Annotated in this window: 51 protein-coding genes (2 of these 51 running past the window's edge); 34 read left to right on the top strand and 17 right to left on the bottom strand. The window is 70.9% G+C overall.

Translation table 11 applies throughout. From position 1 onward, the window contains the following. The 3 genes from NUT86_RS01760 to NUT86_RS01750 all read left to right on the top strand — a co-directional run. Positions 1-353 carry the 3' end of an alpha/beta fold hydrolase gene (locus NUT86_RS01760; RefSeq protein ID WP_274732899.1) on the top strand. 403 nt of this gene lie to the left of the window's left edge, so only the last 353 of its 756 coding nucleotides appear in the window; its start codon lies off the left edge, out of view; its stop codon occupies positions 351-353. Further along, positions 350-820, top strand: a complete 471-nt coding sequence (locus tag NUT86_RS01755) for an SRPBCC family protein (RefSeq protein WP_159491821.1) — start codon at positions 350-352, stop codon at positions 818-820. The genes NUT86_RS01760 and NUT86_RS01755 overlap by 4 nt, the downstream gene beginning before the upstream one ends. 245 nt (positions 821-1065) lie before the next feature. Further along, entirely contained in the window at positions 1066-1980 is a 915-nt protein-coding gene (locus tag NUT86_RS01750; RefSeq protein WP_274732898.1) for an MBL fold metallo-hydrolase, read from the top strand. A gap of 105 nt (positions 1981-2085) precedes the next feature. Here NUT86_RS01750 and NUT86_RS01745 read toward each other — a convergent pair whose 3' ends face one another. After that, positions 2086-2817 carry a class I SAM-dependent methyltransferase gene (locus tag NUT86_RS01745; RefSeq protein ID WP_159491825.1) on the bottom strand — a complete coding sequence of 244 codons (732 nt, stop codon included), beginning with the start codon at positions 2815-2817 and terminating at the stop codon, positions 2086-2088. Positions 2818-3145: 328 nt separating this feature from the next. On the opposite strand from NUT86_RS01745, the gene rho reads away from it, so the two are divergent. After that, entirely contained in the window at positions 3146-4336 is a 1191-nt protein-coding gene (gene rho / locus NUT86_RS01740) for a transcription termination factor Rho (RefSeq protein ID WP_274732896.1), read from the top strand. Between the two features lie 132 nt (positions 4337-4468). Here rho and NUT86_RS01735 read toward each other — a convergent pair whose 3' ends face one another. Both NUT86_RS01735 and NUT86_RS01730 read right to left on the bottom strand, forming a co-directional pair. Continuing rightward, on the bottom strand, positions 4469-4699 hold the full coding sequence (locus NUT86_RS01735) for a chaplin (protein WP_109886667.1): 231 nt from the start codon (positions 4697-4699) through the stop codon (positions 4469-4471). A gap of 209 nt (positions 4700-4908) precedes the next feature. Next, positions 4909-6612 (bottom strand): purine-cytosine permease family protein, encoded by a 1704-nt coding sequence (locus NUT86_RS01730; protein WP_274732893.1) that lies wholly within the window; start codon positions 6610-6612, stop codon positions 4909-4911. Positions 6613-7007: 395 nt separating this feature from the next. Between NUT86_RS01730 and NUT86_RS01725 the strand changes: the two genes are divergently transcribed. Both NUT86_RS01725 and NUT86_RS01720 read left to right on the top strand, forming a co-directional pair. Next, positions 7008-8405 carry a tetratricopeptide repeat protein gene (locus tag NUT86_RS01725; protein WP_274732891.1) on the top strand — a complete coding sequence of 466 codons (1398 nt, stop codon included), beginning with the start codon at positions 7008-7010 and terminating at the stop codon, positions 8403-8405. 157 nt (positions 8406-8562) lie between these two features. Further along, complete coding sequence (locus tag NUT86_RS01720; protein ID WP_274732889.1) at positions 8563-9921, top strand: vanadium-dependent haloperoxidase; 1359 nt, start codon at positions 8563-8565, stop codon at positions 9919-9921. A gap of 117 nt (positions 9922-10038) precedes the next feature. Here the strand turns inward: NUT86_RS01720 and NUT86_RS01715 are convergent, their stop codons facing one another. Beyond that, entirely contained in the window at positions 10039-11373 is a 1335-nt protein-coding gene (locus NUT86_RS01715; RefSeq protein ID WP_159491833.1) for an MFS transporter, read from the bottom strand. Between the two features lie 241 nt (positions 11374-11614). Here NUT86_RS01715 and NUT86_RS01710 point away from each other — a divergent pair, with 241 nt between their 5' ends. The 4 genes from NUT86_RS01710 to NUT86_RS01695 all read left to right on the top strand — a co-directional run bounded on the left by NUT86_RS01710 (position 11615) and on the right by NUT86_RS01695 (position 16764). After that, on the top strand, positions 11615-12655 hold the full coding sequence (locus tag NUT86_RS01710; protein WP_274732887.1) for an NAD(P)-dependent alcohol dehydrogenase: 1041 nt from the start codon (positions 11615-11617) through the stop codon (positions 12653-12655). Between the two features lie 36 nt (positions 12656-12691). Further along, a complete protein-coding gene (locus NUT86_RS01705; protein WP_274732885.1) occupies positions 12692-13480 on the top strand; it encodes a DeoR/GlpR family DNA-binding transcription regulator in 789 nt (262 codons plus the stop codon). Between the two features lie 230 nt (positions 13481-13710). After that, positions 13711-14286, top strand: a complete 576-nt coding sequence (locus NUT86_RS01700; RefSeq protein ID WP_274732883.1) for an AMIN-like domain-containing (lipo)protein — start codon at positions 13711-13713, stop codon at positions 14284-14286. Between the two features lie 219 nt (positions 14287-14505). After that, positions 14506-16764: a HelD family protein gene (locus tag NUT86_RS01695; RefSeq protein WP_109886659.1), complete on the top strand. Its 2259-nt coding sequence runs from the start codon at positions 14506-14508 to the stop codon at positions 16762-16764. A gap of 151 nt (positions 16765-16915) precedes the next feature. On the opposite strand, the gene NUT86_RS01690 is transcribed toward NUT86_RS01695, so the two are convergent. From NUT86_RS01690 to NUT86_RS01665, 6 genes are all read right to left on the bottom strand, one after another. Beyond that, positions 16916-17470 (bottom strand): GNAT family N-acetyltransferase, encoded by a 555-nt coding sequence (locus tag NUT86_RS01690; protein ID WP_274732881.1) that lies wholly within the window; start codon positions 17468-17470, stop codon positions 16916-16918. A gap of 202 nt (positions 17471-17672) precedes the next feature. After that, on the bottom strand, positions 17673-18554 hold the full coding sequence (locus NUT86_RS01685; RefSeq protein WP_237538027.1) for a carbohydrate ABC transporter permease: 882 nt from the start codon (positions 18552-18554) through the stop codon (positions 17673-17675). Then, complete coding sequence (locus NUT86_RS01680) at positions 18551-19954, bottom strand: ABC transporter permease (RefSeq protein ID WP_148588023.1); 1404 nt, start codon at positions 19952-19954, stop codon at positions 18551-18553. Before NUT86_RS01680 ends, NUT86_RS01685 begins: the two co-directional genes overlap by 4 nt. 19 nt (positions 19955-19973) lie before the next feature. Further along, the gene (locus NUT86_RS01675; protein WP_274732877.1) at positions 19974-21308 is read right to left on the bottom strand and encodes an ABC transporter substrate-binding protein; all 1335 of its coding nucleotides are present in this window, start codon (positions 21306-21308) and stop codon (positions 19974-19976) included. 71 nt (positions 21309-21379) lie between these two features. Beyond that, on the bottom strand, positions 21380-23140 hold the full coding sequence (locus NUT86_RS01670; protein ID WP_159491839.1) for a glycoside hydrolase family 13 protein: 1761 nt from the start codon (positions 23138-23140) through the stop codon (positions 21380-21382). 206 nt (positions 23141-23346) lie between these two features. Beyond that, entirely contained in the window at positions 23347-24618 is a 1272-nt protein-coding gene (locus NUT86_RS01665) for an ABC transporter substrate-binding protein (RefSeq protein WP_274732875.1), read from the bottom strand. Positions 24619-24813: 195 nt separating this feature from the next. Here NUT86_RS01665 and NUT86_RS01660 point away from each other — a divergent pair, with 195 nt between their 5' ends. From NUT86_RS01660 to NUT86_RS01650, 3 genes are read left to right on the top strand one after another with little or no spacing between them, the layout of a single operon-like run. Then, positions 24814-25320: a PadR family transcriptional regulator gene (locus tag NUT86_RS01660; RefSeq protein WP_093636036.1), complete on the top strand. Its 507-nt coding sequence runs from the start codon at positions 24814-24816 to the stop codon at positions 25318-25320. Continuing rightward, the gene (locus NUT86_RS01655) at positions 25317-26078 is read left to right on the top strand and encodes an ABC transporter ATP-binding protein (RefSeq protein WP_148588026.1); all 762 of its coding nucleotides are present in this window, start codon (positions 25317-25319) and stop codon (positions 26076-26078) included. Before NUT86_RS01660 ends, NUT86_RS01655 begins: the two co-directional genes overlap by 4 nt. A 3-nt stretch (positions 26079-26081) precedes the next feature. Beyond that, positions 26082-28421 carry an ABC transporter permease gene (locus tag NUT86_RS01650; protein ID WP_274732871.1) on the top strand — a complete coding sequence of 780 codons (2340 nt, stop codon included), beginning with the start codon at positions 26082-26084 and terminating at the stop codon, positions 28419-28421. Between the two features lie 240 nt (positions 28422-28661). Here NUT86_RS01650 and NUT86_RS01645 read toward each other — a convergent pair whose 3' ends face one another. After that, positions 28662-29297: a CAP domain-containing protein gene (locus NUT86_RS01645; RefSeq protein WP_262039380.1), complete on the bottom strand. Its 636-nt coding sequence runs from the start codon at positions 29295-29297 to the stop codon at positions 28662-28664. Between the two features lie 836 nt (positions 29298-30133). On the opposite strand from NUT86_RS01645, the gene NUT86_RS01640 reads away from it, so the two are divergent. The 3 genes from NUT86_RS01640 (at position 30134) to NUT86_RS01630 (ending at position 31720) form a co-directional block, all read left to right on the top strand. Then, positions 30134-30379, top strand: a complete 246-nt coding sequence (locus NUT86_RS01640) for a hypothetical protein (RefSeq protein WP_159491849.1) — start codon at positions 30134-30136, stop codon at positions 30377-30379. Positions 30380-30617: 238 nt separating this feature from the next. Further along, positions 30618-30821 (top strand): DUF2180 family protein, encoded by a 204-nt coding sequence (locus tag NUT86_RS01635; protein WP_109886647.1) that lies wholly within the window; start codon positions 30618-30620, stop codon positions 30819-30821. Positions 30822-30991: 170 nt separating this feature from the next. Next, positions 30992-31720 (top strand): alpha/beta fold hydrolase, encoded by a 729-nt coding sequence (locus NUT86_RS01630; RefSeq protein WP_274732867.1) that lies wholly within the window; start codon positions 30992-30994, stop codon positions 31718-31720. Between the two features lie 206 nt (positions 31721-31926). On the opposite strand, the gene NUT86_RS01625 is transcribed toward NUT86_RS01630, so the two are convergent. Then, positions 31927-32658, bottom strand: coding sequence for a hypothetical protein (locus NUT86_RS01625; RefSeq protein WP_274732866.1), 732 nt, complete (start codon positions 32656-32658; stop codon positions 31927-31929). 243 nt (positions 32659-32901) lie between these two features. On the opposite strand from NUT86_RS01625, the gene NUT86_RS01620 reads away from it, so the two are divergent. Together NUT86_RS01620 and NUT86_RS01615 are read left to right on the top strand one after the other, a co-directional pair. Further along, complete coding sequence (locus NUT86_RS01620; protein ID WP_274732864.1) at positions 32902-34167, top strand: MFS transporter; 1266 nt, start codon at positions 32902-32904, stop codon at positions 34165-34167. 310 nt (positions 34168-34477) lie between these two features. Then, entirely contained in the window at positions 34478-35113 is a 636-nt protein-coding gene (locus NUT86_RS01615) for a DUF2238 domain-containing protein (protein ID WP_274732862.1), read from the top strand. 159 nt (positions 35114-35272) lie between these two features. Here NUT86_RS01615 and gntA read toward each other — a convergent pair whose 3' ends face one another. Then, positions 35273-35932, bottom strand: coding sequence for a guanitoxin biosynthesis heme-dependent pre-guanitoxin N-hydroxylase GntA (gene gntA / locus NUT86_RS01610; protein ID WP_093636019.1), 660 nt, complete (start codon positions 35930-35932; stop codon positions 35273-35275). A 479-nt stretch (positions 35933-36411) separates the two neighbouring features. After that, positions 36412-37011 carry a hypothetical protein gene (locus NUT86_RS01605; protein ID WP_109886643.1) on the bottom strand — a complete coding sequence of 200 codons (600 nt, stop codon included), beginning with the start codon at positions 37009-37011 and terminating at the stop codon, positions 36412-36414. A gap of 856 nt (positions 37012-37867) precedes the next feature. On the opposite strand from NUT86_RS01605, the gene NUT86_RS01600 reads away from it, so the two are divergent. The 4 genes from NUT86_RS01600 (at position 37868) to NUT86_RS01580 (ending at position 41926) form a co-directional block, all read left to right on the top strand. Further along, complete coding sequence (locus tag NUT86_RS01600; RefSeq protein ID WP_093636495.1) at positions 37868-38077, top strand: ferredoxin; 210 nt, start codon at positions 37868-37870, stop codon at positions 38075-38077. Then, positions 38067-39431 carry an NAD(P)/FAD-dependent oxidoreductase gene (locus NUT86_RS01595; RefSeq protein ID WP_274732857.1) on the top strand — a complete coding sequence of 455 codons (1365 nt, stop codon included), beginning with the start codon at positions 38067-38069 and terminating at the stop codon, positions 39429-39431. The genes NUT86_RS01600 and NUT86_RS01595 overlap by 11 nt, the downstream gene beginning before the upstream one ends. Before the next feature lie 38 nt (positions 39432-39469). Beyond that, entirely contained in the window at positions 39470-40681 is a 1212-nt protein-coding gene (locus NUT86_RS01590) for a cytochrome P450 (protein ID WP_159491862.1), read from the top strand. A gap of 624 nt (positions 40682-41305) precedes the next feature. Further along, positions 41306-41926, top strand: a complete 621-nt coding sequence (locus tag NUT86_RS01580; RefSeq protein ID WP_093636010.1) for an L-threonylcarbamoyladenylate synthase — start codon at positions 41306-41308, stop codon at positions 41924-41926. Between the two features lie 121 nt (positions 41927-42047). Here NUT86_RS01580 and NUT86_RS01575 read toward each other — a convergent pair whose 3' ends face one another. Further along, positions 42048-42452, bottom strand: a complete 405-nt coding sequence (locus NUT86_RS01575) for a DUF5997 family protein (protein ID WP_093636489.1) — start codon at positions 42450-42452, stop codon at positions 42048-42050. Positions 42453-42510: 58 nt separating this feature from the next. Here NUT86_RS01575 and NUT86_RS01570 point away from each other — a divergent pair, with 58 nt between their 5' ends. After that, positions 42511-43290: a LysR substrate-binding domain-containing protein gene (locus tag NUT86_RS01570; protein WP_274732852.1), complete on the top strand. Its 780-nt coding sequence runs from the start codon at positions 42511-42513 to the stop codon at positions 43288-43290. A 57-nt stretch (positions 43291-43347) separates the two neighbouring features. Here the strand turns inward: NUT86_RS01570 and NUT86_RS01565 are convergent, their stop codons facing one another. Continuing rightward, complete coding sequence (locus NUT86_RS01565; RefSeq protein WP_274732850.1) at positions 43348-44199, bottom strand: MerR family transcriptional regulator; 852 nt, start codon at positions 44197-44199, stop codon at positions 43348-43350. A 199-nt stretch (positions 44200-44398) separates the two neighbouring features. On the opposite strand from NUT86_RS01565, the gene NUT86_RS01560 reads away from it, so the two are divergent. Both NUT86_RS01560 and NUT86_RS01555 read left to right on the top strand, forming a co-directional pair. Further along, positions 44399-45046, top strand: coding sequence for a CatB-related O-acetyltransferase (locus NUT86_RS01560; protein ID WP_148588036.1), 648 nt, complete (start codon positions 44399-44401; stop codon positions 45044-45046). 152 nt (positions 45047-45198) lie between these two features. Continuing rightward, positions 45199-45420 carry a hypothetical protein gene (locus NUT86_RS01555; RefSeq protein ID WP_266437641.1) on the top strand — a complete coding sequence of 74 codons (222 nt, stop codon included), beginning with the start codon at positions 45199-45201 and terminating at the stop codon, positions 45418-45420. A 72-nt stretch (positions 45421-45492) separates the two neighbouring features. Here NUT86_RS01555 and NUT86_RS01550 read toward each other — a convergent pair whose 3' ends face one another. Beyond that, on the bottom strand, positions 45493-46980 hold the full coding sequence (locus NUT86_RS01550; protein WP_274732848.1) for an alpha/beta hydrolase: 1488 nt from the start codon (positions 46978-46980) through the stop codon (positions 45493-45495). A 168-nt stretch (positions 46981-47148) separates the two neighbouring features. On the opposite strand from NUT86_RS01550, the gene NUT86_RS01545 reads away from it, so the two are divergent. The 9 genes in view from NUT86_RS01545 to NUT86_RS01505 are tightly spaced (at most 51 nt apart) and all read left to right on the top strand, a layout consistent with a single transcriptional unit that may run on beyond the window. Continuing rightward, the gene (locus NUT86_RS01545; RefSeq protein WP_274732846.1) at positions 47149-48405 is read left to right on the top strand and encodes an ATP-grasp domain-containing protein; all 1257 of its coding nucleotides are present in this window, start codon (positions 47149-47151) and stop codon (positions 48403-48405) included. After that, entirely contained in the window at positions 48402-49253 is an 852-nt protein-coding gene (locus NUT86_RS01540; RefSeq protein ID WP_159491870.1) for a Rossmann-like domain-containing protein, read from the top strand. Before NUT86_RS01545 ends, NUT86_RS01540 begins: the two co-directional genes overlap by 4 nt. After that, complete coding sequence (locus tag NUT86_RS01535; RefSeq protein WP_446750816.1) at positions 49235-50401, top strand: PLP-dependent cysteine synthase family protein; 1167 nt, start codon at positions 49235-49237, stop codon at positions 50399-50401. Before NUT86_RS01540 ends, NUT86_RS01535 begins: the two co-directional genes overlap by 19 nt. Beyond that, positions 50398-51543, top strand: a complete 1146-nt coding sequence (locus NUT86_RS01530) for a mandelate racemase/muconate lactonizing enzyme family protein (protein ID WP_274732841.1) — start codon at positions 50398-50400, stop codon at positions 51541-51543. The genes NUT86_RS01535 and NUT86_RS01530 overlap by 4 nt, the downstream gene beginning before the upstream one ends. Beyond that, the gene (locus NUT86_RS01525; protein WP_274732839.1) at positions 51540-52826 is read left to right on the top strand and encodes an MFS transporter; all 1287 of its coding nucleotides are present in this window, start codon (positions 51540-51542) and stop codon (positions 52824-52826) included. Before NUT86_RS01530 ends, NUT86_RS01525 begins: the two co-directional genes overlap by 4 nt. 20 nt (positions 52827-52846) lie before the next feature. After that, positions 52847-53638: a class I SAM-dependent DNA methyltransferase gene (locus NUT86_RS01520; RefSeq protein WP_148590858.1), complete on the top strand. Its 792-nt coding sequence runs from the start codon at positions 52847-52849 to the stop codon at positions 53636-53638. Between the two features lie 51 nt (positions 53639-53689). Continuing rightward, on the top strand, positions 53690-55276 hold the full coding sequence (locus NUT86_RS01515) for an ABC transporter substrate-binding protein (protein WP_274732835.1): 1587 nt from the start codon (positions 53690-53692) through the stop codon (positions 55274-55276). After that, positions 55273-56226, top strand: coding sequence for an ABC transporter permease (locus NUT86_RS01510; protein ID WP_159491878.1), 954 nt, complete (start codon positions 55273-55275; stop codon positions 56224-56226). Before NUT86_RS01515 ends, NUT86_RS01510 begins: the two co-directional genes overlap by 4 nt. Then, a protein-coding gene (locus tag NUT86_RS01505; RefSeq protein ID WP_274732834.1) for an ABC transporter permease crosses the window boundary here: on the top strand, positions 56223-56844 show its 5' portion. The gene runs 290 nt beyond the window's last position; 622 of the gene's 912 nt are visible here — the first part of the coding sequence; it begins with the start codon at positions 56223-56225; the stop codon falls past the right edge of the window. Before NUT86_RS01510 ends, NUT86_RS01505 begins: the two co-directional genes overlap by 4 nt.

Genomic DNA, 56844 nt, shown 5'->3' with positions numbered 1-56844 from the left:
TCGCGTTCCGCCGCGCACTGCCCCGCCCCCAGGCGGACGCCATGGTCGCCGGCGGTCTGAGCTCCGAGATCACGTCGAGCGTCGTGGAGGCCGTGCAAGGGATGGATCCACTGGCGTCACTCTCCGCGTACCCGGGCCCGGTCTGGCTGGTGAACGGCGAACGCGACCACTTCCGCCGCCATGAACGCCGCTTCCTCCACGCCTGCCGCGACGGGCGCCTCGTCATCCGGCCGAGGTGCGGACACCTCACCGGCCTCACCGGTGCAACGGACGTCGCTCGGCAGGTGCTCGATGCGGCCGCGGTCATCACGGCCCGGACACACGAGGCCACGCGCCAGGGGGGTGTGCGATGACCGGCCGGGAGTGGAGCGTGGAGGAATCCCTGGAAATACCGGCCCCGCCGCAGACCGTCTATGCGGCCCTCGCCGACGTCCGGCGGATGAAGGAGTGGAGCCCGGAAGTCGTCTGGGTGTGGCCCCGCGGCGACCGTTTCGTGGGCATCAACCGGAAGGCCTGCTGGGTCTGGTTCGCCACCTGCCGGATCGTCACCGCCGACCCCGGCCGCGAATTCGCCTTCGACAACACCACCTTCGGCCTGCCCGTGGCGCGCTGGGGCTATCGGCTGACCCCGACGGAGCAGGGCACCTTGGTCACCGAGTACTGGACCGACCGCCGTCGCCGCGGGTGGCGCCGCCGGCTCGCCGAGCTGCTGGGACTGGTCTTCACCGGCACCCCGGCCGCCCGCCGCGCCGCACTCAATCGCGCCGGTATGCGCACGACCCTCCGCCGGCTGAGTGCCGCCTGCCGGACGGCCGCTTGAATCGCGTCGGCCTCCCCGGCGTGTGGAGGGGGAGGCCCCGGCCCGCGCGCCGGTAGCCGTCAAGGGGTAGGCCATATGGCTGTAAATCACCCCACCCCATGCGTCCGTTTCCCCACCGGAAGAGGCGTTCCAGCGGCAAAGCGCAAGGTCTGCCCCCTCTTCCGGTTTTGGTGCACGACGGGGTACTTCTGATGGCAGCGCGCACCGACCGGACACCCACGCGGACCAGGAAGGACGGACCTGTCATGAGCGACGACCTGTCACCCGAGACGGAACCGGAGGAGAGTGCTGGTGCGGGCTGGTACGTCGATACGCGCTGCACCAACTGTGATGTGGCCCGGCAGCTGGCCCCCGACATGATCCGCGAACAGGACGGGCGGGCGGAAGTGTTCCGGCAGCCGCAAACCGAGGCGGAGCAACGGCAGTTGTACGCGGCCGCCTTCGCCTGCCACACCCGGTCCATCCGCCACCCCGCGCACCACCTCACCCCCGACGTGGACCCCTTCCCCCTCGCCCTGGACGACACGGTTCATCACTGCGGCCACAACTCCCGCCACACGGCGGGGGCGAACGCCTACCTGCTGCGCCGGCCCACGGGAAGCACGATGATGATCGACACGCCCCGATGGAGCGCCGAACTGGCCGACCGCTACGAGGCGTTGGGCCCCGTTACCGACGTCCTGCTCACCCACCGGGACCATGCCGCACACGGCCGCCGCTACGCCGACCGGTTCGGTGCCCGGCTGTGGATCCACGAGGGTGACCTCGACGCCGCTCCGGACGCGGACCACCTCATCCGGGGCACCGACCCGGTCGAGATCGGTGCGGGGGTGACCGCGTATCCGCTGCCCGGCCATACACGTGGCAGCGTGCTGTACCTCGCCGATGGGATGTACTGCTTCAGCGGCGACAGCTTCTACTGGTCGCGCACCACCGCCGATCTGGAGGTGGCCGCCAGTGTCACCTGGTACTCGATCACGGAACTGGCCGCTTCCCTGGCCCGGACGGCTCCTCGGCTGCGCTTCGAGTGGGTGCTGCCCGGCCACGGCGACCGCAAGCGGCTCCCGGCCGAGGAGATGACCCGCCGCCTCGCGCACCTGACGGCCCGCACCCGCACCCTTCAGCCGCAGCCCATCGACTTCACCGCTGTGCGCTGGTGAAGAGGGCGGCCGGAGCAGGGCCGGGGGAGGCCGCCTGCCCCGGTGTGTTCGGGCCGCCCATGCACCTGCACCAGGACCGGCGGTCCGCCCGTACGGCGCTCTCGCTCACCGGGCCCGGGTGGCCACCACCAGCCGGCACCGAGGGCTGCCGTCGGGGCGGCGGCCGAGCTCCGGGAGAGCCTGCAGCTGCACCTCGAAACCGGCCTGGATCAGCTCCGCGCGCACCTCGGCGAGCCGGAACGTGCGGTAGTACATGACGAAGTCCGGGCGCCACAGCGCGTTGCGCACCCGCATCACCGCGTCGAAGGCCAGCAGCGTCCAGTAGCCGGCCGACCCCGGCCGGGGAGGAGCCCCGATCGGGAAGACGAACCTGCCTCCGGGGCGCAGCACGGAGTGAACCTGCGCGAACAGCCCCGGCCGCTCCCGGGGCAGGAAGTGCCCGAACGCGCCGAAGCTCACCGCGAGGTCGAAGACCGGCCCGAAGGGGAGGGCCCGTGCGTCCGCGCGCACCCACTCGACGCGCGGTGCGGCCGCGCTCACCCGTTCACGGGTCCGGCCCACGGAGAGCATCCCCGCGCTGATGTCGACACCGGTGACCCGCTCCCGGCAGACCTGCCGCAGGACATCCATGCCCGCGCCGGTTCCGCAGCACAGATCGAGACCGCTGTCGAACGGCCCGAGCCCGTGCAGCGCCCGTGACACCGGCGTCAGCACCCGGTCCGGGGTCCGGAAGGGAGTGTGGTCGAACTTCGGGGCGAGCAGGTCGTAGCCCCGCTCGACGGAGGACAGCGCCTGGACGGCGAGTTCACGGAAGGTGGGTCCCTGGGGTGCGAACATCGCCCTCAGCATAGATCCGGTCCGTACTTCACCGCATCGGCCCCGCCGGGTGGTGGTACCGTGCTGGAGAGACGCACTCGTGCTCGCCGATTTTCCGGCGCCGGTGCCTCTTTCTCCGCTTCTCTCCGTAGCGGATTGCTTTCCCTCGCTGTTGCGCCCGCTGATTCCCGGCCGGCGATCCAGCACAGCTCTTCGGCACCCGCACTCCAGCGATGCCGCAGCTTTCTCTCTCCGGCCGCGGGCCTTTCGCCCGCGGGGCGTGATCTCACCGCCCTTCCCTGCCGGCTCCCTCCCATCGGCCCTGTTCCCATGTCCCGAGAGGACCCCCGTGACCAGTAGCACTCACCTCAGCACCCCCACCACCGCCGCTTCCCGCACCGTCGCACCGCCTGCTGCCGCGTCCTCGACATCACCCGTCGTCACGGCTGCCGGGGTCCTGGAGACGGTGAACGGACGGCAGGAATCCGGATTTCTCCGCGTGGAGGGCGGCCGTGCCTCGTCCCGCGACGTCCGGGTGCCCGCCGCCCTGATCCGTGCGGCCGGCCTGCGCACCGGTGACTTCGTCGTAGGGGTCTGCGACCGGCCGCGGTCGCTCGCCCGGATCGAAACGGTCAACGGGCACCGGCCGGGCGCCGTGTGCGGCCGGCCGCACTTCCGGGACCTCACACCGCTGCACCCTCGGCACCGCATACGCCTGGAAAGCGCCGCAGGCGGACCGGCCCCGCGCATCGTCGACCTGCTGGCGCCGGTCGGCAAGGGACAGCGCGGGCTGATCGTGGCACCGCCGAAGACGGGGAAGACCGTGCTGCTGCAGCAACTCGCGGCCGCCGTCGCCGAGAACCACCCCGAATGCCGGCTGATGGTCGTGCTGATCGACGAACGGCCGGAAGAAGTCACCGAGATGCGCCGTTCGGTGCGCGGCGAGGTGCTCGCCTCCACCTTCGACCGTCCGGCCAAGGAACACATCGCCCTCGCCGAACTGGCCGTGGAGCGCGCCAAACGACTCGTCGAGCACGGGCAGGACGTCGTCATCCTCCTCGACTCCCTCACCCGGCTGTGCCGGGCGCACAACAACGCCGCTGCGTCCGGCGGCCGTACGCTGAGCGGAGGCGTCGACGCCGCCGCGCTGCACGGCCCCAAGCGGCTCTTCGGCGCGGCGCGGCTCGCCGAGGAGGGCGGTTCGCTCACCCTTCTCGCCACCGCCCTGGTGGAGACCGGCTCCCGTGCCGACGACTACTTCTTCGAGGAGTTGAAGAGCACCGGAAACATGGAACTCCGTCTCGACCGGGTACTCGCGGGCAAGCGGGTCTATCCGGCGGTCAATGCCGCCGCCTCCGGCACACGCAGGGAGGAACTGATGCTCCCGCCGGCCGAGTTGGCGGCAACACGTCGACTGCGCCGCGCCCTCCAGACCGGGGACGGTCAGGCGAACATGCAGTCCCTGCTGGAGAAGGTCCGGCGTACACCCGACAACGCGACGCTCCTGCGGCAGCTGCAGCAGACCGCCCCAGGTGCATGACCGGCTCACCTTCCTCTCGTTCCGACCCACATGAAGTGGCCCCCGGATGTCTCTCCGAGGGCCACTTCGACCGGCACCGGCCGGGAGGGCTGCACGTCCTGAACGGCCGGGCGCCGACCGGGCGTCAGTCGGTCAGCAGGGGTCGCCGAGGGCGGGGTTGAACAGTCCGATGACGCTGACGGTGTTGCCGCAGAGATTGACCGGAATCTGGACGGGGATCTGGATGTTGTTGCCGGACACCACGCCGGGCGAGTCGAGAGCCGCGCCCCCGGCGCCGCTGTCGGCACCGGCGATTCCCGCCCCGCCGAGAACGAGGGCGCAGGCGCCCGCAGTTACCAGAGCACTCTTGATCCGGTGAGCCATCGGTCAGTCTCCTAACTGGTGGAGGAACTGCGGCTCATGGCGTTGCGGTCCCGTTGACCGCGGTGCGCCACGGCTGTGAGCCGCCCGTACGAGGCTGTCGTTCCCCACCGGCTCGCGCTCCAGAGACACCGGGCGCGAAGAGCAGACTTTTAGGTGATATGGCCGCTCGTGTTGACGCCCTGGCGGCGCTCGGCCGGACCGCCGCTGCGTCAGTTCTGCTCCGCGGGCAGCAGATGGACTCCGGTCCGGTCGGTGCTCAGGCACAGGGAGCAGACCATCGCGCCATGGTTGTGGCAGGCGGCGAGATCCGGGCGCTCGAAGTCCTGTCGGCACACATGGCACGGGAACGTGGCCGAGCTGGGGTTGCCGTCCTGGTCCAGCAGCGGAGCGTCGATCCCGTCGGAGGTGCGCCGCAAGTAGAACCTGCCCTTGGTCAGGACCGCCATCAGCGGGGTGACGACGAAGGCGATCACCGCCGCCGCGACGGGGGAGTACGGCTGGAGCGTGTCACCCAAGGCGTGGAAGTACAGGGCGATCGACAGTCCGGACGCGGCGAGGAAGGCCACCACTCCCACCGGGTTGACCGCGTAGAGCATGCCGCGGCGGAACTCGGGGGCGTGCGGGGAGAGTTTCAGCAGGTACTTGTTGACCATGATGTCGGTGGCGACGGTGACGATCCAGGCGATGGCGCAGTTGGAATAGAAGCCGAGGATGTTGTTGAGGAAGCTGAACATGTCCGCTTCCATCAGGATCAGCGCGAAGGCCAGATTGGCGAGGACGAACACCATCCGGCCGGGGTAGCGCTTGGTGACCCGGGTGAACGAGTTCGTCCAGGCCAGCGAACCGGAGTAGGCGTTGGTGACGTTGATCTTGATCTGGCTGATCACGACCAGCACCACGGCCAGCGGGATGACCAGCCAGGACGGCATCATGGCAGCGAAGGCGCCGGTGAACTGCTGGATGGGTTCGGTGGCCGAGGCCGGTCCCACCTCGGCGAGGATGTAGACGGCCAGGAAGACCCCGATGGCCTGCTTGAGCGCGCCGAGCACCACCCACCCGGGGCCGGCCATCACGACGGCCGTCCACCAGGCGCGCTTGTTCTGCTCGGTCTTGGGCGGCATGAAGCGGAGATAGTCGACCTGTTCACCGATCTGCGCGATCAGCGACAGACATACGCCCGCACCCAGCAGCACCGAGGCCGGATTGACGCCACCGCCGCCCTGCGCGCCCGTATACGAGAGGAAGGCGTGCACCGTACCGGGGTCGGTGGCGACCAGGTAGACCAGCGGCCCCACCATCAGCAGCAGCCAGATCGGTGTCGTCCAGACCTGGAGCTTGCTGAGTGCCTTCATCCCGTAGATGACCAGCGGGATCACCATGAGCGTCGAGATCACATAGCCCAGCCACAGGGGCAGTCCGAAGCCCAGCTTCAGGCCCTGGGCCATGATCGAGCCTTCGAGGGCGAAGAAGATGAAGGTGAAGCTGGCGAAGATGACGCTCGTCAGCACCGAGCCGTAGTAGCCGAAGCCGGAGCCCCTGGTGATCAGATCCAGGTCGATGTTGTAGCGCGCCCCGTAGTACGCGAGCGGGAAGCCGGTGACGAAGATGACCACTGCGGCCACGAGGATCGCGGCCAGCGCGTTCCCGGTGCCATGGGTGAGCCCGATGCCCGCACCGATCGAGAAGTCGGCCATGTACGCGATACCGCCGAGCGCCGTGGTCGCCACGACCATCGGTGTCCACCGGCGGTAACTGCGCGGGGCGAACCGGAGGGTGTAGTCCTCCAGGGTCTCGTTGACCGCTCTGTCGGTGGACGCCTCGCCGGGAGCCTCGGCGGGCGACTCGGCGGGCGCCTCGGTTTGCGAGGGCTGCCGGTTGTTGTCGGGGGCCATCACGCGTGGTTCGGCACTCATACCGGACCTCCTGGGGGTGCAAGGGGGGAAGGGGGCGTCATACCTCGCACTCGCGCCGACAGGCGCAGTGAGGCCGCGGACGGCGCATCTGGTGCTGTGTCCATGGCGGGGACGTTAGGCAGCACGTGTTTCCCGCAGCGTCTTCCCAGATGAACCGGACGTTTCCGCCGCTGCTCCCGTCGTGAAGCGGGTAAGGATGGAGATCCGGCGGCAGCGTCGGCCTGGCATCGAGGTGGGGCTGCGGGGCACCGGCACCGCGCCCCGTTTCCGCGCTGCGGGACGGCCGTTGCCGCCGCACCGTCGTGGTCGGCGGACAGGCTCGCCCGGACAGTGGCCGGGTGTTACTGCCCGTCACCTCCCCATTCCCTCACCGCACTCAGCCCGCAGGAGCCACCATGACAGCGGACCGCCACGGACATCTGATGAGTGACACCGGCGCCGAGGCCCTCGGCCCTTACGAACAGGCCCTGGACGACCTGCTGTTCTTCCGGCCCCGGGTCGCGGAGAGCACACAGTCGGTACTGGCCGCCGCGCCGCGCTCGGTGATGGGGCAGACGCTGGCCGCCTATCTGGGCGTACTGGGGACCGAGGAGAAGGACGCAGCCGCGGCACGCGACAGCTTTGCCCGCTTCCGCTCCGGACTGGACACGGCAGGGCTGACACCTCGGGAGCGGATGCATCTCGCGGCCGCCACGGCATGGCTGGACGGCGACGTGCACGGCGCCGGCCGGATCCTCGGCGACCTCACCATCGCCTATCCGCGCGATGTGCTGGCCCTCTTCGCAGGGCACCAGCACGACTTCCTCACCGGGGACGCCGCGCGCCTCCGCGACCGCGTCGGCGGCGCCCTGGACGCCTGGGACGAGGACGACCCCCACCAGGGGCCGCTGCTCGGCATGTACGCGTTCGGCCTGGAGGAGTCGGGCCATTACGAACGGGCCGAGGAGGTCGGCCTGGCGGCCCTGGCGCGGCATCCGGGCGATGTGTGGGGAATCCACAGCGTGGTGCACACCTACGAGATGCGGGGGCGCTTCACGGACGGGATCCGCTTTCTCGACGCCCGTACCGACGACTGGTCACAGGGCAGCCTGCTCACGGTCCACAACTGGTGGCACTACGCCCTCTACACACTGGAGGCCGGCGACACCGCCCGGGTACTGGAGATCTATGACTCCGCGCTCCACCACGACGGTTCGGCGGCTGTGGCAATGCAACTGCTCGACGCCGCGGCCCTGTTGTGGCGGCTGTACCTGGCACAGGACGAACAGAGCGCACGGTGGGCCCGGCTCGCCGACGCCTGGGAGAACCGCGACGACGGCCCGCACTACGCCTTCAACGACGCACACGCGGTCATGGCGTATGTGGGGTCGGGGCGTGTCGCCCAGGCGCAGCGCCTCGTCCAGGACCGGGAACGCTGGGTGGCGGCGGAGCCCCGCGGGTCGAACCGCGCCATGACGGCCGAGATCGGACTGCCCGTCTGCCGCGCGCTGATCGCCTACGGACAGCACGACTACGGCCGGGCCACCGATCTTCTGCTGCCCGTCCGTCACCGGCTGCACCAGTTCGGCGGCAGCCACGCCCAACGGGACGCCATCCAGCGGACCCTCGTCGAGGCAGCTCTCCGTGCCGGCCGCACCGAGCTGGCCCGGACCCTGCTCAGCGAACGTATCCAACTGCGCCCCATCTGCCCGTACAACTGGTCGGCCAAGGCCCGGCTGGAGGAGCAACTCGGCGACCCGGTAGGCGCCGCGGCCGCCCGCGAACGCGCCGCCGCACAGCGCCGGTCCGGGTGACGCCGGCGGCCGGACCCGGGCGTACCGCGCCGGTCCGGCCGACGCCCACGCGCGGTAGTGAGGGAGGAGGCCGGGAGAGGCATGTACACGCTCCGGCGTACGCACTCCCGGCGGCGCAGAGGCGTGTCCCTTCACCCGATTGACTGTTAAGTCGGTTATGGATACTTCTCGTTCACGCAGACGCGCAGCCGTCGGCGCCGTCACCGCACTGCTGCTCCTCGCCCTCACGGCGGTGGCGGGCCCCACGGCCGCCGTCGAAAGCCACTCGCCGCCCGCGGCGGACCCCGCGGCGATCCGCGACTGGAACGTCATCGCCACCGACACCATCAGCGCCAACCTCGGCCCCACACGGCCCTCCGGACAGGTGGTCATCTGGCACGGATTCGTCTCGGCCGCCGTCTACAACGCCGTGGTCGGCATCCAGCGCACCTACGCCCCCTACAAGTGGCGGGCGCGCGGCCCCTCCACCGCCTCACCCGAGGCGGCGGCGGTCACCGCCGCACACCGCGTGCTGCTCACCTACTTTCCCGCCTCCCAGGCGCCGCTCGATGCCGCGTACGCCGATTCGCTCGCGAAGATCCCCGAGGGGAGGGCGAAGCGGCAGGGCGTGGCCTTCGGGGAGCGTGCCGCCGCCCACCTCATCGAGCTGCGCGAAGACGACGGCCGGTTCGCACCGGTGGAGTTCACCGCCGCGCCCGCCCCCGGTGTCTGGCGGCCCACCCCGCCGGCCCATCTGCCCTTCATCGACCCCTGGCTCGCCACCCTCCGCCCCCTGCTGCTCACCTCCCCGGCCCAGTTCCGTCCCGGCCCGCCGCCCGCGCTGTCCTCGGCCCGCTACGCCCAGGACGTGAACGAGGTGAAGGTGATGGGGGCGAAGACCGGTTCGGCCCGCACCGCGCAGCAGACCGAGACCGCCCTGTTCTTCGGGGGCAATCTGGCGGTGCAGTTCCAGTCGGCGTTCCGGGACCACACCGCCCGGCACCACCTGGACATCGCCGATACGGCACGGATCTTCGCCGCGGGGAACGCCTCGGCAACCGACGCCGTCGTCACCGCATGGGACGCCAAACTCCACTACGGATTCTGGCGGCCGATCACCGCCGTCCAGCTGGCCGACACCGATGGCAACCCCGCGACCGACGCCGACCCGCAGTGGCAGCCGCTGCTCGTCACACCACCGCACCCCGACTACCTCAGCGGTCACACCACGGTCGCCGGCGCCGTGATCCGGACCCTGACCGGGATTCTCGGCACCACTCATATCGACCTCAACGTTCCCTCCGAGATCACCGGCACCACACGCCACTATGCGGAGGCCGGCCAGTTCAACGAGGACATGATCAACGCCCGCGTCTGGGCCGGAATCCACTTCCGGACGGCGGACGTCGTCGGATGCCGGGCCGGCACCCGTATCGGCGTCTGGGCGCTCACCCACTACTTCTCACCGCTGCGCCCGGCAGGCCGGCATGCCATGCCGCCGGCCCAGCAGTTGTGCCCGCCCGGCAGCGCGAGCTGACCGGGCCGCTATCGCTCGCCGATCGCCGATCACCGAAGGCAGGACCGCGGCCGGCCGGTGCATGCCCGGCCGGTCGCCCGGCCGGCCGGCGAGCGAGGCGAGAGGTCCCTACGGCGTTCAGTGACGGCCGGCGGGAACTCCCTTGTCGTCGACGGCCGGTGCGGTGGCAGGTGCGGTGAACTCCGGGTCGGGTTCGAGGAAGCGGATCGCGACCGCGGTGGCGAGATGCAGCAGCGCGAAGATCCAGGCGATGCCCTGTACCCCGACCGGTCCCAGGGCGACGGCGACGATGGCCGGTCCGGCGAAGGTGCTCGCTCCGGCTCCCAGATTGAGTGCGGACATGGCCTGTCCCTTGTGGCGAGGCGCCAGCGCGGGGATCAGAGCCGAGATCGGTACGTAGCCGGCCAGGGCGATGCCGTAGAGGGCGGCGGCGACCGCGGAGGCGGCGAAGTGCGGACCGGCCACGACCGGGACGTAGTACAGCGCCAGACAGGTCACCGCGCAGGCCACGGCGCCGAACCAGGTCATGGTGCGCTGCCATCCGAGCCGGTCGCCGACGGCGCCGAAGAACAGGTTGGCGAAGATGTTCGCGGCGAACATCACGCTGAGCAGCCGCAGCCAGGCCGAGGTGCTGAAGCCGACCGTCTCGGTGAAGAAGAACGGCAGACAGACCAGGAAGCCGAACTGGGAACCGGTGCTGACGACGCGCACCGCGGCGCCGATGGCCACGCGCGGGCGGCGCCGCATGATCGAGACGCTGCCGGCCAGCGTCGTCAGCGGATTCCCGCCGAGCGGGGCGAGCCCGGACCGGCCGGTGGGCTCGCGCACCAGCAGCAGGGCGAGCAGACCGCCGAGCGCCACCAGGCCGAGCGCGAGCCACAAGGTCTCGTAGGAGCCGACCAGCGGGATCGTGGCGCTGGCCACCAGGGAGCCGAGGGTCGGCAGGCCGCCGGTGAAGGCGAACCAGTACCACCCGACCGCCGTTCCCAGCCGCTGCGGTGGGGTCGCGGCGGTGACCCACACCAGGAACCCGTAGGCGAACAGGGGGTAGCCGAATCCGCGCAGTCCGTAAACGAGCAGCAGCAGCGGATAGTTCATGGACGGCAGCGCCACCGTCAGCAGGACCACCTGGAAGACGAGCCAGATGGCGAAGCCCGCGGTCATCACCCGCCGTGGTCCCCACAGGTCCGACAGGGCTCCCGAGAGCCAGGCGCCGACGGCGACGGTGATGCCGTAGACGGCGATGACCACCGCCGCATCGGCCTTGGCCAGGCCTTGGTCGGCCAGGTACTTCGAGAAGAAGCCGGTCTCCACCCCGTCACCCGTCATGAACAGCAGGACCCCGGCGAAACCCCAGGTCAGGGCGGGGGGAATGCCCAGGCGGGCGGAGAGGGAGCGACGGGGGCCGACGTCCGGGGTCCGTGGCGGTCGACGGCGAGCGGAGCTGCTCATGAGCCCTCCAAGGGGGCGGATCTTGACGAGGGGGTGGGCACGGGGAGCGGCTCACCGGTCGCGGAGACGGTGAGCCGGCGTAAGTCTTCTCGCATTTTGTGCGAAGTCAAGACTGCTCTGATAAAAAAAGAGGCGGTACCGTGCTGAAGCCAAGGGGCGACGCGGCAGCCCGCCGGTCCGGAACCGGAGCGCGCGACGCCCTCTCCACATCCCCATCCCCCGAGGGAGCCGTGAGCCCGTCATGACCGCCACATCCGGGATTCCCGCCACCATGCGCGCCGCTGTCCTGCACGGACCCGGGAAGCTGAGCCTTGAGGAACGTCCCGTCCCCGATCCCGGCCCGGGGGAGGTCCTGGTCCGCGTCGAGGCGGTCGGGACCTGCGGCTCGGATGTGCACTACTACCGGCACGGACGCATCGGCGACTTCGTCGTACGGGAGCCGCTCGTCCTCGGGCACGAGGCAGCCGGCACGGTCGTGGCCTGCGGCCCGGGCACCGACACCCGCCGGATCGGCCGGCGCGTCTCCATCGAGCCCGGCACCCCGTGCGGAAGCTGCGGTGAATGCCGCCCGGGCCGCTACAACCTGTGCCCGGACATGAGCTTCCTCGCCACCCCGCCGGTGGACGGCGCCTTCTGCGAATATCTGGCCGTGCACCAGGACTTCGCCCACGAGGTCCCCGACTCCCTCACCCTTGAGGAGGCCGCACTACTGGAGCCGCTGTCCGTGGCCGTCTGGGCCTGCCGCAAGGCCCATGTCGCCCCCGGCGACCGTGTCCTGATCACCGGCGCGGGGCCCATCGGCCTGGTCGCCGCCCAGACGGCACGGGCCTTCGGCGCACGCGAGGTCATGGTCACCGACGTCCTCCCGCACCGCCTCGCACTCGCCCGTGCCACAGGCGCCACCGCCCTGGACGTCTCGGCCACCCCGCTGAGCGAAGCCGGGTACACCCCCACCGTCCTCCTGGAGTGCTCCGGCGTCCCCGCGGTGAGCGGCGAGGCGATCCGTACGGTGGGCCGGGCCGGCCGGGTGGTCCTCGTCGGCATGGGCGGCGACGAGATCCCGCTCCCGCTGAGCCGGGTGCAGAACTACGAACTGGAACTGACCGGCACCTTCCGCTACGCCCACACCTGGCCCACTGCGACGGCGCTGGTGGCGTCGGGTGCGGTCCGGCTCGACTCCCTGGTCTCACACGGTTACGGTCTTGCCGAGGCCGAGAGCGCACTGACCGTCGCCACCCACGACGCGACCGCCGTGAAGGCCGTCATCTACCCGCAGCGGTAGGCGCTGCCGCTGTCCGAACGGAAAGGGGCGGCCCCGATGGCTTCCACACGGTCGTCGCTGGCCGAGGTCGACCGGCGACGGCAGGACGTACTGGCCCATGTCGTCGAGCACGGCGAAGTCCGCATCGACGATCTGGCCAGACACTTCGGGGTCAGCCTCGCGACCATGCACCGCGACCTGGACCAGCTCGCCGAACGCCGGCTGCTGCGCAAGGAACGCGGCCGGGCCGCACCCTTCCCGAGCCTCACCATGGAGACCGCCACCCGCTTCCGCATCGGCGTGAACCACCCGGTGAAGGAGGCGCTGTGCGCCGCCGTCGCCGACGAGATCCGGCCCGGCAGCACCGTCGTGCTGGACGACTCGACCACGGTCTTCCCGCTCGCGGACCGGATCGCCCGGACCGAAGCGGTCACCGTGGTCACCAACTCCCTCGGTGTGGCCAGGCTGTTCGACGAGACGCCGGGCACCGACGTCACACTCCTGGGCGGTCGCTACCGCGGTGAGTTCGGCTCCTGCGTCGGCCCCGACGTACTGCGCGGTCTCGGCCGGATCCGCGCCGACCTCGCGGTGATGTCGGCGGTGTCCGTGCTCGGCGGCCGCCTCTTCCACCCGATCCGCGAGTATGCCGAGATCAAGGAGGCCATGCTGGAGTGCGCGCAGCGGTCACTGCTGCTGGTGGACCACAGCAAGTTCGGCAAGACCGCCACCCACGCCTACGGCGACATCGGCCACTACGACCGGGTCGTCACCGACCGCGGTACACCGGCCGAGGAACTGACCGCACTGCGCAGCAAGGGCGTGACCGTCGACGTGGCCGAGGTCTGACGGCACCTCCACGGCTGACGGCACTTCGAGGGCTGACGGCCCTTCCGCGGCCGACGGCACATCCGTGGCCGCAACGCGGCCCGGCCGGAGGGCGTCCGGTGCCCGTCACTCCGTTTTCACGACAACTTGGCCCCTTCGTCGGCCAAAAGCCGACCGGCGCACAACTCCGTCGCCTCCGCGCCCGTCCTACCGCACGCATCTGTACACAGGTTCTTCTCTGGAGGTAAGTCATGCGACGGTTGGGGACAGCGGCCGCGGCGTTCGTGCTGGCGGGCGTCGGGGTGGCGGGCACGGCCGGGGTGGCCGGCGCCGCGACCGGCCCGGAGGGTAAAGCCGCCCCGGCCACGACCTGTTCGACCGCCTGGGGCAGTGGCACCAAGTCGGCCACGGACGCGTACGGCGGGCCGCTGAAGAACATCAGGACCGGCCGGAACGCCTGCTACGACCGCATGGTCTTCGACATCAGCGGGGCGAACGGCAAGGTCGGCTACCACGTCGGGTATGTCGACGCGTTCCACCAGGACGGCTCGGGCGAGAAGATACCGGTCAGCGGCGGCGCCATCCTGCAGGTCTATGTGTCCGCGCCCAGCCACGACCCGGCGACCGGCAAGCAGACCTACGCAGGGACGGCCGGCAAGCCGCTGCCGGGGGTGAACCTCGCCGGATACCGCACGTTCAAGGACACCAAGTTCGGGGCGAGCTTCGAGGGTCAGACCCAGGTCGGTCTGGGCGTACGCGCCAAGCTGCCGTTCCGGGTGCAGCAGTCCGGTCACGAGCTGATCGTGGACGTCGCACACACCTGGTGATCCGGTGCACGATCCAGGGCCGCCCGGTGTCGCTCCGCTGAAAGGCATGAGCTGACACCGGGCGGCCGTCGTGTGGAGTTGCTGCCGGACAAAAGGAAATACCCCGGAACGAGTTGACGTCCGGGGTATTTCTCTGGGTATATTGAGGGCTTCTGTGTCTTGAGGAATTCAAAGGCAGAAGCTCATCTACATACCGAACTTTATCCGAGCGGAGCTGAATTGTCAAACAAGGAATGGCAACACGAGCAGGAATTCATCGATCTGCTCCATGACCGCCTCACCGAACTGCGGGACCTGGCCGAGACGGCGGTGCACGCCGCCGCCCTGCCGCCCGAAGGCAACCACGCCCAGATGCGGCTGGAGCGCAATGTGCTGGTGGCCGAACAGTCCGGCCTGCTGGCCGCCTTCAACGCCGGGGAAAACGGTCTGTGTTTCGGTCGGCTGGCATTCCGCGACGGCCGCGATCACCACATCGGCCGGATCGGTATCCGGCGCGACGATGCGGACCGTACCCCGCTCGTCATCGACTGGCGGGCCGAGGTCGCCCGCCCGTTTTACCTCGCCACCGGGCACACCCCGATGGGATTGCGCCGCAGGCGGCACATCACGACCGACGGCAGACGGGTCACCGCCCTGCACGACGAGATCATGGACCTGGCCGACGCCGTACGGACCGGACACGAGGGCACCGACGCGGACGCCGTATTGCTGGCCGCACTGGACGCGGCGCGCACCGGACGGATGCACGACATCGTGCAGACCATCCAGGCCGAGCAGGACGGCATCATCCGCGCCCCGCACCACGGCATCCTCGTCGTGGAGGGCGGGCCCGGCACCGGAAAGACCGTCGTCGCACTGCACCGCGCCGCCTTTCTGCTCTATGCGCACCGGGAACAGCTGGCCCGCCGTGCCGTGCTGATCGTCGGGCCGAACCCGGCGTTCCTCAGCTATATCGCGGAGGTGTTGCCCTCGCTCGGCGAGACGGGTGTGCTGCTCGCCTCGCCCGGCGAACTCTTTCCGGGCGTGACCGCGACCGGGACCGACACCCCCGAAGCCGCCGAGGTCAAGGGCGGTGCGGCGATGGCCGACGCGCTCGCGTCCTTCGTCCGGGACCGGCAGGCCCTGCCCGACCCCGTGATCGTGATCGACCACGAGGACGGCGAACTGCGGCTGGACGCGGACATGGCGCGGGAGGCGCGGAGCCGGGCACGGGAGACCAGGCTGCCGCACAACCTCGCCCGCCCCCACTTCGCCTTCCGCGTCATCGACGCGCTCACCGCGCAACTGGTCGACCGGATCGGCGCGGACCCCTTCGGCGGTCCGAATTTCCTCGGCCCGGACGACATCGCCCAGCTGGGCAAGGAGATCGCCACCAGCGCCGAAGTGCACCACGCCATCGAGGAGTTGTGGCCCGAGCTCACCCCTGAACAGCTGGTCGCCGACTTCCTTGCCGATCCCGTCCACCTCCCGGACGCCGAGGCGGACGCGATCCGGCGGGCGGACGGCGACTGGACCCCCGCGGACGTTCCGCTGCTGGACGAGGCGGCCGAACTCCTCGGCGAGGACACCTCGGCGGCCCGCGCCGCCGCCGAGGCGGAGCGCCAGGAACGGATCGACTACGCCCAGGGCGTGCTCGACCTCTCCTACGGCTCCCGCACCCAGGAGTTCGAGGAACGCGACGACGAGGAGTCGGAGGTGCTGGCCGCGCACGACCTGGTGGACGCGGAACTGCTCGCCGACCGGCACGAGGAGGCCGACCACCGCAGCGCCGCCGAACGCGCCGCGGCCGACCGGACCTGGGCGTTCGGCCACATCATCGTGGACGAGGCACAAGAGCTGTCCGCCATGATGTGGCGGTTGCTGATGCGCCGTTGCCCCACCCGTTCGATGACGTTGGTCGGCGACCCGGCGCAGACCGCCGAGCCCGGCAGCTGCGGCTCATGGGAGGCGATCCTCGCGCCGTACGTGGACGACCGCTGGGACCTCGTCAGGCTCGGCGTCAACTACCGTACGCCGACCGAGATCATGGAGGTCGCGGCGCAGGTACCCCGGTCCGCGGATCCGTCCTTCACACCGCCGCGTTCGATCCGCTCGACCGGTGTACGCCCCTGGGCGCACCGTACGGACGACCTCGCGCGCGTGGTCGCCGAGACGGTCGCACAGGAGAGCCACCAGGACGGCCGGCTCGCGGTGATCGCCCCGTCCGCCCATCACGAGGCCCTGGCCGCCGCCCTCCCGGACGTCTCCGCCGGGCCCGCCCCGGATCTGACCGGTGCGGTGGTACTGCTCGGCCCGCGGCAGGCCAAGGGCCTGGAATTCGACTCCGTGATCGTGGTGGAGCCGGCCGAGCTCGGTGCGAGCGATCTGTACGTCGCGCTCACCCGGGCGACACAACGGCTGGGCGTGATCCACACCGGGCCACTGCCGGCCGGACTGGAGATGGAGCCGAGGCCGGACGCCGCCCCCGCGAGCCGATGACCGCACCGCGCCGGGCGCCGCATCGTGCTGTGCGGCGCCCCGGCTCCGTGCCCATGCAGCCGCAGCGCGGGCGGGGGAGCGGACCCCTTCCCACCGGCCCGGACCGGCTCCGGCGCCCCGCCGCTTCCCTGACGGCGCGGACCGGCCGGCTTCACCCTCGTTCGGCGGCCCGCCATGCTCCGGCGGAGATCCGGTACAGCACACTCCGGCGCAGCGGGCCATCGGACACGTCGGGATCGTCGAAGTCGTCGGCGGGGTCGCGGGTCATGCCGAGGCGGCGCATCACCGCCTGTGAGGGGAGGTTGGTGGCCGTCGTCACCGCGAGGATCTCCGGCAGGCCGAGAGTGGTGAAGCCGAAGGACAGGGCGGCCTCGCCGGCCTCGGTGGCGTAGCCGTTCCCCCAGGCCGAACGGGCCAGCCGCCAGCCGGCCTCCACTCCGGTGAACGGCATGTGCTCATCCACCGGGTCCAGACCGGTGAACCCGATGAACTCCCCGGTGGCCCGCACTTCGAGCGCCCACCATCCCCAGCCGCGGTGAGTGAGATCGGCCTGGAAACCGGCGACGGATGCCGCGCTCTGCTCAGGTGTGAGCACCTCCGGGAAGTGCGCCCGGACCTCGGGATCGGCATTCATCGCGGCCCAGGGGCCGAGGTCGGACTCCCGCCATTCGCGGAGCAGCAGGCGCTCGGTGCGCAGTTCGGACATCGCGCCAACCTAGCCCGCGCAACGCCCGGAGGACGACCGAATAACGCGGCGCCCTCGGGACGGCCACGGCCGGGACGGAGCCGCCGGCTCGTCGTGCCCCCTCCGCGGAGGAACGGAGCAGCGCGCGACACGATGCTGACGTGTGCCGCGCGCTGCCCTCCCCTCCCCGGGGAGGCCCGGTCCCCCCGAACCACCGGGCCGGCTATTTGACCGAACCGGCCATGATGCCCTGAACGAAGTGCCGTTGGAACGCGAAGAACACGATCAGCGGCACGATCAAGGACAGAAACGCGCCGGGCGCCAGTACCCCGATGTTGCTGCCGAACTGCCTCATCTGTGACTGGAGGGCCACCGTCAGGGGCTGCGACTGGTTGTCGGCGAAGAGAAGGGCGACCAGCATGTCGTTCCAGACCCAGAGGAACTGGAAGATGGCCAGGCTGGCGATGGCGGGGCGGCCGAGCGGCAGCACCAGCTGGGAGAAGATCCGCCACTCCCCGCCGCCGTCCATCCGGGCCGCCTCCAGCATCTCCTTGGGGATCTCCGCGAAGTAATTGCGCAGCAGGAAGATGGCGAACGGCAGACCGTAGGCGGTGTGGAAGAGCACCACACCGGGAATCGAGCCGAACAGCCCCAGCGCACCGAACAACTTGGCCACCGGCAGCAGACCGATCTGGACCGGCACCACCAGCATGGCGACCACGACCAGGAAGACCCAGTCCCGGCCCGGGAAGTCCATCCAGGCGAAGGCGTATCCGGCCAGCGCGGCGATCACCACGACGGCCAGGGTGGTGGGCACCGAGATCAGCACCGTGTTCCAGAAGGCCTGGACGATGCCGGAATCCTTCAGCAGCGCCGTGTAGTTGTCGAGCGACAGCTGGCCGGGCGTGGTGAGCGCGGTCCACCAGCCGCTGCTCGCGTTCGCCTCCTCCGTACGCATCGAGGAGAGGAAGAGCCCGGCGGCAGGGGTGAGCCAGACCAGACCGACGAGGAGCAGGAACACCTGGATCACGCCGCGGCTGAGCCACTTCGCCGGCCCTGTACCGGCCCGCCGGCGGGACGCGGGGGTTCCGTTGACGGTGGTCATGACTGGCTCCTGCGGAAACGTCGGATGTTGAGGGCCATGGCCGGCACCACCAGGAGGAGCAGCAGGACACCCAGGGCGCTGCCGAGTCCCTGGTTGTTGCCGCCGCCGAAGGAGACCAGCCACATCTGCAGGGCCAGGACATTGGCGTCCTGCTGCACGGGTCCGGGGGCGATGATGTAGACGAGGTCGAAGACCTTCATCACATTGATCACCATCGTCACGAACACCACACCCAGGACCGGGCCGAGCAGGGGAACGGTGATCCTGCGGAAGACCTGCCACTCGTTGGCGCCGTCCATCCGGGCGGCCTCCAGGACATCCCGCGGCATCGAGGAGAGTCCGGCGCCGATGAGGACGAGCGCGAAGCCGGTCCAGATCCACATGTAGGCGCCGATGATGGCGGGGGTGATGAGGGCCGGACCGAGCCAGGAGACGCCCTCGTACGGCGGAGCGAAGTCCTTGGCGGGGAGCTGGACGGCGTAGGAACCCGGGGCCAGGCCGGCCAGGCGGTAGGAGCCGTCCGGTGCGGTGGTGGCCGTGGCGGCCACCTTGCCGCGGGAGTCGACCGCCTCGACCGAGAGCTTGGGCAGCCCGCGTTCGCCGCGGTCCACCGTGCCGGGCTTGCCGCCACCGCCGGGGGTGAAGTCGAGGTAGACCACACCGCGCAGTTCACCGTCAGCGGCAGGGGACTTGGCGGCCGGTGCGGCCGGCCGCGCCTGCGACGGCATGTCCTTGGGCGGGACGCCGACCAGACCGAGGTTGACGGTGTTCCCGGGGCCGGTGCGCCGCGCCGTGCGGTAGGAACCGTCTTTGCCCTTGGTCAGCTGCTTGTCGCCGAGGCGCGCCTTGGCGGTCGGGAAGGAGGTGGACTTCCCCTGGACGCTGTCGTGGATGCCGACGGTGACCGCGTTGAGCACACCGCGCTGCGGATCCTGCTCGTAGGCGAGACGGAAGATGATGCCGGCGGCGAGGAAGGAGATCGCCATGGGCATGAACATCAGCAGCTTGAACGCCGTCTTCCAGCGGATCTTCTCCGTCAGGACGGCGAGGACCAGGCCGAGTCCGGTCAGCAGTGCGGGGGCGAAGACGACCCAGATCGCACTGTTGCGGATGGCCCTGAGCGTGGCGGGGTCCTGGAACATCGCGGTGTAGTTGTCGGCGCCGACGAAGGTGTCGCCCGAGGCGTCGTACAGGCTGCGGATGACCGAGAACACGATGGGGTACGCGACGAGGGCGCCCAGCAGCAACAGCGCGGGGAACAGGAACACCGCGGCGATCCGCCGGCGGCGCCGGACCGCGCGCCGCACGGGGGCGCTCGCCTTGCCGGGTGAGCCGCCCGGGGGGAGGGGCGCGGTGCCGCGCGACGTGGCGGGCGGCACCGCGGGAGTGGTGACAGGCATGGGATCGGGCCCTTGGTCCTTACTTTCCGTACGCCTTGGCCGCGGCGGCCTCGAGCTTGCGGGCCGTGGCCTCCGGGTCCGAGGGGTCGCGCAGGAAGTCCTGCAGCAGCTTCCATTCGCCGGCGCCCTGGGTGCCGCCGAAGGCCGCGGGGGCCTGGTCGGACATGTCGAAGCGCACGGAGTTCCCGGCCTCGGTCAGCGACTGGGCGGCCTTGCGGGTGACCTCGTCGTGGTAAGCGTCCGCGGGCACCTTCTTGTTGGGCGAGATATAGCCGCCGGCCTTGGCCCACACCCCGGACGCCTCGGGCGTGGCCAGGTACTTCACCAGCTCCATCGCGGCCTTCTTGTGCTTCCCGGCCTTGAGCACCACGGCGGCGTCACCGCCGCTGACCACCGGTGCCTTGCCCTCGTCGACCGCGGGGAAGGGGAAGAACTTGGCGTCCTTGCCGACCTGCTTGTGGAGCTCATCGGTGACCAGGGCACTGACGAAGTCCCCCTCGTAGACCATGGCCGCCCCCGGCTCCGGGCCGAAGACCTGCTGGACGGACTCGGGGAAGTCGGTGCGCAGCGCGCCCGAACCGCCCCCGGCCACCAGGTTCTTGTCGCTGAAGAGCTTGCTCAGAGCGGTGAGCGCCTTGACCACGCTGGGGTCGGTCCACGGGATCTTGTGGGCGGCGAGCTTGTCGTACTTCTCCTGCCCGGCCTGGGAGAGGTAGATGTTCTCGAACCAGTCGGTGAGCGGCCAGCCGGCCTCGCCCGCGACGGAGAACGCCGGCACCCCCGAGTCGGAGAGCGTACGGCCCGACTTCAGCAGCTCCTGATAGGTCTTCGCGGGCTTCACGCCGGCCTGCGCGAAGGCCTCCGGGCTGTACCAGACCGTCGACTTGTGCGAGGCCTTGAAGTACAGGCCGTAGTAGGTCTTGTCGACCGTGCCGTAGTCCTTCCACACCTGCGCGAAGTTCTTCTTGGCCTCGGCGCCGATCTCCGCCGAGAGGGGCGCCAGCCAGCCCTTCTTGGCGAACTGCTGGAGCACACCGACCTGCGGCACCATCACCACATCGGGGGCGTTGCCGCCCTCGACCTGGCTGCCGATCACCGTCGAGACGTTGTCACCGGTGGAGGAGAAGGTGACCTTCGCGCCGGTCTTCTCGGAGAACGCGTCCAGGACCTTCTTGAAGTTCTGCTGTTCCACACCGGTCCAGACACCGGCCACGGTGACGCTCTCACCGCTCAGTTCCTGCTTGCCGCCCCCGGCGGAGACTCCGCCGCCGCAGGCGGTGGCGGAGAGCGCCAGGCCGAGCACGGCCGCACCGGACAGGGCGGCTCGGGTGTGTCGTACAGAGGGTCGTCTCATCATTGGGATTCCCTTCGGGAGGAACTGCGGAGGAGTGCGGGAGGACTGCGGAGGTCGTGCTGTCGAGGGGGCTATCGGGATTCGGGGGTGTGCATCCACCAGGCGGCGGTGGAGCCGGGGAGCGTTCCGGCGGGGCAGTCGCCGCTCGCCAGCAGGGGGACGCCCGGTACGGGGGCCGGCACCGGCTCGGTGCCGAAGTTGACGGCGCAGACCAGACCGTCGCCACGGACGAACGCCAGGACCTGGGGCGGGGACTCCAGCCAGCGCAGAGTGCCTTCGCCGAGCTGCGGAAGGCTGCGGCGCAGCGCCAGCCCCTCGCGGTACAGGTGCCAGAACGACCGGGTGTCGGCCAGTGCCCGGTCCGTCGCGTGGTCGGCGAACCAGTCGGGCTGCGGCAGCCAGGGCCGCGCCGCGTCGGTACCGCTGGTGAAGCCGAACGGTGAGGCATGCCCGGACCAGGGCAGCGGCACCCGGCAGCCGTCGCGGATGTGCTCCCGGCTGCCCGTACGGTGGTAGATCGGGTCGGTGAGGACCTCGTCGGGCAGGTCGACGACCTCCGGCAGGCCCAGTTCCTCGCCCTGGTAGACGTATGCCGCGCCGGGCAGTGCCAGCATCAGCAGCGCGGCGGCACGGGCCCGCGCCGGGCCCAGCTCTCCCGCCGACTCCGTCGGCTCGGCGCCCCCGGGGTCGGTCGCGTACCGGGTGACGGTCCGGACCTGGTCGTGGTTGTTGAGCACCCAGGTGACCGTGGAGCCGGTGCCCGCGATGTCGGTGAGCGCCTCGGAGATGACCTTGCGGAAGGTGCCGATGTCCCAGCGCGCGGTCAGCAGGTGGAAGAAGAACGCCTGGTGCAGCTCGTCGGGCCGGACGTATGCGGCCTGTTCGCTCGGTGTCCGTACGGAGACCTCACCGACCAGCAGCCGGTCGCGGCCGTCGCGGGAGGTGTACTCCTCGCACAGGGCGCGCCAGTCGCGCCACACCTGGTGCACCTCGGGCTGGTTCCAGGCCAGCGGGTTGACCGAGTCACGGGTCCGTTCGTCGGCCGACGGGTCGGGGGAGTCGGGCAGTTCGGGGTGCTTGAACAGCCCGGCGGCCACGTCGATACGGAAGCCGTCGACCCCGCGGTCCAGCCAGAAGCGCAGCACACTGTCGAAGTCGGCGCCCACGGCGGGGTTGCGCCAGTTCAGATCGGGCTGCTCGGGCGTGAACATGTGGAGGTACCACTGGCCCTCCTCGCCGGACGCCTCCTTGACCCGGGACCAGGCGGGGCCGCCGAACATGGCGCGCCAGTTGTTGGGCGGCAGCTCACCGTCCTCCCCGCGTCCGTCGGCGAAGTGGAAGAGCGACCGTGCCTGGCTCCCCGGGCCGTCCGCCAGGGCGGCGCGGAACCACGGGTGCTCGCTGGAGCAGTGGTTGGGGACGATGTCCAGGAGCACCTTCAGACCCAGCCGGTGGGCGTCGGCCACCAGGCGGTCGAATTCGGCGAGATCGCCGTATACGGGATCGACATCGCGGTAGTCGGCGACGTCGTAGCCGTGGTCGTGCTGGGGGGAGGGGTAGAAGGGGCTGAGCCAGATGCCGTCCACCCCGAGCTTCTTGAGGTAGGGCAACCCCGTCCGCACACCGGCCAGATCACCGATGCCGTCGCCGGTGCTGTCGAGGAAGCTGCGGACGTAGACCTGGTAGATCACCGCGTCGCGCCACCAGTGCTGTGCCGGATTCCGGGAGGTGGACCCGGTGGCCGGCGAGAGTGCGGCGGAGGCCGGACCGGGGAGGGAGGGGGAGGGCGCGGAGTCGGCCGAAGAGCCGTTCCCTGCCGTGGCTATGAGCATCTGCCGTGATCCCGTTCTTGCATGGGCATGCCGTGCGGCTGCAATCGCTGTTATGCATGCATGTTAAGTAGGCATGTCTTTTCGGTGTCAACGAAATGGTCAAAAGTCGCTGCGAGATGCCCGAATTTGCGGGGAATTATCCATGCAGCCTGTACCTAACAAGTAAGTAGGAGAGCTGCTGGAGAGAGGTGCGAAGGGCTCCGACGTCAGCCGCGGCCGACGATGGCCGTCAGCTCGCGCTTCAGACGTGCGACGGTGGCATCCGTGCTCCGCCGGTGGATCAGCGCGTCGTGCAGGACCGCCTGCACCGCCAGGCTCACCTGGTCGTACTGCGGGCTCTTGATGCGCGGCTTGGCCGCCAGTACGGCCCGCTTGAGCGTCGGAAGGTACGGGAAGTGCCGCACCAGCTCCGGGTCCGTGTACAGATCGGCCCAGACCGGTGGCAGCGCGCCCTTGGTGAGCACCCGGCGCTGGACCGACTCGGTCGTCAGATAGGAGATCAGCTCGGTCGCAGTCTTCTGGTGCCGCGACTGTGCGTTGACCGCCAGATTGGAGCCGCCCAGCGCGCTGGAGCCCGGCCCGTCGGGACCCGGCAGCGGCACGGCGCCGAACTTGCCCGCCACCCCGGAGGGCTGGGCATTGGCCAGCGCATAGGCGTACGGCCAGTTCCGCAGGAACAGCAGCCGGCCGTCCTGGAACGCCTTACGGGACTCTTCTTCCTTGTACGCCAGGGCCCGCCGCGGGATCCAGCCCTCACGCACCCCGTCGAGCAGAAAGGACAGCCCGCGACGGGCCGCGGGGGAGTCCACCGTGACCCGCGCGCCCTCGCCCGCGAGCACCGTGCCGCCGGCCGACTGAACCGCCTCGACGACATTGGCGGTCAGCCCCTCGTACGGCAGGAACTGCCCCGCGTAACCGTCCAGCCCGTACTTGGGCGCGACCGTCTTCGCCAGGTGCGCCAACTCGGCCCAGGTGTGCGGCGGCCGCGCACCCTCCCGGTCGAGCACGTCCTTGCGGTAGTAGAGCAGCCCCGCATTGGTCACATAGGGGACCGCGTAGAGCTGCCCACGGAAGGTGGCGGTGTCCACCACGGGAGGCAGGAAGCGTTTCAGCGGGAACTGCGCACCGTTCACGGGCTTGATCCAGCCCGCGGCCGCGAACTCCGACGTCCACGCCACATCGATGTTCAGCACATCGAAGCGGTCGCTGCGGGAGCGCAGCTCGGTGACCATCTGCGCCCGCACCTCGTCGGCCGCGTCCGGCAGCTCGACCAGGGTCACCTTCTCGTGCGGATGCCGGTCGTTCCAGCCGTCGAGGACGCCCCGCAGATAGCCCGTGAGGTCTCCGCCCGTCACCAGAGTGATCGGGCCCCGCCCGTCCGGGCCGCCCGCCGGCTCCCCGGCCTGTGCGCCCGCATTGCCCGCGAACAGCAGAGCGCAGACCAGCAGAGCCCTGCCGGCGGCACGCTTCCACCGCATGGGCTCCTCCTTGAACAGGCGTCGACGGGACACTGGACCGACAGCCCGCCCCATGTATACCTGTTAGCCATGCGGGATACTAGATGCTGCAGGAAGATGCGAAAGCGACCCGGCTCACAGCCGTATGGGGTCAGATGACCGGCAACTAGGGCTGATCCGAGAGACACACCCCGGGCGGGGAGGGAGAGGGAGAGCGTGCGGCTGCCACTCCTGGCGCTGTTGGTCAGCGGACCCGCACACGGCTATGAACTCAAGCAAGCCCTTGAGAACCTCCTGGGCGCCGCATACCCTCAGCCGAACGTCGGCCAGATCTACGTCACCCTGGGCAGGCTGGAGAAGGCGCGCCTGATCGAGGGAGAGGACGTCGAGCAGTCGGACCGCCCGAACAAGCGCATCTACCGGATCACCGCCGCGGGGCGCGAGACGGTGGACGCCTGGTTCGAGGAGTCCACCGCCGAACCACGGGTCCGGGACGAATTCTTCATGAAGCTCGCCCTGGCCCCCCACACCGGGACCGCAGACCAGATCGCCCTGATCAACAAGCAGCGCCGCCACTACCTCAACACCATGCGTGACCTGTCGAAACTCGCGGCGGGTGAGGACCGGGAGAACCGGGTGGCACAGCTGCTGATCGAGGGCGCGATGCTGCATCTGCAGGCGGATCTGGACTGGCTGGAGCGCTGTCAAGAGGAGTTGGAATGAACCGGGACGAGCCGTCCGGCCCGATAGTCCGGGCAGCCGGCCTGGTCAAGACCCACCGGCCGGAAGGCGCTGCCCCGGTCCACGCGGTGCGGGGCGTCGACCTCAGCATCGAACGCGGGGAGTTCGTCGCCCTCACCGGCCCCTCGGGAGCCGGCAAATCCACCTTGCTGCATCTCCTCGGCGGCCTGGACCGGCCCGACAGCGGATCGATCTGGCTCGACGGCCGCCAGGTCGACGCCTACAGCGAGGCACGCTGGGCGGTGCTGCGCCGCAACCACATCGGCATCGTCTTCCAGTTCTTCAACCTCGTCTCCAACCTCTCCGTCGCCGACAACGTCGAACTCCCCGCACTGCTGGCCGGCCGGTCCCCCCGGCAGGCCCGCACCGACCGGGCCGAGCTGCTCGACGAGCTGGGGCTGACCGGCAAGGAGAACAGCACACCGGGGGAGCTGTCCGGCGGTGAACAGCAGCGCGTCGCCCTGGCCCGTGCCCTGGTCAACAGCCCCAGCCTGCTGCTCGCCGACGAACCCGCCGGAAGCCTCGACAGCAAGGGCACCAGAGAGGTGCTGCGGCTGCTCTCCCGCTTCCACCAGCGCGGTCAGACGATCTTGCTGGTCACCCATGACGCGAGGATGGCCAGTGCCGCGGACCGGGTGATCAGCTTCTTCGACGGCCAGGTCGTCGACGACGCCCACCTCGGCGACGGCCCGAAGCGCCCCGCGGCCGGTGTGGCCGACGTCCTCAAGCTCAAGGGCTGAGCGGTGCGAGCAGCGGCGCGCTGGACCCAGGCGCATCTGACGGCACACCGCCCGGCGGCGGTGCTCACCGTGCTGGCCACGGCCGGGATCACCATCTCGCTGCTGCTGGCCACCGCCCTGTTCGCCTATGCGGCCGACCCCTGGCAACGGGCCTTCACCCAGTCCTCCGGCGCCCACGTATGGATCCACACCCAAAGTGGCGCCGCCGCCGGATCGCTCGCGGGCCTGGACGAGGTACGGGCCACCTCCGGGCCTTTCCGTACGGTCCGCACCACCGCGAGCCTGCAGCCCGGCGACGCCAAGGCGACCCTGGAACTGCGTGGCGCGGCGAAGCGCCCCGCCACCGCCGCACCCCAGATCGTCGCGGGCCGCTGGCTGGAGGCGGGCGCCGACGCGGGCACCACCAAGGGCATCGTCCTGGACAGTTCGGTGGCCCGCGCGATGTGGGCCAAACCGGGCGACACCCTCGTGCTGAGCGACTTCCCGTCGCCGCTGCGTGTGGTGGGCGTCGCGGACACCGCCGAGGTCACCTTCCGTGCGGGAGAGACCCCGGGGGTGGCCTGGGTGCTCCCCGAGACCCTCGACAGCTCCGACGCGGGCCGCGACCAGCGCGGACGCACCATCGGCCTCCGGCTCGGCGACCCCGCGGACACCGACTATGTCGTCCAGCGGGCGGTCACCCAGCTCGGCGCCGACCAGATCACCGACGTCTCCACCTGGCGGCAGGCCAAGGCCGAAGCCGCAGGCGACAACCAGCTCCTGGGGCGGCTGCTCGGCCTGTTCGGACTCGGCGCGCTGCTCGCCGCGGCCCTGGCGGTGGGCGGCGCCATCAGCACCAGGATCCGCGGACATCTGCGGGACATCTCCATCCTCAAGGCCATCGGCTTCACCCCCGGCCAGGTGGTCCGCATGTTCGTCGCCCTCCACCTCGGCCTCGCGCTGCTGGGCGTCGCCCTCGGGGCGCTGCTGACCCAGGTGGCCGGCACTCTGGTCCCCGGGCGGATCGGGGAGGCGATCGCCCTGTGGCGGCAGCTTCCCGGGCACGCCTGGCTGACCTTGGTCATCTCCGGCGGTGTGGTGGCCTTCATCGGCTCGGCGACCTGCCTGGCGGCGTGGCGGGCCGGCCGGGTGCCCCCGGTGCCCGTCGCCCGCGCCGCCACCCCCACCGGCGGCCGGGCCTCCGCTCTCACCCGCCGGGCGCTCGGCCTCCGGGTCCCCCCGGCGCTGGTGCTCGGCTGGCGGGGTGCCTTCCACCGTCCGCTGCGCTCCTCGGCGGCCGTGGCGCGGCTGGCCGTCCCATTGCTGCTGATCACCATCGCCCTGGGCGCCTGGACCACCTTGGACCGCTTCACCACGCACCCCGAGAACGTCGGTCTGTCCGCGGCCCTCACCGCACGCTCCGACACCCTCGGCGACCGGGACCTACGCCAACTCCTCGCCTCCCAACGGGAATTGACCGCCTACCCGGGCGCCGAGGTCCAGGCGCTCGTACCGGGTCAGACCGGGACAATTACCCTGCGGGGGATCGGCACGGACGCCCGGCCCTACCCCGGCGCCGTAGTGGAAGGGCGCGCCGCCCACGGCCCCGATGAAGCGGTCGCCGGACAGGGACTGCTCGACCTCCTGGACGCGCGGGTCGGCGACTGGGTCCGGATGACCGTCGCCGGCCGCCCGCACGTCCTCCATATCGTCGGCCGCGGCATCGAGACCACCGATGGCGGTCGGGTCGTCTCCACCACCCTGGACACTCTGCGCGAGGGCGACAGTGACAGCGGTGCACCCGAGGTGTCGCACCCACCGCGCCCGGATTTCTACCAATTGGTCCTGCACCGCGGCGCCGACCCGGATTCCGTGCGCGACGCCCTGTACAAGGCGTCCGCCGGCCGTCTCGAAGTGCGCGAGATCCCCAACCCCGCCGATCAGCTGTCCGCGGTCCGTGCCGTCAGTGTCGGACTGATCGCGGTGCTGATCCTGATCGGGCTGGTGGAACTCGCGACGACGGTCGGTGCCGGTGTCCGCGACCGTAGCCGCGATCTGCTCGCCCTCCGGGCCGTCGGGCTGACGCCCCGCCAGATCACCGCCGTCATCGTCTCCGCCACCGCGTTCATCACCCTGGCCGCCGCGCTGGCCGGCACGGCTCTGGGCGTCCTCGCCTCCCCGTGGCTGATCAACCTCCAGGGCCGCACCAGCGGCTGGGGGACCGGTATCGCCCAGCGCCCCGACCTCGGCATCCTCCTGCTGGTCATCGCCATCGCCGTCACCACCGCCGCGACGGCCTCGGTGCTCCCCGCCGCCCGCGCGGCACGGCGCCGGCTCGCGGACTCGGCCACCGATCTGCTCTAGCTCTAGGCGGTACCGCGCCGGGTTGTTGCCCGCGGTGTGGGTCCGACTTTCCCGGCCCCCGGGCCGTGGCGCCCCCGGCCGGGCAGCACAGGGTCCCCGACCGGAACCCGGTCGGGGACCTCATGTGTCCTTACGTGTCCTTCGGCGGCCGGGGGAGGCGGGCTCCCTTCCGCGCCCTGCTGGTCGCCACCCTGGCGCGGTCAGCTCATCGCTCAAGGGTGCCGGCCGTGGCCGATGCCGTTATCGCGCCGTTCCGAAGTCCTGCGTCCAGTAGTCGTCGGGCTGTGCGTGGCCGACGCCGATCTCCTTGAAGGAGCAGTCGAGGATGTTGCGCTTGTGGCCGGGGCTGGTCATCCAGCCCTCCATCACGCTTTCGGGCGTGGAGTAGCCATAGGCGACGTTCTCGCCGTAGGAGCTCCAGTTGTAACCGGCCCGGGTGATCCGGTCTTCCGGAGACGATCCATCGGAACCGGTATGCGACATATTCCGATGGTCCGCCATGTCCTTGCTGTGGTCCTGGGCGGCCTTTGTCAGTTTTGCGTTCACGGTCAGCGGCGAGCAGCCGGCCTTGCGGCGCTCATCGTTGACGAGTTCGACCACGCGGGCCGTGGCGCCGGATGCCTTGGCGGTGGCTTTCGCGGCACTCGGGGACGCGGCGGGTGCCGGAGAGGTCTTCGCCGCCGGCTTTGCGTCCTTCTCGCCCTTCGACCACCGGTGATCGGCGGATGCATTCTTCCACTGGCCGTGATGCCGGCCGCCCGCATTCTCCTGCCCGTCCAGACAGGCCATGGCAACAGAGGGCACGCCCACGGCACCTATGGCGACAGCAGCGATGGTTATCTGCCGATAGTGCCGCTTCTTGCGATGTTTACTCATGCGTGACCTCACTCGGTAATTGCGGAGCGTCCCCGGCACGGCTGGCTCTGTGCAATCCCCGCGCCTGAGCTGCGAAGACGCCTTGCGGTTCGTCATTCTTGGGGCCGCCGTACGGCAAGGCAACGCTCCTCGGTACTACTGCGCCTAGTAGTACCCGCGACCCTTGCAATGGAGGTACGAGCGTGCTGGTCCGGATTTCGACGCTTTCGGGAATTGCTGTTGCCCCGTCAGATGCACTTATGCGCTCAAGACGTGGGCAAAAGAATCAAGCGGGCCGAATGGCGGCCGGCTCGGCGCGAGAAATTCCCGACTCAAGACGGACAAGTCTCCTATGTCGCCAGGGCACTCTCTACTATCCAGCTTAGTTGGTGCCGGGCGTCGATATGACGGATGTCACGATGCCGCGGAATCCGGTGGCTGTGGGCGCCGCGGCGGAGCCGCGGGGCGATTGCAGGCGTCCATCAGGGGGCCGGAGATCGCGAATGCCGGCAAAGGATTCGCAGATGAGGGGAAAGGCTGCCCGTCACCTCTGTCTCGCGCGGCACGGTGCCGCGTCACCGGACGGGATTCCCTTGCGAGCGGCAGTGGTCCGGCCGGTGATGCAGGCGGTCACCGTCCTCTCTCGGGGCCGCGGCCTTCCCGGGCCGTGTGCACACGAGCCGGGGGCTGAGGCGAGAGCTGGGCTCCGGACTGCGCCCACGATCCCGTCCCGTCGTGGTGAGGCATCGAGACGCAGGCGGGTGGTCTGTGTCTCAGTCTGCGCCGAGCATGGCGCTGCGGTACCCGGGTACCGGGCCAGGACACTCAACGTACGCATGGAGGAGGCACGTCAACTGATGACCCGTTATGACGCGGACGGCGAGGACCGCACCACCCCACTGCCCCATGACCTGCCGAGCCACCAGGCTGATGCCGAGAGCCCGGTTCCCGACCCCTGGGACCCCGAGCTGTCGGAGAGCGAAAGGGACGGGCCCGACGAGACGGTTCCCGACACCGACCAGGCCGGCACCGGGCGGACCGGCGGTCAGAAGGCCGCAGGCTTCCGCACCGACCAGCCCGTTCCGCATGAGCCGGTCGACTGACCCTGACCGGTTGCCTGACCGGTTGCCTGACCGGCCGGGGCGAGCGGCCGGAGACGAGGGAAGGGGGGTGGCCCCGTCCGCGGCGGTCGGACGGGGCCCCGCGGAGAGGAGGTGTCTTCCTTGGGGCGGCCAGGTGAGCCCCGCCCCGACCCGGCATGTGCTGCCGCCTTCCGTCAGGCGCTGCGACGTACATTGCCGTGGGGGCCCGCCGGCCCACCTCACGAGATCGGAATGTGCCATGAACTGCTACGACTGCGCGCCGGGCCACACAACCACCGCCGCGGTGGCGATCTGCCGGAACTGCGGCGCCGCGCTGTGTCACCAGCATGCCCGGTCCGCCCCGCAGACCGTGGTCCGCGTACAGGGCGTAGGCAAGAGCACCTTGCCGGAGACGGCGCGCCGCATCATGTGCACGATCTGCCGAGGCGCCCAGCCGGGCTGAGCCGTGCCGCAGACGGTGTCGCCGTATTCCGTTCTCGGTATGGCGTCTCCGGTATGCCGTTCTCGGTGGCGGAGAGCTTTTGGTGCAACTGGACCTGACAGCGGTGCGCGCCATCGGCCCCTGCCGCACGCGCCCAGGCCGGGATGGTGGCCGGCAGGAGGCGGTGTTTCATGACGACCTTTGTGCTGATTCCCGGTGCCGCGTGCGGCTCCTGGCACTGGCATCTGCTGGAGGCGGAGCTGCGGGCCCGGGGGCGGGCGGTGGTGAGTGTGGATCTGCCGTGTGAGGACGACGCGGCGGGTCTGGAGGAGTATGCGGACGCGGTCGTCGCCGCCGCGGCGGGGCGTGGCCGGCTGATGCTCGTGGCGCATTCGTTCGCCGGGTTCACGGCGCCGTTGGTCTGTGCGCGGGTGCCGGTGGAGGCGCTGGTGCTGGTGGCGGCGATGGTGCCGTTGCCGGGGGAGGCGCCGGACGAGTGGTGGGCGGCGACGGGACACCCGGACGCACAGGTCAGACGGGCCGGGCGGGCGGCTCAGCGGGCGGGCGACGGCACGGGTGCGGAGGGTGTACCGGAGGCCGCTGTGCCGGGGTCGGCCGCGGACCCGTTCTTCCAGGATCTGCCGCCGGAGCTGGCCGCGGAGGCGGTGGTCCGGTGGCGGCGGCAGTCGGAGACCCCGGCCGCGCGGCCATGGCCGATGCAGACCTGGCCCGATGTGGCGACCCGGTTCCTGCTGTGCCGTCAGGACCGCCTCTTCCCGGCACCGTTCCTGCGTGCGCTGGCGGCGGAGCGCCTGGGGGTGGTGCCCGACGAAATGGCGGGCGGGCATTTCCCGATGCTGTCCCGTCCGGTCGAGCTGGCGGACCGGCTGGAGCGTTACGGCGCGACGACGGCAGGGTGATTGTCCGGCCCGGCTTGGCTCGGCCGTATGTACCGGGCGAAGCCGGTGGTCGGTAGCGGTGGCCGGTGGTCGGGGAAGGCGGCCGAGGCAGGAGCGGAGGGCATCGCCATAAGGGATGCCCTCCGTCCAGGTGCAGCCAGATCACGCCACGTCAGGCCTCATGCCTCTTCGTCGCGTCCCGGGGCCAGACCAGCGGGCTGAAGGCCTCAACGCCCCTTGGGCAGTGCCGTGTTCCCGTAAGGCAGGTGGGAGAGGGCGGCGATCAGCCGCACCGGCAGGTACGGGGGCCACCCGGGCCGGGCCACCTGGTAGGCGAGGTATCCGAGGGAGCCGCCCACTTGTGCCTCCTCCGCCGTCTCCGCCTGGTAGACCACCCGGCAGGAGCCCGCGGCCTTCTTGGCGCGCTTCCAGAGGGCGGGGGCGGGCTTCCGCTCCGCCTCCGTCCGCGGGGTGAAGATCCGGTCGCCGAAGTCCGACCAGGCGAACGGGCTGGTGCCCGCCCAGTCCTTGTCGATCACCTTCTTCAGCTCCGCCGCACGCTCCGCGTCGGTGGAGCCCCAGGAGGGCGGCACGTTGGTGATCAGGCCGACGGGAATGTGGCGGGCGCGCAGCGCACGCAGATACGCGGCAGCACCCGGCAGGTACCGCACGCTCTTGTCCTCGGCAGTGTGCACCAAGGTCTCACCGAGATCGAAATACACGACGACGCACCGGCCCGCACGGCCCTCGTCCCCGGCGGCGCGCGGTGCGGCCTCGGCGGCGCCCGCGCCCGGCACGGCTAACGCCGCCATACCGCTCAGTGCGAGCAGCATGCGCCAGGTGACTCTGCGGGCGGAGGTCTCTTTCGCGGCTGTCCTCTTCACGGCTGTGTTCTTCGAGGCCATGTCCTTCAAGGCCGTGTGCTTCAAGCCTGTGTTCTTCGCGGCTGTCTGCTTCATGGGGGAAGTCCTTCGCGTAGGGGGGCAGTCGATCGTATCCGCGCCATGTGCACGTCACTACTGGGTTGGCCGACCCGGGCCTGAATCGAAGGCATTGGCCGCTGGTAGGCCCGCTGGGAGGCCGAATTGGCCCACTCCCGCGGACCACAAGTGGATCTGTCCACCGGGCCGCCGGCTGTCTAGCGTCATTGCGTCAACGCATCGTGTGAGACCGGCCGTCCGGTCGTCGTACCTGGGAGTCCTGTGTCGCTACGGATCCTGCCGCCGGCCGGCGCACCACGCGTCCTCGCCGCGGCACAGCTGAGCAACTCGGTCGGCGACGGCGCCTTTTACGTCTGCTCGGCGCTCTACTTCACCCGGGTCATCGGCCTGTCGCCCACCCAGATCGGCCTGGGGCTGACCGTGGCGTGGGCCGTCGGTTCGGTCGCGGGAGTGCCGCTGGGCGCGCTCGCCGACCGCCGGGGACCGCGCGGCACCGCGGTGCTGCTCGCGCTGGCCACCAGTATCGCCGTCGCCTCGTTCCTGTTCATCCGCTCCTTCGTGCCGTTCTTCGTCGTCGTGTGTCTGTACGCCACCGCGCAGTGCGGACTGGCCGCGGCCCGCCAGGCGCTGCTCGCCGGGCTCGTGGACCGCTCGGCCCGCACCGGCGTACTGGCCCACCTCCAGTCGACACTCAATGCCGGGCTGGCCCTCGGCGCGGCCCTCGGCGGACTGGCCCTGCAGTACGACACCCAAGAGGCCTACCTCGCGGTCTTCGCCCTGGACGCGGTGGGCTTCCTGAGCTGCACGGCGGTGCTGCTCCTGCTGCCCGCGGTGGCCCCGGTCCCGGTCCGCACGGGCGGCGAGCCGCGGTTCGCGGTGCTGCGGGACCGCCCGTACGCCGTGCTGACCTTTCTCAACGCGGTCCTGCTGCTGCGGATGCCGCTGCTCAGCCTCGCCATCCCGCTGTGGATCGTGGCGCGTACGGACGCGCCCAGCTGGCTGGTCTCTGCGCTGTTCGTCCTCAACACCCTTGGCGTCATGGCCTTCCAGGTCCGCACGGCCCGGACGGTGACGGGACTGCGCAGCGCCTCGCGGGCGGTGTGGCACTCCTGCCTGATCATGCTGGTCTCGTGTCTGGTCTTCGCTTTGTCGGCCGCGGGTCTCGGGCCGTGGGGAGCCGGGGCGGTGCTCGTCGTGGGCGCGGTGCTCCAGCTCGTCGGCGAGATGCTGCAGTCGGCCGGATCCTGGCAGATCAGCTTCGACCTGGCGCCGGACCGCCAAGTCGGTCAGTACCAGGGCTTCTTCGGTACGGGCGTCCCGTTGGCGCGCACGCTCGGCCCCCTGCTGCTCACCTTGCTGCTGGTCACCTGGGGGGTACCGGGCTGGCTCGTGCTGGGGGCACTGTTCCTGGTGACGGGGCTCGGGATGGGTGCGGTGGTGCGCTGGGCGGAACGCGACCGGGCCCGGCGGTGTGGTCCGTCGGCAGACGGGGCTGAGGCGGCGCCGGTGACCGCTCAGGCGTCCTGAGCAGGGACCGCCATCGCCACCGCCGCCGCCGCCGCGACGCCTTCTCGCGAGCCGCGGCAGCCCGGCGTTTAGTGATCGATCTGAGTATCTGAGTAGAGGTACTCATGACAGCGCCCCGTGGCGGCCACGACGCTGAACCGGAATGCACGTGCACGGCGGAACACCCTCCCGGTACAAGGTGGTGTGTTGGCGCCGACCGGGGCATACGCCGTACGCGGTGCACCGTCCGCCTGTCCGTTTCGTCCGCCCGCCCCGCGGCTGTGCCGCGCCGCTCCGTACCCGATGTCTCCGAGGCTGATCCATGAAGGCCATGACCGCTGTTCCCCGCACACTGCCGCCGGTTCTGCTCGCGGCGGTGCTTCTCGCCCTGGCCCTGTCAGGGCTCCAGCCGCACGACCGCGCCACCTGGCTCATGGAGACCTGCTGGGTGATCGTCGGCGTGCCGGTGCTGGTCGCGGTGCGGAAACGCTTTCCGCTCAGCCCGCTGCTGTGCTGCCTGCTCGCCGTGCACGCGCTGGTCCTGATCGTCGGCGGCCACTACACCTATGCCGAGGTCCCGGTGGGGCACTGGCTGCAGGACGCGCTGGATCTCTCCCGTAATCCCTACGACCGCATCGGGCATCTCATGCAGGGCTTCGTGCCCGCGATCCTGGTCCGCGAACTGCTGGTGCGGACCTCCCCGTTGCGCGGCAGCGCCTGGCTGGGCACGCTGACCGTGTGCGCATGCCTGGCCTTCAGCGCGTTCTTCGAGATGATCGAGTGGTGGACGGCGCTGGCCGGCGGCGCCGCGGCCGATGCGTTCCTCGCCACCCAGGGGGACCAGTGGGACACCCAGTGGGACATGGCCTGCGCGCTCTTCGGAGCGGTCGTCTCGCTCCTGCTCCTCAGCCGCCTCCACGACCGCCAGCTCGCCCGCCTCGGCACCGGGGCGGCCCGGGGCGCCTGACGGGCCCCTGAGCCGTTGGGCCAGGGCGCTCCGCCCCCGCCGATGGCGAGGGCGATCCCGTCTCGCGATACCGCCGCCCAGGGGCACAGGACCGCGTGGGCGGCGGGCGGCGGGTGCGTGCGGCAGCTCGGCGCTGTCGTCCCGGCGGATCCGGCGGGCTCAGACCCGGGCGGAGAAGGGGCAGGCCCAGTCGGCCGGCTTGGGGCGGCCCGAGTAGCGCCGGGCCTCGGAGAGCTTCTCGTACTCCAGGAGATTGGGGTTGATGCTGCCCTGCAGCTCGATGTCCTGCTTGCGGATCTTCTCCGCCAGCCGGTCCCAGAGACCGGCGGCCTTTATCCGGTCGAACTGGTGGTGGGAGTTGAAGGCGAGCATCGGGAACGGCGGGCGGCGGCCGACCCGGCTGTGCGTCTCGTGCAGCCCGATCACGAAGAACGGGTGCCCGGCGACGCTGTAGGCGAAGGCACCGGACGACGGGTCGGGGTCGTAACCCTCGGCCCAGGAGTGCGTACGGCTGTCGTGGTCGTGCAGCGCCTGCAGCTGCTGCCACAAATGCTGCTCGAACTCGGTCTCCGACAGGTTCAGAGGACCCGAGAAGGTGGCCACGAAGCTTGTGAAGGGTTTGGCGGCCCAGTCCACCGCCTCCACATACGCCTGCAGATCAGCCGCCATCTGCTCGCCCGTGGTGTCATCACCGAACCATGTGTAGTGGCGGTGGGTGATGCCACCCTGTCGCCATGCTGAACGGCCGGCCAGGCAAGCAAAGGAGTCGCCGAGCAGGAACTGCCCGACTTCAGTGGCGGCGGAGACGTCAACCGTCATGTTTGTGACCTTCGGTGAGTGGGCCAATACCCCTGGTGGGGGCCCTGGCAGGGGTGGGACTCTGGCAGTCAAGATCGGGCAGGGCCCGTTCGTCAAGACTCGGCCGATTCACCCCCTGCGACTGCCCTCACCGACAGCGTCAGGACTGCGGCTGCGGTGGCCCGCCGCCCGCCCGGGCGCGACCACGTGCGGGCTCGCCGGACGGCTCGTTCCCGTCCGGCGACTGCGGGCCGGTCTGTATCGTTTCCGCAGCTCGGGCACCTGATCGCCGTGGTGGACCACAGCCCCCCGACCCTACAGGCGATCCGGCTGATCGCACGACTCGCGATGTCGTTCCGCCTGCGGCGACCGCCCGCGGCCGGACCGCCCCGCCCACGCCGGAGACCTCACCCAGGTGGGGTCCGGCTCGGCGCACCGTCGGCGGGGCCCGCCACGAGGCAGGGGCCGACGGCGTCGCCGAGCATCGGACGACCTACCCGTCAGGCAGGCGTGGAGGCGGCCTCCTCCTGGGTCACGGCCGCTTCGGCTTCCTGGGTTCCGGCGCCGGCCGCCGGGCGGGAGTAGAAGACGCTCCTGCCCTGCTTGCTGCGGTGTGCGAGGCCCTTGGCGACGAGCGAGGTCTCCAGGGTGTTGCGGACGGCGGTCTCCGGCGCGGACTGGTCCGGATGCTGCTGCGTGAGCAGCTTCGTCATCTCCGACACCGTGCGCGGCTGCTCGTCAAGGAGTGCGAGAACGCGGTCGGCGCGGGTGGAGTTCTGACGGCCTGCGGTGGCCCGGGCCGGCTTGGCCTTCCGCGTCTTCTTCTTCGCGCTCTTCGCCACCTTGGCCGGGGGCTTCGACGCCGGCTTGGCCTTCGGCGCCGCGGCCTGCGCCCGTCGTGCCGAGGGCACCGTCACCGGTTTCGTCACCGCGGGTTCGGGCTCCGCCGGCTGCGGTGCGACGACTGCCTTCCGGGAACCGGTTCCGAGGTGCTTCTGGAGGTCCTCCAGCTTCGCCTTGAGTTTCTGCAGCTCGTCGATCTCTTTCGCGATGCTCTCCAGTTTGGCAGCTACCTGCGCAGCGAAATCCGAGTCTGACATGACACAGCCTGCTCTCTATCGCCTGGTCGATCTACGGTTGGCTGGATGTTACTCATCTCTCTCCGCAATTAACCCGGAGTCGCACTTCCTTATCGTCGGGCCCATGGCTCACGTGGTCGGCTCCATCGATCAACTCACCTACCCACATGGGGAGTTCGGGTGTCACAAGCGCAGTCTCCGTCGGTCAAGAAATGAGCGGTGAATGAGCCATACGGGACGTCTCCGCGCTCCTGTGGACCGTACGCCCGGGAGCTGAACTCTGTCCGGACGTCACCCCTTTGAGGCTTTCCAACGGTGGACCCGTCGGCTTCCCGGCGGCCGTCCACCGGGGGAGGGGCACCACCTCTCCGGTGCCCGATGACATACGGCTGTGACGGCAGATAACTTGTGTGTATGAAGTGAACTCAGTCTCTTCTTCCTCCGCACATGACCCGGAGGCGGACACGGGTACCGTGTTTGCTTCGTTCGTCGCCGGGGTCACCGCTGATCCGGACGGCACGACCACCGAACTCGTACGCCGCAAGCAGACACTGAGCTGCGCGGAGCACAGCATGTGACCGATGACGCGCTGGACGCGTATCTCAACTTCGCCTACCGGTCGGCGAAAGGGCACTGCGACGGCTTCCCGTACTCCGCGCGATCCTGCGTTCATGGGGGAGCGATCTGGAGCTGCTCCGGCCTGAGGGGCGAGGCGTGCGGTGTGAGGCGGGATATGTGGGATGTGGGCCGCGACCTGCGCTTCTGGTCACCCCGCGTCAACCCTCGGATGGCCGAGCATCATCTGCGCCGCGCCGCCACCGGTAGTAGGACGGATGACGACGGGTGCGGTGCTGGGCGGTGGGAGGAGTGGCTCGGGTTGAACGTCGTCGTCGATCTCAATCGCTGTCAGGGCTATGCGCAGTGCGCGTTCCTCGCCCCCGAGGTGTTCACGATGCATGGCGAGGAGTCCCTGCTGTACCACCCGGTCGTTCCGGACGGGCAGCTGGAACGGGTGCGCCGGGCCGTGGCGGCATGCCCGGTGCAGGCCATCCTCATGGGCGAGGAGGCGGGCGCCGGTGCGCGGTGAAGTACGCGACGGCCGGATCGTCATCGTCGGTGCGTCGCTCGCGGGGCTGCGGGCCGCCGAGACGCTCCGGGAGAAGGGTTTCACCGGCTCGCTGACCCTGGTCGGGGAGGAACCGCAGCCTCCCTACGACCGGCCTCCGCTGTCCAAGCAGGTGCTGCTCGGGAGGGTTCCCGCGGACCGGACCGGGCTGCCGCGGCGCAGTGACGTGGAGGCGCAGTGGAGACTCGGGGTCCGTGCCACCGGACTCGATCCGATCGGGAAGCGGGTCCTTCTCGCCGACGGCGAGGAAGTGCCCTTCGACCGGCTGCTGATCGCCACCGGAACCCGTGCCCGGCCCTGGCCGAACCCGGCCGAGGCCGCCTTGGACGGGGTGTTCACCCTCCGCACCAGCGACGAGGCACGCCGCCTGGCGGAGCGTCTCGACGCCGGACCGCGGCGCGTCCTGGTCATCGGCGCCGGCTTCACCGGTTCGGAGATCGCCTCCGCCTGCCGGGAGCGCGGCCTGGCGGTGACGGTCGCGGAGCGGGGCCCGGCGCCCCTCGTCGGTGCGCTCGGCGGAACCCTGGGCGCGCTCGCCGCGAAGCTGCAGCGCGCGCACGGTGTCGACCTGCGCTGCGGAGTGACGGTCACCGCCCTGGAGGGCGACGGCCGGCTCACCGGCGCACAGTTCTCCGACGGCACACACATCGATGCCGATGTCGCCGTGGTCGCCCTGGGCGCGATCCGCAACACCGAATGGCTGGCCGAATCGGGACTCGCCGCGGGGCCCCGAGGGGTGACCTGCGACGCGGGGTGCCGCGCCTTCGACATGTACGGGATCGTGACCGACGACGTCTTCGCCGCCGGTGATATCGCCCGGTTCCCACACCCGCTCTTCGAGTACCAACTGCTCTCCCTGGAGCACTGGGGCAACGCGGTCGCGCAGGCCGAGGTGGCGGCCCACAACATGGTCAATCCGGGGCCGCGACGGCTCCCGCACCTGACGGTTCCGGCCTTCTGGTCCAGCCAGTTCGGCCTCAACATCAAGTCGGTGGGCGTGCCCACCTTCTCCGACCAGGTGGTCATCGCCCAGGGCTCACTGAAGGACGCCCGGCTGGTCGCCGTCTACGGCTACCGGGGGCGGGTCACCGCGGCCGTGAGCGTCAACCAGGCCAGGTCGCTGGCGTACTACCAGCGGCTGATCGAGACGGCCGCACCGTTTCCGCCCGCGCCGGGGGCCGCCGACCAGATCGAGTCCCCGGTCCCGGTCCCCTCCGACGTACCGGACCCGAAGCTGCTCTCGCACGGTCCGACCGTCGCCCTCACCGGTCATATGCCGGACCGACGCCTGACGGTGGTGCAGCCGGCCCGCTGAGACCACCGCCACTCCATAGCGATGAGGAGCCCCCGCGCATGGCTGCGGACACCCTGTTCCAACGGATCACCGACTACGCCCACCGCGCCGACCCCTATCCGCTCTACGCCGAACTCCGCGAGAGCCGTGTGGCACGGCAGGAGGACGGCAGCTACCTGGTCGGGACCTACCACGAGATCGCCGCACTGCTCCACGATCCACGGGTCAGTTCGGACCGCCGCAACCGCACCGCACCGGACGAGACCGGCATCGGGGAGGAAGGACTCCCGCCGGCCTTCATCGGGCTCGACGACCCCGAACACCACCGGCTGCGGAGCCTGGCCATGTGGTCCTTCGGCCCGCCCCACACGCCCGGCCGGATCGATGCCATGCATGGCGAGATCACCCGCATCGTCAAGGACCTCATCGGCGGCCTGGCGGGCAAGGAACGGATCGACATCGTCGACGACTTCGCCTACCCGCTCCCCGTCACCGTGATCTGCCGCCTCCTGGGCGTACCGATCGAGGACGAGCCGCAGTTCCGCCAGTGGTCGGACGCGATCGTCGCCGGTATCGACCCCAGCCCCGGGGAGGACCCCGCGGAGCGCCAACGCGCCGCCGCAGAGGCCCGGAAGACGATGGCGCTGTATCTGGGAGAGCTCGCCGGGAAGCGCCGCGACCATCCGTCCGACGACATGCTCTCCGCGTTCGCCACGGGCCACGGCACCGACGGGCAGTTCACCCAGCTCGAAATCATGACCACGTCCGTGCTGCTGCTGATCGCCGGCCATGAGACCACCGTCAACCTCATCACCAACGGCATCCTCACCCTGCTGCGCCACCCCGACCAGCTGGCACGTCTGCGCAGCGACCCCACTCTGATGCCCCTGGCGGTGGAGGAACTGCTGCGCTACGAGCCTCCCGTCCAGATGCTCCCGCAGCGCACCCCACTGGCCGACATCGAGATCTCGGGGCTCACCATCCCCAAGGGCGTGCCCCTCATCCTGATGCTCGCCTCCGGCAATCGTGACCCCGAACGGTTCCGTGACCCCGACCGCTTCGACCCGGCCCGCGAGGACAACCAGCACCTCGGGTTCGGCAGCGGCATCCACAGCTGCTTCGGCGCCCCGCTCGCCCGTCTGGAAGCCCAGATCGCCCTGAACGAACTCATCCAGCACCTCGGCAGTCCCCGCCTGGTCGAGGACCCGCCTCCGTACCGGCGCAGCCCGGTACTGCGCGGCCCCCGCCACCTGCTCGTCGAGCCCGGCTGAGCGGTGTGCGGAAGGGGCGTGTGAAGCATCAGGGGACGGAGCGGGGTGCGGCTCGGCCAGGGCGAACCTGGTCCCTCTCCTGGAGCGTGCCGGCAACCTGTGCCGTGGCCTCGTCGAGCCGGGCGCGGCGCGCTGGATGGCGGCGAGCGCGAGAAGTTGCCGAGCTGCCCGGCGAGTTGGGCGAGTACGGCGCAGGGGAGGGCACCGGCAGCACGGCGATATTCGGTAGGAGCCGAGTCGTGCACGCTCGTAGCATCGGCCGCGTGATCGACATCCCGGAAGAACTCGTCACCACCCAGAGCAGGTTCAACGGGGCGGCGGGCCGCGACTTCATCGCCGCGCTGCCGGAGCGGGCCGCGGAGTTCCTCGACCGCTGGGGGCTGAAGCTGACCGGACCCTCCCTGAACGGCATGTCCGCGCTCGTCCTGCCGGTCGAACGGGCCGACGGGACCCCGGCCGCACTGAAGATGCAGCTGCTCGACGAGGAGAGCGAAGGGGAGCCGGTCGCCCTGCGCGCCTGGGGCGGCCCCGTGGCCGCGGGGACGCGCTCTCCGGGCGCCCTCCACGGGGCAGCGGCGTCCCGCCCGCCCAGGCGCGGGAGTCCTGATCACGTAGGCTCGACGGATGGCGAAGTATTTCGACGTGCACCCCGAGAATCCTCAGCGGCGCACCATCAGCAATGTGGCCGACAGCATCCGCTCCGGCGCGCTCATCGCATACCCGACGGACTCCTGCTTCGCACTGGGATGCCAGCTCGGCAGTCGCAGCGGCATCGAGCGGATCCGTTCCATCCGGAATCTCGACGACCGTCACCACTTCACCCTCGTGTGCGAGAACTTCTCGCAGCTGGGTCAGTTCGTGCACATCGACAATGACGTGTTCCGCGCGATCAAGGCAGCCACCCCCGGCAGTTACACCTTCATCCTTCCCGCGACGAAGGAGGTACCGCGCCAGCTGCTGCACCCGAAGAAAAAGACGGTCGGCGTGCGGATCCCGGACCATGTCGTCACTCAGGCCCTGCTCGCCGAGCTCGGTGAGCCGCTGCTCTCCAGCACCCTGCTCCTGCCCGACGAGGAGGAGCCGATGACCCAGGGATGGGAGATCAAGGAACGGCTCGACCACGTGGTGGACGCCGTACTCGACTCGGGCGACTGCGGCACCGAGCCGACCACGGTCATCGACTTCTCCGGCGGCGGTGCCGAGATCGTCCGCCGCGGGGCGGGCGACCCCACGCGGTTCGAGTAACCGCTCTCGCTCAGGGTGCCGCACCGGTGACGGCCGGCCACGGGGGGAGTTCGCCGCCCGCCGGGCCGGGCGGGCAGGTATGACCCGCGCGCCCGCGGCCGGCATCGTTCAGGGACAGACGTCAGGAGCGAGGGCGGCGGGGCTGCTCGCCGGTCTCCGCCTTCTTCTCCTTGATCCGCACCGCTTCCTTGCGGACCTCGGCCTGGGTGGCGCGCTCCCGCTGCAGCCACTCGGGGCTCTCGTTCTTCAGGGCGTCGATCTGCTCCGTGGTGAGTGCTTCCGTGACACCGGCGCGGGCGAGACCGGAGATGGAAACGCCCAGCTTCGCCGCGACCACCGGCCGGGGGTGCGGGCCGTTGCGTCGCAGTTCCAGCAGCCACTCGGGCGGATCGGCCTGCAGTGCGTTCAGCTCGGTGCGCGAGACGACACCCTCCTGGAACTCGGTGGGGGTGGCCTCGAGGTACACACCCAGCTTCTTCGCCGCGGTCGCGGGCTTCATCGTCTGGGGGGTCTGGTGCGACTTCATGGTGTCAAGGGTATCGAGCATGTGCGCTACCTCTGACCACGACCGGTAACCTGGCGGCGTGACAAGCTCGGAAGCATCCCCGTCGTTCCGGCTCGCCTATGTCCCGGGAGTGACGCCCACGAAGTGGGTGCGGATCTGGAACGAGCGGCTGCCCGACATCCCACTGAACCTGATCGCGGTGCCCGCCGCCGAAGCCTTTGAGCTGTTGCGGGGCGGTGGCGCCGACGCGGGTTTCGTGCGGCTGCCGGTCGACCGGACGGATCTCGCCGCGATTCCCCTCTACACCGAGACGACCGTGGTCGTGGTGCCGAAGGACCACCTCGTGACGGCGGTCGACGAGGTGGCTGCCGAGGACCTGGCCGACGAGATCGTGCTGCACCCGCTCGACGAGACCCTCGACTGGGAGCACCGGCCGGGACGGCCCGCGAACGAGCGCCCCGCCACGACGGCGGACGCCATCGAGCTGGTGGCGGCAGGGGTGGGACTCCTCGTGGTCCCGCAGTCACTCGCCCGCCTGCACCACCGCAAGGACCTCACCTACCGGCCCCTCACGGACGCCCCCGCGTCGCGCGTCGCGCTGTCCTGGCTCCAGGAAGAGACCACCGACCTGGTGGAGGACTTCATCGGGATCGTCCGCGGGCGGACCGTGAACAGCACACGGGGGCGCGCGCAGGCCCCGGCCCCGGCACAGCCGAAGGCCAAGCGTCCCGAGGCGGGCGGCGCCCGGCGGAAGCCCGCGGCAGGCAAGGCAGGAGGAAAGCCGGCCGGCAAGAGTCCGCGTAGCGGTTCCGGCGGCGCCAAGAGCGCCAGACGCGGCAAGCCTCGCCGTCGCTCGTAGCTCCGGCACCGCGCCTCCCCAACAGCTCTCGGTGCGCAGGGGCCGCCGCTCGTCGCCTCACTCGTCCGCGTCGGTCTCGTCGGTCTCGTCGAGCGTGCGGATCGCCGCAGCGGTTTCGATGCCGTCGTCGTGCAGCAGATGCCGCATGCGGGTGATGTCGACGTAGGCGTCGTCGAGGGGATACGGGATCAGGCGCGAGAGCGCGGTGCAGTACTTGGCGATCGAGGATGTGCCGGGGATGAATATCGACAGTTCGTCCCGGGCCTCGAAGAGCTGCACCTCGATGTCGCCGGGCAGGGCCGCGAGGGCGTCCTCGTCCGCCGTGACGGGAATCTTCACCAGCCAGCACGGCCCCTCGCCGGAGAAGGTCTGCCTCTTCTGCTCAGGGGTCTCGCAGGCCAGGGTGCGCCAAGGAGGCCCCGACACAACGGCTCCGCAGGACTCCACGGTCTTGACCACGTCCTGAACGGTGGCGGTGACGGCGGCATCGGACTCATCCCATTCGCACTGGTTGCGCCCGGCTGACGTGCCGGGCACCAGCTTCGACACCACAGTCATCTCGGGTGTGTGGCGCCGGCGCACCTCCGGCCACGAGTCGAAGAACCTGCGCGCGTCCCTGATCGCCTCGTCCTGAGCCTGCCGCTGCCGCTCTACCTCCGCACTGTGCTGCCGCAACAGGGCCGGGGTCGCGTCCGGCTCGTCGAGAGCACGCCGGACGAGCTTGACGCTCATTCCCGTGCCGCGCAGGACGGTGATCAGCATGGCCTGTTCGGCCTGCTCCAGCAGGTACGAGCGGTAGCCGGTCTGCTCGTCGACGTGGGCCGGGACGAGCAGACCCTCGGAGTGGTAGTACCGCAGCGTCTGTGGCGGCAGCTGGCACATTTCGCTGAATTCGCTGATCGACAACATGACGCCATGGTCGCCCTTACAGCAACTACAAGGTCAAGCGTCGGCATCAGCCGCCGATCACCAGGTGAACGAGACATCCCTCAGGCGGGACAGCGTCGTGGGCTCCGTGTGCCCGGCGAAAGTCGGTGGATCGGGCGCTGAGGGCGTTGCGATCATGGGAGGGTCCGGACCGCGCGGTGCGAGAGAAAGCTGATGTGTGATGCCTGCTGTTCCTGCTGATCCGACCGTGGTGCACCCTATGCCCGAGCAGCCGCGTGTGGTGCTGCTGAAGCCCTTGGTGACCTCGCCGCTGATCGAGGTCGGGGAGTTCTCCTACTACGACGACCCGGACGATCCGACGGCGTTCGAGACCCGCAATGTGCTCTATCACTACGGGCCGGAGAAGCTGGTCATCGGGAAGTTCTGTGCGCTGGGCGAGGGGGTGCGGTTCGTCATGAACGGCGCCAACCACCGTATGGACGGCCCTTCCACGTTCCCCTTCCCCATCATGGGTGGCTCCTGGGCCGAACACTTCGAGCTGATCACCGGCCTGCCCGGGCGGGGCGACACCGTCGTCGGCAACGATGTCTGGTTCGGCTACCGCGCCATGGTGATGCCGGGCGTCCGCATCGGCCATGGCGCGGTGATCGCGTCCGGGTCCGTGGTCGTCGACGATGTCCCGGACTACGGGATCGTCGGCGGGAACCCGGCCCGGCTGATCCGTCGCCGCTTCGACGACGCGGACATCGCCCGCCTCCTGGCACTGGCCTGGTGGGACTGGCCGGTCGAGCACCTCACCGAGCACCTCCCGACGGTCATGTCCGGCAGCGTCGATGCTCTTGAGGCGGTGGCTCCGGGGAAGAAATAGCGTCGTCGGCGCCCGGGTTCGTGCTGTGTGATTGTTCGGGAGTGGGCGGGGTGCCAGTGGGCGAACTCCCCACGGCTGACCGGTACTTGTCCTGCCGACGGGGCCGCGGGTAGCTTCCCGACGTCGACATCGTGATCACTGGAGGGGGCAGTGTGGACTGGGGGACGCTGACGGCGACGCCGGGTGGTGGCGGTATCGCCATCTCCGGCACCGTGCTCGCCGATTACCTGCGCCATCGGCACGAACGCGACCGTGGTGCCGAGGCGCGGCGGCGGGCGGTGTACATCGAGTTCATCAGTGCCGCCGGGTGGGGCGAATGGGACGGCAAGGATCGCTGTGCGCTCTGTGAAGAGGCGGGCGCGGGCGGAGGGTGAAGGCTGGGCGGGCGACGGCGCAGGCCCGGCCCTGTGGCGCGGGCCGGGCCGTCCGCGCTCACCCAACGAGGCTCATGGGGTGGGCAGTCCGGGCCCCGTGCAGTGCACGTCGGCGCGCGGCACGGTTCCGTCGGTCAGATAGGCCGCGGCCGCCCCGTCCACACAGCCGTTGCCCCGGCTGGCGAACACCCCGTGCGAGTAGTCGTCGTGGAGGGAGACCAGACGGGAGCCGGGCAGCCGTCGCTGCAGTGCCCGGGCGCCTTCGATGGGGGTGACGGGGTCGTGCTCGGAAGCGATCAGCAGGACCGGTGGTGCGTCCGGGCTGCCGAGCGGCGTACCGTGCGCGGGCCGGTGGTGCCAGTAGGCGCACACCGAGGCCTCCATCCCGGTGAGCACCGGCTGCGGGTCGAGCCGCCGCATCCGCCGGATGTCGGCGACCACGCGGGCAGGCGAGGGCGCCGGTCCGTCCGCGCACTTGACCGTGCGGTTGGCGGCTTCATACGCACGTGACGCGGGGCCGTCGAAGGGCTCCGCCGGGCGCAGCGGGCCGGTGGTGCCGTCGCGCAGATAGGTCCGCAGGCCGTCGGCGAGGCCCGCCCAGCGTTCGGTGCGGCCCAGCGCCCGGTACACGGCGCGGTCGAACTCCGCCGCCCCGAAGCCGTCCACGGGGCGCTCGGCGAGACCGTCCCGCACCCGCTGGTACGCGGTGCGTACCGCCGTCCCGTCGGCACCGAGCCCGAAGCGCTTCTCGTGCCGGGCCGCCCAGGCGAAGAACACCGCCCGCTGGCGCACCATGGCCCGGCTCTGGAGAAGATCGAAGTCGTACCACTCCTCGGGGCCGACGACGCTGTCCAGCACCATCCGGCCCACTCGCTGCGGGAATTGGGCGGCATAGGCGGCCCCGAGATAGCTGCCGTAGGAGACGCCGAGATAGCCGATCCGGCGCTCACCGAGCGCCTCCCGTATGGCGTCCATGTCCCGGGCGGTCTCGGTGGTCGACAGATGCGGCAGCGCGTCCTTGACGTGCTGGGCGCAGTCGTCGGCGGTCCGCCGCAGTCCGTCGAGGTATTTCTGCTCGGCCGCCCGCCCCGTCGGCACCGGGTCCTGGCCCGGGCTGTCGAAGAGGCCGCCCATCGGGCCACAGTCCGCGGGCGCGCTCGCGCCGGTGCCGCGCGGGTCGAAGCCGATCACGTCGTACGAACGCCGCACCTGCTCCGGCAGTTTGGCGCGCTTGGTCACCGCGTAGGGGAGTCCCGACCCGCCGGGCCCGCCCGGGTTGACCAGCAGGACGCCACGCCGGTCGGAGGCCGGTCCGGAGGCGCGGACCCGGGACACGGCGATGTCGAGGTGCTGGCCGTCCGGGTGGCTCCGGTCCAGCGGGACGCTCAGCCGGCCGCACTCGACCCGCTCGGGGGCGGGCGGGGTCGGTACGGAGTCCGGACAGGCGCCGAAGTGGAGAGCCGGTGGCGGGGGAGCGGCGGGAGCGGGGGCGGCCGGGAGTAGGGCGGCGGTGGCCGTCAGGGCGCAGAGCAGGCCCGTGCGGCGTACGGCAGGAATCACAGGTCTCGCATTCGGGAGTGCGGCGGAGGGTGCCGCAGGACTTGGTGGTGAAAATGATTATCGTTTACAGTGTGGCCCGGTCAAGCCGGACGGCCCTCGCCAAGGGGCCGCCGCTCCGTCAAGTACCGCCGCAACAAGGCCCGAACAACGCTGCGAAGAAGGGACACCGTGGCTCATCTGCTGATGGTCGAGAGCTGGGTCGGAGCGATGAGCAGGCTGCTCCCGCGTGCGATCCGTGAGGGCGGACACGAGTTCACCTTCCTCACCCGCGACCTGCACCACTACCTGCGCTCCGCGCCCGAGGGCGCCGCTCATCCGCTGCTCGGCGCCCGCAATGTGCTGACCGCCGACACCAACGACCTCGAAACGCTGCTGCCGTACATCGAGCGGCTGCACTCCGCGCTCGGCTTCGACGGTGTGATCACCTCCTGCGACTACTACCTCCCGGCCGTCGCGCGGATCGCCGGCCACCTCGGACTGCCCGGCCCGGCACCCGAAGCGGTCGAGAACGCCTGCCGCAAGGACGCGACCCGGCAGGTGCTCGCCACCGCCGGGCTCCCCGGGCCGCGCTTCGCGGTCTGCGCGGACCGGTCCGAAGCCGCCGCCGCGGCGGCCGAGATCGGCTATCCGCTGGTGCTCAAGCCCGTCGACCTGTGCGCCGGCATGTTCGTCCGGCGCGTGGACGACGAAGCCGAGCTGGCCCGCGCCTACCGCGCGCTCGACGGCTTCCCCGTCAACGCCCGCGGCCAGCGCCGGGCGCCCGTGGTCCTCCTCGAAGAACTGCTCCACGGACCCGAAGTCAGCGTCGAGACCGTCACGTTCGACGGCACCACCCAGGTGGTCGGGGTGACCGACAAGAGCGTCGGCGGGGCGCCGGCCTTCATCGAGACCGGCCATATGTTCCCCGCCCCGCTCCCGGCCGCCGATGCGGCGGCGGCCGGTGAGACGGCCCGCCAGGCGATCGAGGCACTCGGACTCGACGGCGTCGTGGCGCACACCGAGATCAAGCTGACGCCCGACGGACCGCGTCTGATCGAGGTCAACCCCCGCCCCGCGGGCAACCGCATCACCGAACTGATCCGCCATGTCACCGGTGTCGACATCGCCGCCGCCGCGGTGGACGTGGCGATAGGACAGCGTCCCGATCTGTGCATACGGGACACCGGGCTGCGCAGCGCCGCGATCGGCTTCCTCGTCCCGCAGTCCACGGGCGTGCTGGAGGAGATCGACGGCGCGGACCTCGTGCGGAAGGCGCCGGGTGTGCTCGAAGTCCAGCTCGCCGACCCCGGCAAGCCGGTCAAGGCGGCCGGCAGCAACAACGAGTACCTGGGGCATGTCATGGCCGGCGACGCCGAGGGCCCGGCAGCGCGCCGATACGTCGAAGCGCTGCTGTCCGAGCTGCGCCCGCGGGTGGTGAACCGATGACCACCCCCACCACCCACCTCCCCGCCTCCGCCGCTTCGTACGACGACCTCGTGACCCGTGTCCTCAGCGGGGACTTCGGGCCCGACCCGCGTACCCAGAAGGTCGCCGTCGCCTTCAGCACCCGGCAGGCCGTACGCCACGAGGGCCGCAGCGGCGGCTACCGCAACGAAGTGCTGAGCCTGCGGCTGGCCGCTGCGGTCGGCTCCTGCGCGGTGGAGCCCGGTGAGCTGCCGGACGCCGCGATCGAGGACTGCGTCGGCGCGGACCTGGCCCGCCTCCTGGCGCACGAGCTGCGCCCGGTGCGGGTGGCCGCCCTCGACACCTATCTGATGCACGTCCTCCCGCACACGCCCGCGAACGGCGCACGGCCCTGGTCGCTGCCGGCCGGATCGTCCCTGCGGAAGTCCCGGGCCAGGGCACGGGCCGTCGCCGGACTGGTCGACGCCGCGCCGGGCTCCCGGGTGCTCGTGGTCGGCGTGGTCAACTCGCTGCTGGAGGCGCTCCGTGAGCGCGAGCTGTCGTATGTGCCCTGCGACCTCAAGGGCGGCACGACGGAGTGGGGCGAGCCGGTCCGCACCGATGCGCTCGCCGAGCTGGCGGACTGCGACGCGGTGCTCGCCTCCGGGATGACGCTGGGCAACGGCAGCTTCGAACCGCTGCGGGAGCACGCACTGCGCCACGGCAAGCCCCTGGTGATGTTCGCCCAGACCGGCAGCGCGGTGCTGCCGCGGTTCCTCGGCTCCGGGGTGAGCGCGGTGTGTGCGGAGCCGTACCCGTTCTTCTGGCTCGATGGCGGACCGGGCCTTGTCCACCGCTACCGCGACGAGGCATCCGGAGCCGCCCGGTGACCACGGCCGTCCGGCAACCGACCGGCAACCGCGCGCTCCTCGGCCTGCTCGGCCGCACTCCGCTCGCCCGGGTCACCGCCGACCTCCCCTGCCCGCACCCCGGCTTCTGGGCCAAGCTCGAAGGGCTCGGGGCGGGCGGCATGAAGGCACGGGCCGCCGTGTCCATGCTGCTCGGCGCCAGGGAGCGCGGCCAACTGCAGCCCGGCGCCCCCGTCGTGGAGTCCACCTCCGGCACACTCGGCATCGGTCTGGCCTTCGCGGGCCAGGCGCTCGGCCATCCGGTCGTGCTGGTCGGCGACACCGAGCTGGAGCCGTCGATGCGCCAGCTGCTGCGGACCCACGGGGTCCGGCTCGAACTCGTCGACCGTCCGGCGGCCGACGGCGGCTGGCAGGCGGCCCGGCTGGCCCGGCTGCGGCAGCTGCTCGCCGAGCTGCCCGGCGCGTACTGGCCCGACCAGTACAACAACCCCGATAATGTCGCCGGTTACGCCTCCCTCGCCGCCGAAATGGCAGCCGAACTCGACCATCTCGACGTCCTGGTGTGCAGCGTCGGCACCGGCGGCCACAGCGCGGGTGTCGTCGGCCCGCTGCGCCGGCACTGGCCGCACCTGCGGCTGATCGGTGTGGACGCCACCGGCTCGACGATCTTCGGCCAGCCCGCCAGGGCCCGGCTGATGCGGGGCCTCGGCAGCAGCATCCATCCGCGCAATGTCGCCTACGACGCCTTCGACGAGGTGCACTGGGTCGGCCCGGCCGAGTCCGCCGATGCCTGCCGCAGGCTCGCCACCGGCAACTTCGTCAGCGGCGGCTGGAGCACCGGCGCCGTCGCCCTCGTCTCCGCATGGGCCGCACGGGTACACCCCGGAGCCGTGGTCGCCACCGTCTTCCCCGACGGTCCGCAGCGCTACCTCAACAGCGTCTACGACGACGACTTCGCCACCGCCCACGGCCTGGACCTGGCCACGGCCGCCACCCGCCCGGTCGAGATCCCGCATCCGACGGCCGCGGAGGCGACCGGATGGACCCGGTGCGGGACGGTCGCCGACCCGCTCGCACCCCCGGCCGCGGGGAGCGGACGCCCGCACGCCCCGCTGCAGACCGCCGCGCACCAATCCGCCCACCCCACCACCTGGGAAGAAGCCCCGTGAAGGTCAGCCAGCGCACCGTACGACTCGAACTCACCGAGCCGCTGCGGATATCCCGCTCCACGATGGCGGCCCGCGACGCCGTATGGCTCGCCATCGAGCACCAAGGCCACAGCGGCTACGGAGAAGCCGTCACCAGCACGTACTACGGCCTGGACGCCGCCACCCTCGGCCGGCTGCTGCACGAGGCCGCGCGGGAACTCGCCCGCTGCGCCACCCCCGAGAGCGCCCTCGACGCCCTGCGCGCGAGCGACCTGCCCGCGCCCGGCACGCCCCCGGCGGTGACCGCGGCCGTGGAGTCCGCGCTGCTCGATCTCGTCGGGAAGCGCGCCGGCCTGCCCGTGCACCAGCTGCTCGGCGCATCGGAAGCGCCGAGCGCCGCCACCGCCCGCACCATCGGCATCACCTCGTGCCGTGCGGCCGCGGAGCAGGCGGGCCGGCTGACCCGGCTCGGCTTCTCCGTCATCAAGATCAAGGCCGGTGCCCCGGACCCCGAGGACGACCTCGACCGCGTACTGGCGGTACGCAACGCCGCACCGCACGCCCGGCTGCTGCTCGACCCCAACGGTGCCTGGAGCCCCGCCCTGGCCGACGCCCTGCTGCCCCGCTACGCCGGCCTCGGCATCGAGGCGGTGGAGCAGCCGCTCGCCCCCGGCGACCCCGAGGCACTGGCCGCACTCGCCGCACGTTCGCCGCTGCCGGTCATCGCCGACGAGGACGCGGTCGGCTTCGAGGACGCCCAGCGGCTGGCCGGGCGGGTGCACGGCATCAACGTCAAGCTCGCCAAGTGCGGTGGGGTCACCGCGGCGCTGCGCATCGCCGACCTGCTCGCCGGCAGCGGCACCGAGCTGATGCTCGGCTGCCTCACCGCCAGCACCCTCGGCCTCGCCCCCGCCGTCCACCTCGCCGACCGCGCCCGATGGACGGACCTGGACGGCCACTTGCTGCTCGCCCACGACCCCTGGACCGGTATCGGCGGCACGGACGGCACCGTACGCGCCGGCCGCGAACCCGGCCTCGGCGTCCGTCCGGCCCACGGCACACCGCCACCGGACGGGGAGACAGCGGGCCGAGAGACACCGGGCCAGGAAACAGCGGTCCAGGAGACGCCGGAGCCGGTCCGCGGCGGGGAGGCGGACCGGTGAAGACCTGGCACGAGATGCGCCGCTTCCCGTTCGCCATCCGGCTGCTGCTGATCAACCAGCTCGGCGTCAACACCGGTTTCTATCTGCTCATTCCCTACCTCGCCGTGCACCTCGGCGAAGACCTCGGAATGTCCGCCGCGGTCGTCGGGATCATCCTCGGCGTCCGCAACCTGAGCCAGCAGGGCCTGTTCCTCATCGGCGGTTCGGCCGCCGACCGGCTGGGCGCACGCGGTGTCATCATCGCCGGCTGCGCGCTGCGGACCGTCGGCTTCGGCCTCTTCGCGCTCGGCGACGGCCTGGTCGTCCTCCTCGCGGCGTCCGTGCTCTCCGGGCTGGCCGGGGCGCTGTTCAACCCCGCCGTACGGGCCTATCTCGCGCAGGAGGCGGGCCCGCGCAAGGCCGAGGCGTTCGCGCTCTTCAACGTCTTCGCGACCACCGGCGCCCTGATCGGGCCGCTGCTCGGCAGCGCCCTGCTGCTGGTCGACTTCCGGGTCTCCGCGCTCACCGCCGCCGCGATCTTCGCCCTGCTCACCGTCGCCCAGGCCGTGGTGCTGCCCGCATCCAAGGTCGCCCCGGCGGCCAACAGCGTCCTCGGCGACTGGCGCGAGGTCCTCGGCAACCGTGTCTTCCTGGCCTTCGCGCTGGTCATGGTCGGCATGTTCACCATGCAGAACCAGCTGTATCTGCTGCTGCCCGACGGCGCCCGGCGGGCCACCGGCTGGGACGGCGCTGCCGGTCTGGTGTTCCTCATCGGCACCGTCGCCAACCTCGCGCTCCAGATGCGGATCACCCGCGCCCTCAAGGAGCGCGGGGACCGGGCGCGGTGGATCAGCGCCGGGCTCGGCCTGATGGGCCTCGGCTTCGTCCCGCCGATGGCCGTCGCAGCCCTGGGACCGCCGTCCGGCGGCCCCGGCGAAGCCGCGCTGCGCGCACTGCCCGTACTGGCCGGGGCGCTGCTGCTCTACCTCGGTGTCATGGTCGCCCAGCCGTTCGTGATGGAGCTGATCCCCGCCTTCGGCCGCGCCGAACTCACCGGCACCTACTTCGGACTGTTCTACGTGGTCTCCGGAATCGCCGCGGCGGCGGGCAACACCGTCGTCGGCTGGGCCATGGATACCGGTGAGCACACCCGTATGCAGTGGCTGCCGTGGGCCTGCTGCCTGGTCTTCGGGCTGGTCTCCGCGGCGGGTGTCGCCTGGCTGCACCGGTTGCGCGGTCTGCCGGGGCAGGCAACCGACCCCGCACCGGCCACCGCGGCGCCCACGACGGCGGGGAAGGCCTGACCACACCCATGGAAACGGATATGACCAGCGAAAACCTGCTGACCGACAACCCGGAGCTCTACGAGGCCCGCTTCCCCGACACCGAACGGCTCGCCGGCCGCTGGGCCGAGGACTGCCTGCGCCGGCACGGCGCGGGACACCGCGTCCTGGACCTCGGCTGCGGCACCGGAAGGGACGCCGCCCATCTGCACGGGGCGGGCCGCACCGTCGTCGGCGCCGACCTCTCCGCCGCGATGCTGGCCCATGCCCGCACGCAGCACCCCGGACCGGACTACGTACAAGCCGACCTGCGCGACTTCGACCTCCGCCAAGGCCCCTTCGACGCCATCGTCTGCCTGGACAGCGCCCTGCTCTACTGCCACACCAACGCCGAACTCGACGGCTTCCTCGCCTCCTGCCGGCGCGGCCTCACGCCCGGCGGGCTGCTCGTGGCCGAGATGCGCAACGGCGCCTTCTTCCTCGGCCGGACGGAACTGCTCGACGCCCCGGCCGTCAACGACTTCACCTGGCGCGGCACCGCCTACACCTCCACCACCACGCTGTACATCGACCGCGCCGCCCAACTCCTGCGCCGCACCCGCATCTGGACCACCGACGACGGCTCCCCGCCCCACGAGCAGCGTTCCGCATGGCGACTGCTCTTCCCCCAGGAGCTGCGCCACGCCCTCGCCGCGCACGGCTTCGAGGTCCTCGACCTGCACGACGGGCCGGGGCCGCGGACGGACCCGGCCTGGCACGAGGGCGCCGGGCCGGGCGAGTCCGCCGACGGGGACCGGCTCCACCTCGTCGCCCGGCTGACCCGCCACGACTGACGGCCGCCCGGCCTCCCCTTCCACCCACCCGCGCACAGCAAGGAAACCGCCATGTACGAAGGTCCCGTCAACGACCCCCGCTTCCCCGGCCTGCGCCGCCGCGGCTTCCTCGCCGCGGCCGGCGGGGCGGCCGGCCTCGGCGCGCTCGCGCTCGCCGGCTGCACGAGCCCCTCCGGGGGCGCCGCTGACGGCGGCGGCAAGCCCCGGCGCGGCGGGAAGCTGCGTGCCGCCTTCGCCGGCGGCGGTGCGAGCGAGACCCTCGACCCGCACCTGGCCAACCTCTTCGCCGACGCCGCCCGCGCCAAGGCCCTCTTCGACAAGCTCGCCGACTTCGGTGCCGATCTCGCCGCCGAGCCGCGGCTGGCCGCGTCCTGGGAGCCGAACTCCACCCTGGACCGCTGGACGGTGAAGCTGCGCAAGGCGTCCTTCCACAACGGCAAGCCGGTCACCGCCCGCGATGTCCTCTACAGCTTCCGCCGCATCGCCGACCCGAAGAAGGCGTTCCGCGCCAAGGCCTCCCTGGAGCCCCTCGACCTCAAGGCGAGCCGCGCCGTCGACGAGCGCACCGTCGAGTTCGCGCTGAAACGCCCGACCGCCGAATTCCCCAACCTGCTGGCCGCGTTCGGCGCCTATATCGTCCCCGACGGCGCGACGGACTTCGACACGAAGCCGGTCGGCAGCGGCCCCTTCCGCTTCGTCTCCTTCACGCCCGGACGCTCCGCCGTCTTCCGGCGCAACGACGACTACTGGGACGGCGCGCCCTACCTGGAGCAGCTGGAATTCCTGGTCGCCAACGAGGAGTCCGCACGCGTCAACTCCCTGCTGGGCGGCCAGGTCGAGTACGCCCACGAGCTGTCGCCGACGACCGCCCGCGCACACGAGGGCAAGGGGCAGATCGAGATCGTCCGGCTGCGCAACAGCGCCATGCAGGCGTTCGCGATGAAGACCGACCGGGCGCCGTTCGACGACAAGCGGGTGCGCGAGGCGTTCTTCCTCCTCGCCGACCGCAAGGAACTGGTCGACGGTGCGCTCTCCGGCGCCGGCGAGATCGGCAACGACCTGTTCGGCAAGGGGTACGAGTACTACGCGGACGGTCTGCCGCAGCGCGAGCAGGACCTGGACCGGGCCCGCCACCTGCTGAAGAAGGCCGGCGCCGACGGACTCCGGGTCACCCTGGACACCTCCGCCGTCGCCGCCGGGTTCACCGAGGCCGCCGCCATCTTCCGTGACCAGGCCGCCAAGGCCGGAGTGCGGGTGAAGGTGGCGATGGGCAGCAAGGACAGCTACTGGCAGGACACCCTCGAATCCGGAACGCTGTGCTGCTACCGCTCCGGCGCGATGCCCATCGAGTCGCACTTCTCCCAGCGCCTGCTGTCCGACTCCACCACCAACGCCACCAAGTGGCACCACAAGGACTTCGACGCGCTCTACCAGCAGGCCCAGTCCACCAAGGACAAGAAGGACCGGGCCGCCGTGTACGCGCGCATGCAGCGCCGGCTGTACGCCGAGGGCGGCTTCCTGGTCTGGGGCTTCGCCGACTGGATCCTGGGCACCGCCCGCACGGTCCGCGGCGTGGCACACAAGGCCCCCGCCAACACGCTCGACTGGGCCCGCTTCGACAAGGTGTGGCTCGCGTGAACGGTCTGCGGTCATGGCTGGCCCGGCGGCTGCTGCTCGGCGCCGGGCAGACCGTCGCCGTCGTGCTGCTCGTCTTCGCCCTCACCGAGGCGCTGCCCGGCGACGCCGCGGTGGCGCTCGCCGGCGACCAGCCCGACCCCGCCCGGATCGCGGCCATCCGGGAGACCATGCACCTGGACCGGCCCGCCCACGAACGCCTCGCGTCATGGACGGCCGGGCTGCTGCACGGCGACCTCGGCACCTCGCTCACCTCGGGCCGCCCGGTCAGCTCCTACCTCGCCGACGGCTTCGGACCGACCCTGCTGCTCGCCGCGCTCACCCTGCTCCTGCTGGTGCCGCTGGCGGGAGGCCTCGGCGTCCTGGCTGCCCGCCACGAAGGACGGCTCGTGGACCGCCTCATCAGCTCGGTGACCCTGGGGGTGTACGCGGTACCGGAGTTCGCCTTCGGGGTGCTGCTGGTGACGGTCTTCGCGCTGCGTCTGGGCTGGCTGCCGCCGACCGCCGTCGGCTACGGCGACGATCTGCTCGCCCATCCCGCGGCGCTGGTGCTGCCCGTACTGGTGTTGCTGTCCCGCCCGGTGTGCTCGCTGGCGCGGCTGGTACGGGCGGGGATGATCGATGCGCTGGCCTCGCCGTACGTCGCACAGGCCCGCCGCTACGGCATCCCCGGCGCGCGCATCCGCTATACGCACGCCCTCCCCAACGCCCTTGCGCCCGCCGCCCAGCAGCTCGCCCGCACGGTCGACTGGCTGCTGTGCGGTGTCATCGTCGTGGAGGCTCTCTTCGTGATTCCCGGACTCGGAACGGTCCTGATCAATGCCGTGGCGGAACGCGACGTCCCCGTCATCCAGGGGCTGGCGGTCGTCTTCGGCTGCACCGCCGTCGTCCTCAACCTCGGTGCGGACCTGGCCACTTACCGTCTGGTGCCCCGGACGGGGGTGGCGGCGTGAGTCCCCGTACGGCATCCGGTCCGGGCCGCTTCACCTTCGCCCTGCTGGTCATCGCCGTCCCGCTGCTCCTCGCCCTGTTCGGGCCGCTGTTCGCCGGGGAGCCCGGACCACGGGCCCCCTCGTTCACCGTCGGCGGCGGACACTGGGCCGGCACGGACTTCGTCGGCCGGGACGTCTGGCAGCAGGTGCTGCTCGGCGGCCGCCCGGTGGTCCTGTCCGCCCTCGCGGCGACGGCGCTCGCGTACGCGGTGGCGCTCCCGCTGGGCCTCATCGGTGCGCTGACCCACCGCCGTTGGCTGGAAGAGCTGCTGATGCGGCCGCTGGACGTACTGCTCGCCGTGCCGTCGCTGCTGATCATTCTGCTGGTGGCGGCGGTCCTGACGCCCGGCGCCGGCGGCCTCGCGCTGCTGGTGGCCCTGGTCAACATCCCGGACGCGGTCCGCGCGGTCCGGGCCGCCACCGCCGAAGCGGCCGCCCGGCCCGCGGTCGAGGCGCTGCGGATGCAGGGCGAGACCTGGTGGCGGACGGCCGTGGGGTACGTCGGCCGGTCGGCCCTGCGCACCCTCGCCGCCGACGTCGGGGTCCGGCTCACCGGTGTGCTGTACCTGGTCGCCACGG

The organism is Streptomyces sp. G7(2002), assembly GCF_028870195.1.
GTDB classification, from domain to species: domain Bacteria; phylum Actinomycetota; class Actinomycetes; order Streptomycetales; family Streptomycetaceae; genus Streptomyces; species Streptomyces nigrescens.
The sequence above is the reverse complement of the archived record's forward strand: the minus strand, read 5'-3'. Positions and strand labels throughout refer to the sequence as shown.

Excerpts from the sequence above, each read along its gene's own strand:
- NUT86_RS01755 (WP_159491821.1), top strand. The coding sequence starts at position 350 with ATGACCGGCCGGGAGTGGAGCGTGGAGGAATCCCTGGAAATACCGGCC.
- NUT86_RS01690 (WP_274732881.1), bottom strand. The coding sequence starts at position 17,470 with ATGTCCGAACTGCGCACCGAGCGCCTGCTGCTCCGCGAATGGCGGGAG.
- NUT86_RS01670 (WP_159491839.1), bottom strand. The coding sequence starts at position 23,140 with ATGCTCATAGCCACGGCAGGGAACGGCTCTTCGGCCGACTCCGCGCCC.
- NUT86_RS01565 (WP_274732850.1), bottom strand. The coding sequence starts at position 44,199 with ATGTTGTCGATCAGCGAATTCAGCGAAATGTGCCAGCTGCCGCCACAG.
- NUT86_RS01605 (WP_109886643.1), bottom strand. The coding sequence starts at position 37,011 with ATGTCAGACTCGGATTTCGCTGCGCAGGTAGCTGCCAAACTGGAGAGC.
- NUT86_RS01520 (WP_148590858.1), top strand. The coding sequence starts at position 52,847 with ATGACCAGCGAAAACCTGCTGACCGACAACCCGGAGCTCTACGAGGCC.
- NUT86_RS01615 (WP_274732862.1), top strand. The coding sequence starts at position 34,478 with ATGACCGCTGTTCCCCGCACACTGCCGCCGGTTCTGCTCGCGGCGGTG.
- NUT86_RS01685 (WP_237538027.1), bottom strand. The coding sequence starts at position 18,554 with ATGACCACCGTCAACGGAACCCCCGCGTCCCGCCGGCGGGCCGGTACA.
- NUT86_RS01720 (WP_274732889.1), top strand. The coding sequence starts at position 8,563 with ATGGATACTTCTCGTTCACGCAGACGCGCAGCCGTCGGCGCCGTCACC.
- NUT86_RS01700 (WP_274732883.1), top strand. The coding sequence starts at position 13,711 with ATGCGACGGTTGGGGACAGCGGCCGCGGCGTTCGTGCTGGCGGGCGTC.
- NUT86_RS01635 (WP_109886647.1), top strand. The coding sequence starts at position 30,618 with ATGAACTGCTACGACTGCGCGCCGGGCCACACAACCACCGCCGCGGTG.
- NUT86_RS01675 (WP_274732877.1), bottom strand. The coding sequence starts at position 21,308 with ATGAGACGACCCTCTGTACGACACACCCGAGCCGCCCTGTCCGGTGCG.
- NUT86_RS01560 (WP_148588036.1), top strand. The coding sequence starts at position 44,399 with ATGCCTGCTGTTCCTGCTGATCCGACCGTGGTGCACCCTATGCCCGAG.
- NUT86_RS01710 (WP_274732887.1), top strand. The coding sequence starts at position 11,615 with ATGACCGCCACATCCGGGATTCCCGCCACCATGCGCGCCGCTGTCCTG.
- NUT86_RS01680 (WP_148588023.1), bottom strand. The coding sequence starts at position 19,954 with ATGCCTGTCACCACTCCCGCGGTGCCGCCCGCCACGTCGCGCGGCACC.
- NUT86_RS01630 (WP_274732867.1), top strand. The coding sequence starts at position 30,992 with ATGACGACCTTTGTGCTGATTCCCGGTGCCGCGTGCGGCTCCTGGCAC.
- NUT86_RS01745 (WP_159491825.1), bottom strand. The coding sequence starts at position 2,817 with ATGTTCGCACCCCAGGGACCCACCTTCCGTGAACTCGCCGTCCAGGCG.
- NUT86_RS01655 (WP_148588026.1), top strand. The coding sequence starts at position 25,317 with ATGAACCGGGACGAGCCGTCCGGCCCGATAGTCCGGGCAGCCGGCCTG.
- NUT86_RS01645 (WP_262039380.1), bottom strand. The coding sequence starts at position 29,297 with ATGAGTAAACATCGCAAGAAGCGGCACTATCGGCAGATAACCATCGCT.
- gntA (WP_093636019.1), bottom strand. The coding sequence starts at position 35,932 with ATGACGGTTGACGTCTCCGCCGCCACTGAAGTCGGGCAGTTCCTGCTC.
- NUT86_RS01580 (WP_093636010.1), top strand. The coding sequence starts at position 41,306 with ATGGCGAAGTATTTCGACGTGCACCCCGAGAATCCTCAGCGGCGCACC.
- NUT86_RS01590 (WP_159491862.1), top strand. The coding sequence starts at position 39,470 with ATGGCTGCGGACACCCTGTTCCAACGGATCACCGACTACGCCCACCGC.
- NUT86_RS01515 (WP_274732835.1), top strand. The coding sequence starts at position 53,690 with ATGTACGAAGGTCCCGTCAACGACCCCCGCTTCCCCGGCCTGCGCCGC.
- NUT86_RS01705 (WP_274732885.1), top strand. The coding sequence starts at position 12,692 with ATGGCTTCCACACGGTCGTCGCTGGCCGAGGTCGACCGGCGACGGCAG.
- NUT86_RS01715 (WP_159491833.1), bottom strand. The coding sequence starts at position 11,373 with ATGAGCAGCTCCGCTCGCCGTCGACCGCCACGGACCCCGGACGTCGGC.
- NUT86_RS01730 (WP_274732893.1), bottom strand. The coding sequence starts at position 6,612 with ATGAGTGCCGAACCACGCGTGATGGCCCCCGACAACAACCGGCAGCCC.
- NUT86_RS01725 (WP_274732891.1), top strand. The coding sequence starts at position 7,008 with ATGACAGCGGACCGCCACGGACATCTGATGAGTGACACCGGCGCCGAG.
- NUT86_RS01640 (WP_159491849.1), top strand. The coding sequence starts at position 30,134 with ATGACCCGTTATGACGCGGACGGCGAGGACCGCACCACCCCACTGCCC.
- NUT86_RS01540 (WP_159491870.1), top strand. The coding sequence starts at position 48,402 with ATGACCACCCCCACCACCCACCTCCCCGCCTCCGCCGCTTCGTACGAC.
- NUT86_RS01735 (WP_109886667.1), bottom strand. The coding sequence starts at position 4,699 with ATGGCTCACCGGATCAAGAGTGCTCTGGTAACTGCGGGCGCCTGCGCC.
- NUT86_RS01575 (WP_093636489.1), bottom strand. The coding sequence starts at position 42,452 with ATGAAGTCGCACCAGACCCCCCAGACGATGAAGCCCGCGACCGCGGCG.
- NUT86_RS01665 (WP_274732875.1), bottom strand. The coding sequence starts at position 24,618 with ATGCGGTGGAAGCGTGCCGCCGGCAGGGCTCTGCTGGTCTGCGCTCTG.
- NUT86_RS01625 (WP_274732866.1), bottom strand. The coding sequence starts at position 32,658 with ATGAAGCAGACAGCCGCGAAGAACACAGGCTTGAAGCACACGGCCTTG.
- NUT86_RS01750 (WP_274732898.1), top strand. The coding sequence starts at position 1,066 with ATGAGCGACGACCTGTCACCCGAGACGGAACCGGAGGAGAGTGCTGGT.